Source organism: Streptomyces sp. NPDC044921 (assembly GCF_056432865.1).
Map to the genome: position 1 here is coordinate 1 of NZ_JBWKIF010000028.1, position 56,403 is coordinate 56,403.

Below are 56,403 nucleotides of genomic sequence, written 5' to 3' on the forward strand. Positions count from 1 at the left end.
CCGGTCCGGGAGTAACGGCTCGATCCGCGCCCACTGCGCGTCAGTCAACGGCACAACCGGAACAACGACCGACTGATCCAAACGAAACTGCCTAGAGCGTGCGCTCCAGCCGGTCCGCCACCAGCTTCACGAACTTCGCCGGGTCCTTCGGCTGGCCGCCCTCGGCGAGCACCGCGAGGGTGTGCAGCAGTTCCGCCGACTCGGCCAGCTCCGTGCGGTCCGTGCGGTCCCGGTAGGCCTGGTTCAGCCCCTTCACCAGCGGGTGGCCCGGGTTGAGCTCCAGGATCCGCTTGGTGCGCGGCACCTCCTGTCCCATGGCCCGGTACATGTTCTCCAGGGCCGGGGTCAGGTCGTGCGCGTCGGAGACGACACAGGCCGGGGAGACGGTGAGCCGCGTCGACAGGCGCACCTCCTTGATGTCCTCGTCCAGCTGCTCGCGCATCCAGCCGAGCAGACCGGCGTACTCCTCGGCCTGCTTCTCCCGTTCCTCGCCGGCCTTCTCCGCCTCCTCGGCGTCCAGGTCGATCTCGCCCTTGGCCACCGAGCGCAGCTTCTTGCCCTCGTACTCGCCGACGGCGTCGACCCACACCTCGTCGACGGCGTCGGTGAGCAGCAGGACCTCGATGCCCTTGGCGCGGAACGCCTCCATGTGCGGGGAGTTCTCGATGCTCTGCCGGGACTCGCCGGTGAGGTAGTAGATGTCGTCCTGGCCGTCCTTCATCCGCTCCACGTACTGGGCGAGCGTGGTCGGCTCGTCCCCGTGCGTGGTCGCGAACGACGCGACGGCGAGCAGCGCGTCGCGGTTCTCGGAGTCGGTGACCAGGCCCTCCTTGAGGACCGTGCCGAACTCGCGCCAGAGGGTGGCGTAGCGGTCGGCGTCCTTGGTCATGATCTCCTTGACCGTGGACAGCACCTTCTTCGTGAGCCGGCGCTGCATCATCCGGATGTGCCGGTCCTGCTGGAGGATCTCGCGCGAGACGTTCAGGGAGAGGTCCTGCGCGTCGACGACGCCCTTGACGAAGCGCAGGTAGGGCGGCAGCAGCGCCTCGCAGTCGTCCATGATGAAGACGCGCTTCACGTAGAGCTGGACGCCGCGCTTGAAGTCCCGCGTGAACAGGTCGTGCGGCGCGTGCGAGGGGATGAACAGCAGCGCCTGGTACTCGAAGGTGCCCTCCGCCTGGAGCCGGACGGTCTCCAGCGGCTCGCGCCAGTCGTGGCTGATGTGCTTGTACAGCTCGTGGTACTCGTCGTCGGACACCTCGTCGCGCGAGCGGGCCCACAGGGCCTTCATGGAGTTCAGTGTCTGCGGCTCGGGCGCGTCCTCGCCGTCGCCGGCCTCCGGGACCATCCGGATGGGCCAGGTGATGAAGTCCGAGTACCGCTTGACGATCTCCCGGATCTTCCACTCGGAGGTGTAGTCGTGGAGCTGGTTCTCGGGGTCGGCGGGCTTGAGGTGGAGGGTGACGGAGGTGCCCTGCGGGGCGTCGTCGACGCGCTCCAGGGTGTAGGTGGCCTCGCCGCGCGAAGTCCAGCGGGTGCCCTGGTCCTCGCCGGCCCGGCGGGTGACCAGCGTGACCTCGTCCGCCACCATGAAGCCGGAGTAGAAGCCGACGCCGAACTGGCCGATCAGCCCCTCGGCCCCGGCCGTGTCCTGGGCCTCGCGCAGCTCCCGCAGGAGGGTCGCCGTGCCCGACTTGGCGATGGTCCCGATCAGCTGCCCGACCTCGTCGTACGACATGCCGATGCCGTTGTCCCGCACCGTGAGGGTGCGGGCCTCCTTGTCGACGTCGATCTCGATGTGCAGATCCGACACGTCGGCGTCGAGCGAATCGTCCCTCAGCTTCTCCAGACGCAGCTTGTCGAGCGCGTCGGAGGCGTTGGAGACGAGTTCGCGCAGGAAGACATCCTTGTTCGAGTAGACCGAGTGGATCATCAGCTGTAGCAGCTGACGGGCCTCTACCTGGAACTCAAACGTTTCGGTCGTCATGGTTCGCGGATACCTCACAGGTCGCACAGTGGCCTGAACTGGTGGCAGTCACTGTAAAACACCAAGTCAGGCCGGAGGGCCGGAAGTCAGACGAGGTGGGCGAAGACGACGAGGTTCTCGGTGTAGTCCCGGGCCCGGCGGTCGTAGGACCCGGCGCACGTGATCAGGCGGACCTGGGCCTGGGGGGTGTCGCCGTAGACGCGCTCGCTGGGGAAGGCGTCCTTGCGGAACGACTCCTTGTGGTCGACGACGAAGGTCGCCTTGCTGCCGTCGGCCCGCGTCACGTGGAACGTGTCGCCCTTCTTCAGCTCGCCGAGCCGGGCGAACACCGCCGGTGAGGTCGTCGTGTCCACGTGCCCGGCGATGATCGCGGTGCCGGCCTCGCCGGGCGAGTGGCCCTTGGCGTACCAGCCGACGAGGTTGGTGTCGTCGGGCGGCGGCGGGTCGAGCTGTCCCGTCCGGCCGATGGCGAGGTCCGTGAAGGGCGCGTCGACGGCGATCTTCGGGATGAGCAGGCGCACCGGCGCGGACCGCGGCAGGCGCGGGCCGGCGGATCCGGGCGCGGCGGACGGCGCCGCCGGGGAGGACGGCCCGTCGGGTGCGGCGGAGGCGGTGGCGGCGACGGCCGGCGGGGCGTGCGGCGGGCCGCCGGCGTCGGGGGTCCCGCCGCGGCCTGTGACGAGGTACGCGGTCAGCAGGAGCGCGGCCGCGATCCAGGTCACCGTCACGGCGGTGCGCAGGCGCCGCCTGGTCGGTGCGGGGGCCGGCTCGGCCGGGGAGGGGGGACGGGCTGCCATCAGGGGACCACCTCATTCGGGCACGGCGGCGGGTCGGGCACGGCGGCGGGCGCGACCCGCGGGAGGACGAGCCGGGCCGCCGCGACGCCCGAGAGGCGTGCGCGACGGCCGCGGCGGCTTGTGGCGTCAGGCATCCGTCATGCGGCACCCTGCGACGCCCGCTGGCGGCGCAGCGCGTACAGGCCGGTGCCGGCCACCGCCAGCACGGCGAGGCCGCCGGCGGTCACGCCCGGGGCGCCGGCCAGCCCGCCGCCACCGGTGTGCATGCCACCGTGCGGCTTGTCGTGCTTGCCCTGCCAGGCGCCCTTGTCGTGCCCGTCGTCCTTGCCGTGCTCCTCGTGCTTGCCGTTCTCCTCGTGCTTGCCCTCTTCCTGCTTGCCTTCCTCGTGCTTGCCCTCCTCGTGCTTGCCGTTCTCCTCCTGCTTGCCCTCCTCCTGCTTGCCGTTCTCGTCCTGCTTCTCGCCGTAGGCGTCCTCTTCCTGCTTGTCGCCCCAGGGGTCCTCGGCGTCGGGGTTGTCCCAGTCGTCCGCGTTCACCGCGGCCAGGGCTCCGCCGCCGGTGTGCATCCCGCCGCGCGGCTTGTCGTGCTTGCCGTGCTCGTCGTGCCGGTCGTGCTTGCCGTTCCAGGAGTCCTCGTCGTGCCGGCCGTCCTTGCCGTGCTCCTCGTGCTTGCCCTCGTCGTCACGGTGGTCGCCGTAGCCGTCCTTGTCGTGGCTCCCGTCGTCGTCCGCGGTCAGCCCGGTCAGCGCTCCGCCGCCCGTGTGCATGCCGCCGCGCGGCTCGTGGTGCTTACCGTCCTTGTGGTGCTCCTTGCTGTACGAAGTGGTGTCGTGGTCCCGGTCACCCATCGCCTCGGCGCAGGCGGTGGGTGCGGCGATCGCGAGAGCGGCCGTGGCCGTGGCCGTCGCGAGCAGCATGCGGGCAGAGCGCATCGGTGAGTCCTTCCGTCGCCGACCGGGCAGCTGACGCCGCGCCAGCTCACTCGACCCGGTGTCGACGTGCACCACCGTCAGTCATGCCGGCCGGTCCCACCATTCAGGGCGTTCACACGGGTTACGACCCCACTCTGACGGCGGCATCCCGGCCCCCGCCGGGCCGCTGCGCGAGATCCGCAACCTCCCGCCCCCGCGCACCGTCTCCCACCACGACACGGGGGCGGATCCGCAGGCCCCGGACCGAAGCGGGAGGCGCTCATGGCCATGGTCGGCCTGTTCTGGATCGGCGAGGACTCGGTGTGGGGGCCGAGCCCGTGGGGGCGGCCCCCGGCGTACGGCTGACCGAGGACGGCGTCGCGGTGCTCGGCGCCGACGGGGGCCGGTTCTGGGCCTGGAAGGAGGTGGTCCGCATCGAGACGCGCGACGTGCCGGTGCGCTCGGCCGTGCGGAGGCTGGTGTCCATGACGTTCGACGCCGCGCTCGTCGCGGTCACGGGCGACGGCGAGCTGCCTGCGGCCTTCACCGTGGAGGTGGCGACGGCCGGGGAGACGGTCGTGGCCGACACGCACACGGCCGTCACCGGAGGCATCTACCTGCCCTCCGAGTACGACCTGTCCACGGCCCTCCTGCGGCGGCTGGCCGAGGGGAGCGCGGACATCGCCGATCTCCTGGCGTGGGGCCGGGAGCACGCGGCGGAGGGGACCCCCGGCGCGTGAGGAGCGCGAGGCGCTGCTGCGGAAGTGGGCCGGACTGTAGCCTCCGCCCCGGCCCGCTATCCGGATCCGCAGCCTCCGCCCCGGCCCGCTATCCGGATCCGCGGTGGTCCGGGCGGGCCGGGTCCGGGTCGGCCAGCTGCGCCGCCAGGCCGACGAGGACGAGCCCGCACGCGATGAGCAGGCCCTGGGACAGGACGATGCCCGACCCGAGGACCGCGGCGCCCAGGGCGAGGCCCCACCAGGCGCCGGTGCGCCGGTACTCCCGGGGCCGGACCGGACGGCCGGACCGCAGGGCACGGGCGAACCGGGGGTCCTCACGCTCCAGGCGCGCCGCGAGATCGACCAGACGTTGGTCTTCGGACGGGGGCATGGCGTCTCCTTCCGGAACCCGGCAGCGCTGAGGGGTGACAGGGCACGGCCGAGGCCGTGACGCGTCCTGGGGGGCCGGGCCCTGTGACGGTGCGGCGGGAGACAGCCTGCCGCCGCTGTCCCGCCGGGGCTTCAGCGTCTCCCCCCTCCAGAGGCGTCCGCCATCAGGCCCTGCCCTCATCCTTCCCGGTGTCCGCACCCCACGAACGCGGGGCGGCGGGGCGGGTGTTCGGTGCGGACATGGGTCGCGTGACGGATGGCGGCGACCGGGGCGAGGACACGATGGGTGGGGACGGGCGTCCGCGATGCGGTACGCCGTGTCCTCGCCCCGGCGCGCCCGCCCGCACCGGGGCCGCCCGGCCCGTCCCCGCCCCCGTGGGCGCGACCGACCGGAACGAAGGCCATGACCGATCCGGTCCCTCCCGCACCCGCGACCCGCCGGCCGACGACCGCGCCCAGGTGCGGGTCGGGGTCCGGCCGGCTCACGACGCCGGACGCGACCTCACCGTGGTCGCCGAGGCGGCCGACGGCGTCGAGGCCGTCGGCTCGGCCCGGCACCGCCGTCGCTCGAACCCGCCGTCCGGGGCATACCTCGTCATGCCCCGGCTGACGGGGCTCCGGGCCGCCCGGGAGAGGTCGCGCAGCTGCCCGGAGACACGGTTCCTCGTCCACGTACCACGACGAGCGGTTCTCCCCGGGGCCGCCGGCGGCGGAGCTTCGACGTACGTCCAGGCGTCCACTCGACGCGGGGCCGTGGCTAGCGTTCGGCCTCGGCGGGCTCGGGCACGGGGGGCGTGCCGCCGGCCGGGGTGTCGTCCGCCGGGTCCGGGGCGCGCCGGTCGCGCGCCGGTGCCGTGCGGCCGGGCAGCAGGCCCTGTCCGGCCCGGAGTGCGCGGGCGAGCAGGTGGGCGCGTCCGGCGGCGATGGGTCCGAGGACCGCGAGGACGAGGACGTACCCGGCGATGAACGGGGCGAGGCGGGCGTCGAGTTTGGCGGTGGCGGCCATGGCGGCCAGGATCAGCGCGAACTCCCCGCGGGCGACGAGGGTGGTGGCGATCTCGGCGGCGGGTTCGGTGCCGTAGCGGTAGACGCGGGCGACGAGGAGTCCCGCGACGACGTTCATGAGGACGGTCAGCGCGGCCGCGGCGGCGACCGGGCCGGCGACGGACAGGATGTCACCGGGGTCGATGGACAGGCCGAACGCGAAGAAGAACAAGGCCGCGAAGGCGTCGCGCAGCGGGTGCACCAGGTCCCGTATGCGCGGGCCGGAGGGCGTGCCCGCGAGGATCAGGCGTTTCATCGTGCGGGGACGGATGAGGGCTCGTCCTCGGGGGGTTGCCGGGCGGGCGGGTCCTGCGCCGCGGCTCCGGCCGTGGGCTCGGGCGCGGTCGGTTCGGACGACTCTGCCAGCCTCACTCGGGCGCCGGTGGTGTGACCATCGGTGCCCGCACCCATATCCGGACGGGGGCGTCACCCATCCCGCCCCGCCGTCCCGTCAGACGTGCCGGTGCCCGATGTCCAGCAGGCTCGCCGCCGCCCCGAAGTCCGCGGCGTGGTGGCCGACCGCGAGGGACCAGTGGTGGCCCACGCCGGTGGCGCTCCAGGCGTCGACCCATTCGCCGGGGTCACGGCCGAAGTCGACCCGGCTGGTGGTGTTGCCGATCTCCAGCAGCGGCCCGGGGACGACGGTGCCCTCGCAGGTGACGAAGGACAGGCCGCCGTCCGCGTCCTGGCCCAGTCCGAGCAGGGTGACGGGCCCGGGCCGGACGTCGAACTCGACGCTCACGCCCCAGCCGCGTTTGCCGTGGTAGACGCCGAGACCGCGCAGCAGCGGGTCGCGGGAGGCGACAGCGAGGTGGGCGGGGCCGTCGTGGCCCATCTCCACCACGCCGTCCTCGAAGTTCAGGGCCTGGATCTCCGTGAAGGACCCTCCGGCGCCGACGCTCTGGGAGGCCAGCTGGGCGACGGAGGTGCGCAGTTCGTACTCGCCGGCGGCGGGCACGCCCCGGGCGGTGAGCAGGGAGGCGCCGAGGATCATGCCGGCGCCGAGCCGCTCGTGCAGTTCGCCGTCGAGGCCGCGGTGGTAGTAGGCGAGGCTGTCGAGTCCGAAGTCCGCGACGAGCCGGTCCAGGGCGACCGAGACGGTCGCGCCCCAGGCGAAGTCCTCCTCGTCCACGCTGTCGTCGAGGGTGAAGACCTGCCGGGCGAGCGCCATGCGTTCGCGCGTCTCGGTCTCGCTCACCCGTTCCACGCGGTGACGCAGGTCGTCGAACTCCAGCACCTCCACGTGCGAGCCGAACGTCGCGGACAGCAGGGTCGGGTCGGTCTGCACGTCGAGCATGCCGGGGTACACGTGCCCCATGAGGCCGTGCCGGGCGTGCCGGAGCGCGGCGCGGACCCCCGCCGCCCGGATCCACCGCTCGATGCGCCGCCAGGCGGACTCCTGCCGCAGCCAGCCGGACACCGACCGGAAGGGGATGCCGGCGCGCCGGAAGACGTTGCCGACCTCGGGGACGGGGCACTGCCCGCAGTAGGCCAGCCAGGCCCCGGTGTCGAAGGTGGCGTGGTCCATCCGCTCGGTGGGCTGGAGGTCGATGACGAGGACGGGGGTGTGCGAACGCTGGGCGATCGGCAGCACCATCGAGGAGGTGAGGTACGTCGTCAGGAACAGCACGATCAGGTCGCAGTCCGCGCGGCGCAACTGCTCGGCGGCGCGTGCTCCTTCCTGCGCGTCGGAGACGAAGCCGGCGTCGGTCACCTCCGCGTCCATGGCCCGCAGCCGCCCGGCGACGTGGGCGGCGGACTCCTTCAGCTGCGGCAGGAGGCCGGGAAACTGCGGCCAGTACGTGCCCAGTCCCCCGGCGACCAGTCCGATGCGGGTGCGGCGCCGGGCGACCGGCGGGAGCAGGTCGCGCAGGGCGGCGGCGCGTAGGGCCGTGCGGTCCGCGGTCGTTGCCATGGTCGGTGCTCCTTGTCGGTCGGTCTGCTGCGGCTCTAGGGACTGGGGACGCGCAGGTCCGCTCTGCCGGGCACCGCGCCGGGGGCGCGCGGGACCAGGACGCGGATGATGAACACGCCCGCGAACGCCGCGGCCGTCATGCAGGCGGTGATGGTCCAGAGCAGGACGGCCGGGCTGTGGTCGGCGAGGGCGGGGGTGAAGAACGCGGCGACCGCGAACACGCCCCGGGACAGGGCGTAGGTGAGGCCCTGGGTGGTGGCGCGGGTGTCGGCGGGCAGCGTGAGCTGCGACCACACCTTGTAGTTGGCCTCGCCGGCGAAGGGGTTGGAGAGCTGGTAGAGCACGAAGAAGACGAGCATGCCGGCCAGGGCGCCCGCGGTGAGGGACGCGATGACGAAGGCGAGGACCTGCACCACCGCGGCCACGTGGAAGAGACGGTCGCGCCAGGGCGTGTCGGCGACCCGGACGAAGGCGAAGGTCAGCAGCACCCCGATGGGGATGAAGGCGAGGTTGATGCCGGTGGCGAGGCTCTGCGAGGCGTCGCTGACGGTGACGAGGAGATAGGTGCCGAACTGGCCGAAGGTGTTGGCGCCCAGGCCCCAGGTGACGTAGAAGACGAAGGTCGCGGTCATCGGCAGCAGGGCGGCGCGGGTCCACACGTTCTGCAGCGGGACGCCCTCCGGGGCGTCCCGCGGTTCGGCGCCGGCCGGCTCGTGCCCGCCCTGCAGTTCCAGCCGGGAGCGCAGGGCCCAGGTGACGAGCGCGGCGACGGCCAGCTGCCCGGTGATGAGCCGGGCCCCGGTCATGCCGGTGGTGGACAGCACGAACCCGAGGAAGATGGCGACGGCGATGCCGAGCATCCACATGACCTGCGTGAACGCCACGAGTCTGCCCCGGGCCCAGGAGGGTGCGGCGTCCGACACCACGGCCAGGGAGGTCGGCAGGTCGGCGCCCGCCGCGAGCCCCGCCACGAGGACGCCGATGAGCAGGGTGATGTCGTCCGGGGCCAGCGTGATGACGATCGCGCCGAGCGCGAAGCAGAAGATGTCCCAGTTGTAGACGCGGCGGCGGCCGAAGAGGTCGGCGAGCCGTCCGCCGACGAGGGATCCGACGGCGATGCAGCCGGTGACGATCGCGCTGATCGCCCCGGCCATCCACACCCCCATGTCGTAACTGTCCCGGTAGATGGCCAGGTTGACGGAGATGCTCACGATCAGCCCGGCATCGAGGTAGGAGGCCATGCCGGACAGCGCGGCGGCCTTCCAGAGCGGTTTCGGGATGGGGCGGGTACCGGCCATGATGCGACTCCGTCGTCTGGTGACATCGCGGTTCCGTGGGCCCGGTCGCAGCGAATATAGGGCGCCGAAAACGTTGCAACAAGGTGTCGCGCACGCATGCGTGACCTGACGCCGGCTTCGGTCCCGGCGTTCCCGGCTCTGGTGCGGCTCCCCCTGCTCGCCTACGGTGAAGGCGGCCTGAAAACGTTTTAGGGGAAGGACCGCGTCCGTGCTCTCCCCCGCGCTCCGGCAGCTGTTCGACGACCCGCCCCGCGCGTTCGGTCCCACGCCGCTGTGGTGGTGGTCCGGCGCGAAGGTCACCCGTGAGCGACTCGCCTGGCAGCTGCGGGCGTTCGCGCGGGGCGGTGTGCACAACCTCGTGGTCATCAACCTGGCCCCGGCGGGCCCGGCCTTCGGTGCCCGGGCCGACGACCCCGCCTGGTTCGGCGAGGAATGGTGGGCCCGTTTCACCGACGCCTGCGAGATCGCCGCCGGACTGGGCACGCGTCTGTGGTTCTACGACCAGATCGGCTTCTCGGGCGCCAACGTGCAAGGGCAGGTGACGCGGCGTCATCCCCGGGCGGCCGGGCTCGCGTTGCGCTGCCGCGCGGTGCGCGTCCGCGGGGGCTCGGTCGGTCCGCGCGAGGGGGAGGTGCCCCTGGCCGCCTACGACGCGACGGGCCGGCGTCTCGGCCTCGGCGCGGGCGGGGCGGTCGGGGCCGCCGAGGGGAGCGGGGTGCGGCTCGTCACGGCCGTCCCGACCGCGTTCGACTATCTGGACCCGTACGCCGTCGGCCTCCTGATGGACGCGGTCCACCACGAGTACGACCGCCGCGTGCCCGCGTACCTGGGCACGGTCGTCGCGGGCAGCTTCCAGGACGAGCTGCCCGGCACGAACGCCTGGAGCCACCGCTTCGCCGAGGAGTTCCGCGCCCGGCGGGGCTACGACCTGCTCGACCACCTGCCGGCGCTGTTCGGCGCGGACGCCGGGGTGCCGCGGGGCAAGATCCGCGCCGACTACTACGCGGTCCGTGCGGAGCTCACCGAGGAGGCACTGTTCAGGCCGCTCGCCGCGTGGCACCGGGAGCGGGCCATGCTGCTGGGCAGCGACCAGGCCCACCCGGCCCGCGCGGGCCACCCGGCCCAGTCGACGCAGATCTACACCGACTACTTCCGCACCCACCGCTGGTACGGCGCGGCGGGCAGCGACCACCACGGCGACGCCAAGGTCCACTCCTCCATGGCGCACCTGTACGGCCACGAGCGGGTGTGGATCGAGGCGTTCCACTCCTCCGGCTGGGGCGGCACGCTGGAGGACACCTACGCCTGGCTGCTGCCGTTCCTGCGCAGCGGCGCCAATCTGTACAACCCGCACGCCAGTTACTTCGGCACCGCGGGCGGCTGGTTCGAGTGGGCGCCGCCGTCCACCGACTGGCGCCAGCCGTACTGGAGGCAGTACCCGGCCTTCTCCCGGGCCGTGGCGCGGATCTGCTCGATCATGTCGTGGGGCGGCTACGCGGCCGACGTGGCCGTGCTGTACCCGACCGCCACCATGCAGGCGCTCCTCCCGCTGGACGCGCCGGTGCGGCACTTCGGCGACGGCCGGCTGGGCACCGGCTACGCCGCCGCCGACGAGACGCAGCGGCACTACCTGGACCTGTGCGGCACGAACAACTGGCTCGCCCCGCACGTGGGTTCCCTGGACCGGCACGGGATCTCCTTCGACGTGGTCGACGACGGCTCGGTGCGGCGCGCCGAGGTCTCGGACGGCGCCCTGCGGATCAGGGACCTGGCCTACCGGGCGGTGCTGCTGCCGTCGGCGAGCGTCCTGGAGGAGGGGACGGCGCGCCGGCTGGCCGAACTGCTCGACGCCGGCGGCCGGGTCGTGGTCGTGGGGCGTCCGCCCGTGACGGCGGCGGGCCGGTCGGGGGACGACTCCGTGGTGGCCGCGCTGGCCGCCCACCCGCGACTGGAGCGGGTGCCCGGCCCGGAGGCCGGGGCGGCGGCGGTGGCCGACGCGGCCGGGTACGCGACGGGGGAGGTGCCCCTGCTCGTCCGGCGGCGCGGCGGTGAGGGGGTGGCCCTGGTGACGGCGGCCTTCCCGGAGATCGGCCCGCACCCGCTGCGGCCCGGTACCGCTCCGGCCCTCGCCCGCGCCTCGACCGTGACCGTGCGGGCCCGGGTCGCCGAGGCCGAGGTGTGGGACCCGGCGAGCGGCTCCCGCCGCACCGCGCGCGTGACGGTCTGCGGCGACGGCGCCGCCTCGGCCATCGAGGTGCCGCTGGAGGGAGCGCCCGCGGTGCTGGTCGTGTGGCGCGAGGACCGGGAGCCGCCCGTGCCGGGCGGGCCGTCCGCGCGGCCGGCGGCCGCCCCGCCGGCCGGGAGGCCTCCGTCGGACGAACGGCGGTCGCCCGGCCGGGTCGACGACCTCTCGGCCGGCTGGCACGGCCGGCTCGTCCCCACCCTGGACAACACCTGGGGCGACCTCGCCCTGCCCCCGGGTTCGCCCGTGGACGAGCCGCAGATCTGGACCATGGAGTGGACCGAGGGCGCGCAGTGGGAGCGGACCCGGGCCACCTACGGCAACCGGGTGCGGATCCTGCCCCCGGTCCCGGCCGGCGAGGTGCCCGAGCCGCTGGACGCCGCGCGCGTGGAGCGGATCCTGGCCGGTGAACTGCCGCTCGTGCCGCCGGGACCGGGCTGGGAGGTCGCGGTGTACTCGTCGAGCCGCGGCGCGCCGGACCAGGGCGGGCTGCTGGGTACCAAGGGGCTGGTGAACGAGGAGTTCGTCCAGGTGCCCGTGCCCGGGGACGGGTCGGCCGCCCGGGTGAGGGCGATCGTGGAGACCGACCGGCGGGGACCGGCCGAGCTGCACGTCGGCGCGGAGGCGGTCAAGCGGGTGTGGTGGAACGGCGAGCCGCTGACCCCGGTGAGCGGCGGGTACGTCGCCTCCGCCCCGGTGACGGTGGTCCGCGGGCGGAACGTCCTGGAGTACGAACTGTCCGGCGCGCAGGACCGCCCCACCGCGATCTCCGCCACCGGCGGCACACCGCTCGGCAGTTTCTTCTGCCTGTCCGGGCCGGGCGGACTCGGGCCCCGGCCGCGGTTCATGCGCCCGCCCGACGCCGTGCCGCCCGACGGCCCGGTGACCTACCGCGCGCGGTTCCGGGCCCCGGTCGGCGGCGCCCCGGCGGTGCTGGTCGTGGGAGCCGCGTCGGCGGTCACCGTGCTGATCGACGGGGACGTGGTGGCCCGGCAGGAGAAGGCGGAGTACTACGAGGCGGACTGGGGCGCCGTTGCGATGTTCTTCCGCCACGCGCCGGTGCTGCGGGCGGGCGAGCACACGCTGGAGGTCGTCGCCGGCCCCGGGGACGCGGTGTTCGTCGACCTGGTGGCGGGCTCGGGCGCCGAGGCGGCGGCCCTGGTCAGCGGCGCCGGCTGGGAGGCCGCGACGGGGACCTGGCGGGGCCGGACCGTCGAGGACGAACGACGGCGCGGGGAGCTCCGGCACTGCCACGCCGCCGTACGGCCGCACCCGCTGCCGGGCACCGGGTGGCTCACGGGCCGCCCGCTGCCGGGCGGCGGCGTGTGGCCGTCGCGGACCACCGACGACGTCCGCACCTCGCCCCAGCGTTTCCGGTTCACCGTCCCCCCGGGAACGGTGTCGCTCCACCTGCCGTGCGCACTGCCCGCGCGCGTGCGGGTCGGGGACGGCGAGGAGAGCGCCCTGACGGACGGCCGGCTGACACTTCGTGAACCCCTGGCGGCGCCCACCCGCGTCGAGGTCGTCACGGAGCCCACGGAGTTCCTGCGCGGCGGCTCGGCCTGGCGCGGGCCGGTGCGGGTGGGGACCGTTCCCGCCCCGCTGCCGCTGGGCGACTGGCGGGAGCTGGGGCTGGGCTCCTGGAGCGGGGGCGTGACGTACACCCGGGAGCTCCGGGTGCCGCCGGGGCCCGACCCGGTGCTGGACCTCGGGCGGGTGCGGGGCAGCGTGGAGGTGGCGATGGACGGGGAGTTCGCCGGGGAGGCGTTCTGCGCGCCGTACCGTTTCCCGCTGCGTGGTGCGGCCGGGCGGACGGTACGGCTGGAGGTGACCGTGCGGGGGACGCTGGCGCCCTATCTCCGGGAGGCGACACCGACGCGGTGGGCCTTCACGTCCCAGCTGGCGTCGGGGCTGTTCGGGCCCGTGACGCTGCGGATCCCGGCCTAGTGTCCCGGTCCGGAGATCCTGTCGCAGTAGCGGCAGATGCGGTCGATGATCTGGTCTGCGGTCTTGGTCCATGTGAAGGGCTTGGCCTGCTGGTTCCAGGCCTTGATCCAGTCTTCGAGAGCGGTTTTGAGCTCGTCGAGTGAGCAGAACACGCCGCGCTCGAGGCAGCGCCGCTGCAGTGCGGCGAACCACCGCTCGACCTGGTTGATCCAGGACGAGTAGGTCGGAGTGACGTGCAGATGGATCCGGGGATGCGCGAGCAGCCACGTGTGGACCACCGGCGCCTTGTGGGCGCAGAGGTTGTCGCAGATCACGTGAACCGCCAGGCCGGGATCGCTCTGGCGGTCGATCTCGTCGAGGAAGTCGCGGAAGTCCACGGCCCGGTGCTCGGCTTCGGATAACACCAGCGGTTGCAGCCTGCTGTCCCCCATTCCTCCAGCAGACCGCAGCTGCCAGCCGCTGTCACCGCCCGAGCCAAGATCTGAAACGAACCACGACTCACGTGGCGAGACGTGAACTCAAGACCAGATCACCAGGGACCCTCGCTCGGCGGGCGGGTGGAGTCTCGCAGGACGAGGCCGGGGGTGAAGACGCGGGTCTCGTGGACGTGGTCGGCGTGGGCCTCGACCTCGTCGAGCAGCATCTCCACGGCCGCCCGGCCGAGGTCCTCCACGGGCTGGCGGACCGTCGTCAGGGTCGTCGCGCCGAAGCCGGCGATGTCGAGGTCGCCGTAACCGACGACCTGGACGTCCTCGGGGATGCGCACGCCCCGTTCCGTCAGCCCGCGGCACACACCGGCGGCGAGGAAGTCGTTGGTGCAGAACACGCCGTCGGGCAGCTCCTTCAGGCCGCGGGCGATGTCCGTGCCGTACGCGACGGTCATGCGCTCGGCGACGGCCTGGTCCAGCCGCGCCTCACGCCGGCTGCGCACGGCCTGCCGGGCGCCCTGGTAGCGGTCGGCGCACTGGCGTATGCCGCGTTCGCCGTTGACGACGAGGATGTCGCGCGCCCCGCGGTCGAGGAGGTGCTGTACGGCGATGCGGCCGCCCGCGATGTCGTCGACGGAGGCCGAGCAGCCCTCCTGGTCGGGCATGGCCCGGTCGGCGAGGACCAGCGGGATGCCCCGTTCGCGCAGCCGGGCCAGCCGGCCCGGGTCGGCGCCGAGCGGTACGACCACCACGCCGACGGCCCGTTGCCCGACCAGCATGCCGAAGTAGCCCTGCTCGCGGTCGGGGTCGTCGCCGCTGTGGCACAGCACGAGGGAGTAGCCGTGGTCGTAGGCCGCGTCCGCCGCGCCCCGGGCGATGCGCGCGTAGAAGGAGTTGGTGACGTCGGGCAGCACCAGCCCGATCGCGCTGGCCCGTCCGGTGCGCAGTCCGGCGGCTCCGGGGTGCGGGACGTAGTCGAGTTCGGCGACGGCGACGCGGACGCGCTCGGCGGTGCGCGCGTTGACGCGCTCGGGCCTGTTGAGCACGTTCGACACCGTGGACACCGAGACGCCGGCGGCGGCCGCGACGTCCTGGATGCGGGCGGGGCGTGCCGGAATGGCGTCCACCCCCTCGCTGGTGCGGCCGTGCGACCAGGCACGACGGTGGTCTTCGCTGGGCGGCGCAAGTATAACGTGGAACGTTTTCGCCGGGCGGCCGCGGGTGCGGTCCGTCAGCGCCCGGGCGCGGGGCGCCGGGGTGCCGTCGCCCCGGCCAGGAGGCGGCGGAAGGTCGGGCATTCCAGGTGGCTGGGCGCCGGGCACGCGGCGGCGTGCCGCAGGGAGTCGCGCAATGTGCCCAGTTCGCGGATCCTGCGGTCCAGCTCGTCCGCCTTGTCCGCGAGCATCCGCCGGTCGATGCTCGGCCGGCCGTCCGGCGCGAACATGCGGGCGATCTCGTCGAGCGAGAAGCCGGCCGTGCGGCCCAGCGCGATGAGCGCCAGCCGCTCCAGCACGCCGGGGTCGTACTGGCGGCGCAGGCCGCGCCGGCCGGTGGAGGCGATCAGCCCCTTCTCCTCGTAGAACCGCAGGGTCGAGGCGGGCAGCCCGGCGCGCTGCGCCACCTCGGCGATGTCCAGCTCCGTCATTGCCTTGACCTCAAGTCGACTTGAAGTAGAACGCTGTCATCCCCGCCCGACGAAGGCAAGCAGGAGGAGAGACGACCATGAACGCTCCGCGGATGAACGAGGACGACCCGGCGGCCCGCTGGAACGGACCCGCCGGACACGCCTGGGTGGACCTCCAGGAGGTGCTGGACGGGATGTTCCGGCCCTTCGAGGAGCTGCTCGTCGAGGCGGTGGCGGCGGAACACGCGGGCAGCGTGCTCGACGTCGGCTGCGGCACGGGCGGCGTCACCCGGGCCGTGGCACGACGGGTCGGTCACTGCGTCGGCATCGACCTCTCGGGGCCGATGGTCGGCGCCGCCCGGGAGCTCGCGGACCGGGAGGGCGTACCGGCGTCGTTCGTCCGGGGCGACGCCCAGGAGTACGCCTTCGAGCCGGCCGGTTTCGACGCCGTCGTCTCGCGTTTCGGCGTCATGTTCTTCAGCGATCCCGTCCGGGCGTTCACGAACCTCCGCGGCGCCGTCGGGGACGGCGGTGCCCTGCGGCTCGTGGTGTGGCGCGGTCCCGAGGAGAACCCGTTCATGACCACGGCCGAGCGCGCCGCCGCGCCCCTCGTGCCGGACCTTCCGCCGCGCCGGCCCGGCCAGCCGGGGCAGTTCGCCTTCGCCGACCCGGGACGGGTCCACCGGATCCTGGCGGAGAGCGGATGGTCCGGGATCGACCTGCGGCCGGTCGACGCGGTCTGCACCCTGCCCGAGAGGGAACTCGTCCGCTACTTCACCCGGCTCGGCCCTCTCGGCATGATCCTGCCGGAGGCGGACGAGCGGACCCGGGCGCGCGTCGTCGACACGGTCCGCCCCGCGTTCGATCCCTTCGTGCGGGGCGAGGAGGTCCGCTTCACGGCGGCCTGCTGGGCGGTCTCCGCCCGGGCCGCCGCCGCGAAACTTTCGTGAGGCTCTGCCCCCTTTTCGGAGGGCGGGCGCCCCGCGCATAGTGAGATCACGATGACGCAGAAGAGAGCCCTGGTTGTCCGGGGCGGGTGGGAAGGCCACGAGCCGGTCAAGGCGACGGAGCTGTTCCTGCCCTTCCTCCGGGACAACGGATACGCCGTCCGGGTCGAGGAATCGACCGACGTCTACGCCGACACCGCCGAGATGGCCGCCACCGACCTCGTCGTGCAGTGCGTGACCATGTCGCAGATCACGTCCGAGCAGGTGGCGGGACTGGGTGCGGCGGTCGTCGCCGGCACCGGTCTCACCGGCTGGCACGGCGGCATCGCCGACTCGTTCCGCGCCTCGTCCGACTATCTCCACCTGGTGGGCGGCCAGTTCGTCACCCATCCCGGCAAGGAGCCGTGCGAGCGGCGGGGCGAGGCGGCGGACAACTTCCTGCCGCACACCATCACCCTCACCGAGGCCGGTCGCGCCCACCCGGTCACCGCGGGCATCGAGGACTTCGAGCTGCACACCGAGCAGTACTGGGTGCTCCACGACGACCTCGTCGACGTCCTGGCCACCACCACCCATCCGGTCCGGCCGTGGCAGCCCTGGCACCGGCCGGTGACCTCACCGGCGGTGTGGACGCGGCACTGGGGCGCCGGGCGGATCGTGGTGACGACCCCCGGGCACAGCCTGGACGTGCTGGAGCACCCCCAGGTCCGCACCATCATCGAGAGGGGCATGCTGTGGGCGACGCGCACCGCGTCGGCGTCGTAGGGCTCGGGGTCATCTCCGGCGCCTATCTGGACACGCTCGCCGGGCATCCCGCCGTACGCGTCACCGCGGTCGCCGACCTCGACGCCGCCCGCTCGGCGGCGGCCGCGGCCGCGCTGCCGGGTGTGCGGGCGCTGACCGTCGAGGAGTTGCTGAGCAGCCCGGACGTGGACACGGTCCTGAACCTCACCACGCCGGCGGCCCACGCCGAGATCGCCCTCGGGGCGATCGCCCGCGGCAAGCACGTCTACGGGGAGAAGCCGCTGGCCGCGGATCTGGCGGGGGCCCGGGCCGTCATGGCGGCCGCCGCGCGGGCGGGCGTCCGGGCCGGGTGCGCGCCGGACACGGTGCTGGGCACGGGAGTTCAGACGGCCCGGGCGGCCGTGGAGGCGGGCAGCGTCGGCCGTCCCCAGTTCGCCTCGGCCGTGATGGTGACGCCGGGTCACGAGCGCTGGCACCCCCACCCCGACTTCTACTACACGGCCGGCGGCGGCCCGCTGATGGACATGGGCCCGTACTACCTCTCGTCCCTGGTCCACCTGCTGGGCCCGGTCCGTGCGGTGACCGGGGCGGCCGGCCGGCTGCGCGCCGAGCGGGTCATCGGATCCGGGCCGCGTGCGGGCGAGCGGATACCGGTCGAGGTGGACAGCCACGTCTCGGGCGTCCTGGAGCACGTGAGCGGAACGCTGACGACCCTGACGACGAGCTTCGACGGGGTGGCGACCACGGCGGCCCCGATCGAGGTGCACGGCGAGCGGGGCAGCCTCGCGGTCCCCGATCCGAACCGCTTCGACGGCGAGGTGCGGCTCCACGCGCTCGGCGACACGCAGTGGCGCGCCCTTCCCGTGTCGGCGGGTTACGAGGACGGGGCCCGCGGTGTCGGCCTGCTGGACTTCCTCGCCCCCGGCGGGCGGCGCGCGAACGGCGAGGTCGCCCTGCATGTCCTGGAGACGATGACCGCCCTGCTGCGCTCCGCGGCCGAGGGCCGGCGCGTGGAGCTGACGACGTCGGCGGCGGTGCCCGCGCCCGTGCCGCTGACGGCGGCCGCGCACTGGCGGGAGCAGTCCGCCCCCAGCCCCGCCTGACCCCATCAGTCCACCGGCCAGGTGTGCGCGGGCGCGTTCATGTGCATGTAGTCCATGTACGTCCTGGTCATCTGCCGCAGCGCCGCACGCCGGTCGGACAGGCCCGTCTTCTCCAGGTGGTGCACCGTCTCCGCCTGCCACAGCGCGCCGTTGCGGGCGGTGACGCAGCGCTGCTCGATGATGCCCAGCAGCGGTTCGCGCCACGCGGCGTCCAGCCCGGCCAGCTCCAGGCCCCGGTGGGCCAGGGGCAGCAGGCGGCGCAACACCAGTTCGGTGACGGGCACTTCGCCCGCCCCGGGCCAGTAGAGGCGGGCGTCGATGCCGTCCCGGGCGGCGGTGTGCAGGTTCTCCTCGGCGACCGAGAAGGACATCCGCGTCCACACCGGCCGGTCCTCGTCGACCAGGGCGCGGGTCAGGCCGTAGTAGAAGGCGCCGTTGGCGATGATGTCGGCGACCGTGGGCCCGGCGGGCAGGACCCGGTTCTCGATGCGCAGGTGCGGGCCGCTGTCGGTGACCGCGTAGACGGGGCGGTTCCAGCGGTAGATCGTGCCGTTGTGGAGGGTGAGTTCACCCAGCTCGGGGACGCGGCCGTCGTCGAGCTCGCGCTGCGGGTCCTCGTCCTCGCACAGCGGCAGCAGGGCCGGGAAGTAGCGGACGTTCTCCTCGAAGAGGTCGAAGACGCTGGTGATCCAGCGCTCTCCGAACCACACCCGGGGCCGGACGCCCTGCGCCTTGATCTCCTCGGGCCGGGTGTCGGTGGCCTGCTCGAACAGGGGGATGCGGGTCTCGCGCCACAGCTCCTTGCCGAACAGGAAGGGCGAGTTGGCCGCGAGGGCGATCTGCACGCCCGCGACGGCCTGGGCGGCGTTCCAGTACTGCGCGAACTCCCTGGGCGCGACCTGGAGGTGGAACTGGGTGCTGGTGCAGGCCGCCTCGGGGGTGATGGTGTCGGCGTACGTCGCCAGGCGCTCCACGCCGTCGACCCTGATCCGCAGGTCCTCGCCCCGCGCCGCGAAGATCTGCTCGTTGAGCAGCCGGTAGCGGGGGTCCCCGGAGAGCGCCGCCCCGCTCACGTCCGACTCGCCCAGCGTCGGCAGGATGCCCACCATGATCAGGTGGGCGCCGACGGCCGAGGCGCGGTCCTCGGCGTGGTTGAGGGCGTCGCGGATCGCCCGCTCCCAGTCGCCGGGCCCGCCGGTGGTCAGCTCCCGGGGCGGGATGTTGATCTCCAGGTTGAAGCGGCCGAGCTCGCTGGACCAGGCCGGGTCGGCGATCGCCTGCAGCACGTCGGTGTTGCGCATCGCCGGGAGAGCGTCGTCGTCGACGAGGTTGAGCTCGATCTCCAGCCCGACCCGGGGGCGCTCGCTCTCGAAACCGGACTCGCGCAGCATCCGCGCCAGCACCTCGAGGTCGGTGTGCATCTTCTCCCGGTACCGGCGGCGGTCCTCCCGCGTGAACACCAGGGCCGGCACGTCACGTCCCATCGTGCCCTCCTGAAGGTCCCTCGGCGGATGCGTACCGTCCCAGCCTCGCACCTTGTCCCCGGCCCCGCACCCACCTAGCCTGAGTTTGTGCCGCAAATAAACAAAGCCCGAACGCACAGTGCCGTGCCGGGTGACCGCGACTCCCTCACCCGGCTCCGCGCCGCCCTCACCGTCTTCTTCGCCCTGGACGGCTTCGTCTTCGCCGGCTGGGTCGTCCGGATCCCCGCGATCAAGGAGCAGACGAACGCCTCCGCCGGCGCCCTCGGGCTCGCCCTGCTGGGCGTCTCGGCGGGAGCCGTCGTCACCATGACCCTCACCGGGCGGCTGTGCCGCCGCTACGGCAACCACCGGGTCACCGTCGTCTGCGCGGTCCTGCTCTCGCTCAGTGTCGCGCTGCCGCCGCTCACCCACTCGGCGCTCGCGCTCGGCCTGGTCCTGCTGCTCTTCGGCGCCGCCTACGGCGGGATCAACGTGGCCTTCAACAGCGCCGCCGTCGAACTGGTGGCCGCCCTGCGCCGGCCGGTCATGCCGAGCTTCCACGCCGCGTTCAGCCTGGGCGGGATGACCGGCGCGGGTCTCGGCGGACTGGTCGCCGGGTCCCTCTCCCCCACCCGGCACCTGCTGCTGCTCACGGCCGTCGGACTGGTCGTGACGGCCGCCGTGGGCCCCACGCTGCTGCGGCACGAGCCGCCGGCGCACCCGGAGCGGGATCCGGACCGGCCGCGGGGGGCCGCCCCGCGCCGCCTGGACCGCCGCACCAGGGCCCTGGTGCTCGTCTTCGGCCTGATCGCCGGCTGCACCGCGTACGGCGAGGGGGCGCTGGCCGACTGGGGCGCCCTGCACCTGGAACAGGACCTCGACGCCTCCGCGGGCGCCGCGGCCGCCGGCTACGCCTGCTTCGCGCTCGCGATGACGGTGGGCCGGCTGACCGGCACCACCCTGCTGGAACGCCTGGGGCGGACCCGGACGGTCGTCGCCGGCGGTGCCACCGCGGCGGCCGGCATGCTCCTGGGCTCCCTCGCACCCTCCCTGTGGGCGGCCCTGCTCGGCTACGCGGTCACGGGCCTGGGCCTGGCGAACCTCTTCCCCGTGGCGGTGGAACGCGCGGGCGCCCTGGCCGGGCCGAGTGGCGTCGCCACGGCCTCCACCCTGGGGTACGGCGGCATGCTGCTCGGCCCGCCCGCGATCGGCTTCATGGCGGAGTGGTTCACGCTGCCGGCCGCGCTGACCAGCGTGGCGCTGCTGGCCGCGGTGGCGGCGGTGGTCGGGGCGCTGGTGGGGGCGGCCGCCCGCCGGGCCGGCGGATGACCCGGGTGCCGCCGTCCGGGTGAACGGCGCCCCGGCGCGCAATCCGTCCCGGGCAGGAGATCGGCACCCTCGCGATCCTGGGTACCCGTGGCCGGGCCCGACGTGATCACCGGGCCGTACGCACATCACCAGGAGGAAGACCCGTGACCGAACAGCAGCACCCCGGCGAGCAGCACCCGAACCCGGAGTTTCCCTCCCAGGACCAGCCGCACCCGGGCTGGACGGGGCCCATGGACCCGCCCCCGGACCACGGCGAGGAGTCGTACCGCGGCAGCGGCCGGCTCGAGGGCCGCAAGGCCGTGATCACCGGCGGGGACTCCGGCATCGGCCGCGCGGTCGCCCTGGCGTTCGCCCGTGAGGGCGCCGACGTGCTCTTCACCCACCTCGACGACGAGAAGGACGACGCGGCGGAGACCACCCGGCTGATCGAGGACGCCGGCCGGCGTGCCGTGCCCGTCTCCTGCGACATCCGCGAGGAGGACAACTGCCGGGCGCTCATCGAGCGTGCCGTCGACGAGTTCGGCCGGATCGACGTGCTGGTGAACAACGCGGCGTACCAGATGTCGCAGCCCGACGGCATCGAGGCGATCTCCACCGAGCAGTTCGACCGCGTGCTGCGCACGAACCTGTACGGCATGTTCTGGCTGTGCAAGATGGCCCTGCCGCACATCCCGGAGGGCGGCAGCATCATCAACTCCACGTCCGTGCAGGCCTACAAGCCCAGTCCGCACCTGCTGGACTACGCGATGACCAAGGGCGCCATCGTCACGTTCACCCAGGGCCTCGCCCAGATGGTGATCGACCGGGGCGTCCGCGTCAACGCCGTGGCGCCGGGCCCCGTGTGGACGCCGCTGATCCCGGCGACGATGCCGGACACGCAGGAGTTCGGCAAGCAGGCGCCCATCGGGCGGCCCGCGCAGCCGGCCGAGATGGCTCCGGCGTACGTCTTCCTGGCCTCGCAGGAGGCGTCGTACATCACCGCCGAGATCGTCAACGCCACGGGCGGTACCCCGCTGCCGTAAAACCCGGCGCGTGACGCGCACCCCGTAGGGCAGACTCGGCGCCATGGAGACCGCCGAGTTCCTACGAGTGCTCCGCAGTGAGGGCACGCTGCTGGCCGCGGCCGCCGAGCGGGCCGGGACGGACGCCAAGGTGCCGGCCTGCCCGCAGTGGCAGGTGCGTGACCTCCTGCGGCACACGGGGGCGGTGCACCGCTGGGCCGCTTCGTACGTCACCGAGCGGCACACCGAACGCCGCCCCCTGAGCGAACCGGCCGGCCTCGACGGGGCGGAGCTGCTGGCCTGGTACCGCGACAGCCATCGCCGTCTCGTGGACGCCCTGGCCGAGGCCCCGCCCGGCCTGGAATGCTGGACCTTCCTGCCCGCGCCGTCCCCGCTGACCTTCTGGACCCGGCGGCAGGCCCACGAGACGGCCGTGCACCGCGTCGACGCGGAGTCGGCGCGCGGCGGCGAACCGACCCCCCTCGCCCCGCGGTTCGCGACCGACGGCATCGACGAACTGCTGCGCGGCTTCCACGCCCGCGCCCGGAGCCGGGTGCGCACCCCCGGGCCCCGCGTGCTGCGCGTGCGCACGGACGACACCGGCGCGGTGTGGACCGTGCGGCTGTCCCCGGAGCCGCCCGTGACCGAGCGGGGCGCGTCCGGCGAGGCCGAGTGCGAAGTGTCCGGCCCCGCCGGCCGGTTGTACCTGGCCCTGTGGAACCGGGCCCCCCTGCCGTCGGTCACGGGCGACCGGGCGCTCGCCGACCTGTGGCGGGAGACATCTGCGATCTGACCGGCGGGGCCCGGGCGGCCCGTCCCGCCCGGGGCCGGCCGTCGGCTTTTGTTGCGCCTGAATTAAATGCGCTTGCATCCCATGCATGCGCATGTAGTCTCTCGGGCATGACCTCTCCGCTCACCACACCGACGTCCGGCGGACGTTGGACTCCCCGGCTCTGGGGCACCCTCCTGGTGCTGTGCGCCGCGATGTTCCTGGACGCCCTCGACGTGTCGATGGTCGGCGTGGCGCTGCCGTCCATCGGCGCCGACCTGGGCCTGTCGACCTCCGCACTGCAGTGGATCGTCAGCGGCTACATCCTCGGCTACGGCGGTCTGCTGCTCCTCGGCGGACGCACCGCCGACCTGCTGGGCCGGCGCCAGGTGTTCCTGGTGGCGCTGGGCGTCTTCGCGCTGGCCTCGCTGCTCGGCGGTCTCGTCGACTCCGGCCCGCTGCTCATCGCCAGCCGCTTCGTCAAGGGCCTGAGCGCGGCCTTCACGGCCCCCGCCGGCCTGTCCATCATCACCACGACGTTCCCCGAGGGCCCGCTGCGCAACCGGGCGCTGGCCATCTACACCACCTGCGCGGCCACCGGCTTCTCCATGGGCCTGGTCCTGTCCGGCCTGCTCACGGAGGCCAGTTGGCGCCTCACCATGCTGCTGCCCGCCCCCATCGCCCTGATCGCGCTCGTCGCCGGCCTGAAGCTGCTGCCGCGCAGCGAACGCGAGAAGAACCACAACGGCTACGACATCCCCGGCGCCGTCCTCGGCACCGCGTCGATGCTGCTGCTGGTCTTCACCGTCGTCCAGGCACCGGAGACCGGCTGGGCGTCGGCCCGCACGCTGCTGTCCTTCCTCGCCGTGGCCGTCCTGCTGACCGTGTTCGTCGTGGTCGAGCGGCGCTCGCCGGGCCCGCTGATCCGGCTCGGCGTGCTGCGCTCCGGCAGCCAGGTCCGCGCCCAGCTCGGCGCCATGACCTTCTTCGGCTCCTACGTCGGCTTCCAGTTCCTCGCCACCCTCTACATGCAGTCCCTGCTCGGCTGGTCGGCGCTGCACACCGCGCTCGCCTTCCTGCCCGCGGGCGCGCTGGTGGCCGCGTCCTCGACGAAGGTCGGCGCGATCGTGGACCGGTTCGGCACCCAGCGGCTGATCGCCGTCGGCTTCGCCCTCATGGTCCTCGGCTACGCGCTGTTCCTGCGCGTCGACCTCGACCCGGTGTACGCCGCGGTCATCCTGCCGAGCATGCTGCTGATCGGCGCGGCCTGCGCCCTGGTCTTCCCCTCGCTCAACATCCAGGCCACCAACGGCGTCGACGACCACGAGCAGGGCATGGTCTCCGGGCTGCTCAACACCTCGGTGCAGGTGGGCGGCGCGATCTTCCTGGCCGCGGTGACGGCGGTGGTGACCGCCAACTCCCCCGAGGCCGAAGGCGCCTCCCCGCAGGCCGTCCTCGACAGCTACCGGCCCGGCCTGGTGGTCGTCACCCTCATCGCCCTCGCCGGCCTGCTGATCACCCTCACCGGCCTGCGGACCCGCCGGAAGCGGCCGTCCGTCGTGGTCGCCGTGTCCACCCCGAAGGAGGCGGAGCGCGTCGCCGTGCGCGACTAGCGCGACCAGGGGGACCGCCTCCCCCCGTGTGCCCGGCGGGCCTGCCTTGCCCGCCGGGCACACACCTGTTTGACTCACCGCATGACCACTCACGGGGGACGGCGCACGCAGGCCGAACGCGATGCGATCACCGTCGAGATCGGATACGCGCTGTGCAGCGCCGCCTTCGCCGCGGCGGTCGTCTTCGGGGCCGTGGCCGGGCCGGCGCTCCTGTTCGACCTCCCGGACACGGCGGAGACGCTGCTGATGCGCGCCGGAACGGTGCTCGCGCCCGTGCTCTTCGCCGCTCGGGTCGCGAGCGTGCTGCTGCGCTTCCGGGCGGTGGATCAGCCCAGCCAGCCCGGCCGTACGAGCCCGGACTCGTAGGCCAGCACCACCAGTTGGGCCCGGTCGCGGGCGCCGAGCTTCACCATCGTGCGGCTGACGTGGGTCTTCGCGGTGAGCGGGCTGACCACCAGGCGGCGGGCGATCTCCTCGTTGGACAGGCCGATCCCGACCAGCGCCATCACCTCGCGCTCCCGCTCGGTGAGCCGGGCCAAGGCGTCGGCCGCCGCGGGTTCCTTGGAACGGGCCGCGAACTCCGCGATCAGCCGGCGCGTCACCCCCGGCGAGATCAGCGCGTCCCCGGCGACCACCGCCCGGACCGCACGCAGGAGTTCGTCCGGCTCGGTGTCCTTGACCAGGAAGCCCGAGGCGCCGGAGCGGATCGCCTCGAAGACGTACTCGTCGAGCTCGAAGGTGGTCAGCATGACGACCTTCACCTCCCGCAGGTCCGGGTCCCCGGTGACCCGCCGGGTCGCGGCCAGGCCGTCGAGCGCGGGCATGCGGATGTCCATCAGCACGACGTCCGGCCGCAGTGCGCGGATCCGGCGCACCGCCTCCTCCCCGTCGGCCGCCTCCGCGGCGACCTCGATGTCCGGCTGCGCGTCGAGCAGCGCCCGGAACCCGGCCCTGACCAGTGACTGGTCGTCGGCGAGCAGTACGCGGATCACCGTCGTCCTCCTGACGTCGTTCCGGGTGGGGCTCAGCGGCCGGCGGAAGCCCTGAGCGGCAGTACGGCGAGCACCCGGAAGCCGCCGTCCGGGCGGGGCCCGGCCTCGATGGCGCCGCCCAGCGCGGCGGCCCGTTCCCGCATGCCGGCCAGGCCGTTGCCGCTGCCGCCCGCCTCGGCGCCGGTGGCGGGCCCGTCGTCGTCCACGCGCAGGCGCAGCACGTCCGCGTCGTGCGCGAGGCACACGCGCGCGTGCCGCGCGCCCGAGTGCCGTACGACGTTGGTCAGGGCCTCCTGGAGGATGCGGAACGCGGCGAGGTCGGTGCCGGGCGCGAGGTGCGGCGGCTCGCCCTCGACCTCGACGGTCAGCCCCGCGCTCGCCGCCTGCTCCACCAGCTCGGGCAGCCGGTCGAGGCCCGGTGCCGGAGCCCGTGGCGCGGCACCGGGCGCGCGCAGCGTGTCGAGCACCTGCCGCACCTCGCCGAGCGCCTCCTTGCTCTTGGCCTTGATCGTGGTGAGCGCCGAGCGGGCCTGCTCCGGGTCACTGTCGAGGAGCGCGAGACCGACGCCCGCCTGCACGTTGATGACGGAGATGCTGTGCGCCAGTACGTCGTGCAGTTCCCGGGCGATCCGCAGCCGCTCCTCGTCGGCCCGCCGCCGGGCGGCCTCGGCACGCTCGGCTCGTTCGCGGGCCCACTGCTCCCGCCGCACCCGGAACAGCTCCGCCACCGCCGTGATCGCCACCACCCATGTGGCGACGACGGCCTCCGCGCTCCAGGAGGCGGCCGGGTCCCCCGGCGGCGGCAGCCAGCGGTACAGCCAGTGCGCCACCAGTACGTGTCCGGCCCACAGCGTCCCCATCGCCGCCCAGGCCGCCCGGCGGTGCCCGGCGACGATGGCGCCGAAACACGCGACCGCGACGGTGAGGAGCACCGGCCCGTACGGATACCCCGCCCCGAGGTAGACCATGACGGCACCGGCCGTACCGAACACCACGGCCACCGGATGCCGCTTGCGCCACAGCAGCAGGCCCGCGGCCACCACCAGCAGCACCCGCGCGAAGGGATCCAGGGCGGCCCGCTCGTCTCCCTGCCCGTGCGCCGCGAAGTGCGAACCGGCCAGCACGAAGACGGTGAGGAGGGCGGTGGACCGCCAGGGCCACCGGGGCGCGCGCTCCCCGTCGGCCCACCCGTCCCACCGGGCAGGCCCGTGGCGCCACCACTGCGGCGGACCGCCCCGCGCGCGCTGCTCGTCCATACCGGCCACGCTAGACGCCGCCACGCCGGGCGGCGTCCCCCGCGCGTGGTGATCACGGGTACTCCCCGGGGAGTACGGGACCGGCCGGGACCCGGTTGCGTCGCCGGGCCGGGTCCCGGTTGCGCCGCTAGGCCGGCCCCCGCTGCGGATACACCAGCCCCACCCCTTGGGCGAGTTGCCCGGCCGCGTGCCGGAAGAACGCCGCCCGGTCCTCCACCAGACGGTTGAACTGCCCGAACACCTCGAACCCGACCAGCCCGTACAGCTGGGCCCACGCCGCGACGAGGGCCGTCACCGTCGCGGGCGGGAGGTCCGGGGCCAGTTCGGCGGCCAAGCGCTCGGCCTCCGGGCGCAGGCCGGCCGGGAGGGAGGGACGGGCCAGGCCGAGACCGCGGTAGGCGTCGCGGGCGATGCCGACGAGCAGCAGGCCGACCCGGGAGGCCGCGGGGACGGTGGTCCGGGGGGCGGTGTAGCCGGGGACGGGCGTGCCGTAGATGAGCGCGTACTCGTGCGGGTGGGCGAGGGCCCACTCCCGCACCGCCTCGCACACGGCGGTCCAGCGCTCGGCGGGGCCGGCGCCGGCGGCCGCCGCGTGAGCCGCCTCCGCCCTCTCGCCGAGGGAGTCGTAGGCGTCGATGATGAGGGCGGTCAGCAGGTCGTCACGGCTGGGGAAGTAGCGGTACAGCGCGGAGGAGACCATGCCGAGTTCCCGGGCCACGGCCCGCAGGGAGAGGCGGGCGGCGCCCTCGGCCGCGAGCTGTCTGCGGGCCTCGTCCTTGATGGCCGCGGTGACTTCGATCCTGGCCCGGGCCCGGGCGCCGTGTGTGCTGCTCATGCGGGGCAGTGTGCCATGGGAGCAGAGCAGTGCACACAAACGAGAGCAGTGCTCTTGCGCGAGAGCGCCGACCCCGGGCAGACTGACGCCCTGCGCTACCGAGAGCAGTGCTCTCGAAAGAGAGCAGCGCTCATGAAAGTGAGCAGCGCTCACGCGCAGCCGGGAGAGCACCGTTCCGTTACAACCCTGGGGGACCCCATGTCCGCACACGTGAAGAAGCCCGGCTGGTTCACCGTCAACGTCTTCAACCGCCTGGTCGCCTGGCTGACCCGCCGCGGCATCAGCGTCTGGGGCTCCAGGCTCCTCGCCGTCCGCGGACGCAAGAGCGGCCAGTGGCGCACCACTCCGGTCAACGTGCTGACCCTGGACGGCCGGCGGTACCTCGTCGCCCCCCGCGGTCACGTGCAGTGGACGCACAACATGCGCGCCGCGGGCGGCGGCGAACTGCGCCTGGGCAGGACCGTCGACCCGTTCACCGCGACCGAGGTGCCCGACGCCGACAAGGCGCCGATCCTGCGCGCCTACCTCAAGCGCTGGAAGGCGGAGGTCGGGGTCTTCTTCCACGGCGTCGGCCCCGACTCCCCGGAGGCCGAACTGCGCCGCGTCGCGCCCGACCACCCGGTCTTCGAGATCACTCCGGCGCGCTGACCTCGCCGGCCCCCGCCGGACGGCGGTCCATCGCGGTCAGGGCCCGCTGGGCCAGCGGATGCGTGCGGACGATCTCGCCCAGGGACGTCGCCCCCTGGGTGATCTCCTTGAACGCCTTCCAGGCCGGGCGGAAACCCGTCAGGACCGCGTGGAACAGCCCGGGACGGCGCTCGAACACCGACAGCAGCCGCTTGCCGACGCTCATCTCGACGCCGAGCCCGGCCTTGACCGCGAAGGCGTAGTTCAGGGCCTGCCGGCGTGTGTCCACGGCGTCGTGCGCCTCGGCGATGCGCACCGCCCACTCCCCCGCCAGCCGGCCGGAACGCAGCGCGAAGGAGATGCCCTCGCGGGTCCACGGCTCCAGCAGCCCCGCCGCGTCCCCGCACACCAGCACCCGCCCGCGCGAGAGCGGGGAGTCGTCGGCCCGGCAGCGGGTGAGGTGCCCGGAGGAGATGCTCGGTTCGAAGCCGGCGAGCCCGAGCCGTCCGATGAACTCCTCCAAGTACCGCTTCGTCGCGGCTCCTTCGCCGCGGGCCGAGATCACCCCGACCGTCAGCGTGTCGCCCTTGGGGAAGACCCAGCCGTAACTGCCGGGCATCGGCCCCCAGTCGATGAGGACCCGCCCCTTCCAGTCCTCGGCCACGGTCTCCGGCACCGGGATCTCCGCCTCCAGGCCGAGGTCCACCTGGTCGACCTTGACCCCGACGTGGGCCCCTATGCGGCTGGCGCTGCCGTCCGCCCCGACCACGGCCCGCGCCAGCACGACCTCGCCGCCCTGCAGCACGACCGCGACCGTGCGCCGGTCGGGCACCGCCGAGCCGTGCTGCTCGACCCGCTGGACCGTGACGCCCGTCCGCAGCTCGGCGCCGGCCTTCTGCGCGTGCTCGACGAGCCGCTGGTCGAACTCGGGCCGGTTGATCAGCCCGAACAGCATCTGCCGGGACCGCCGGGTGCGCGTGAAGCGGCCGTTGTGCGAGAAGGTCACCGCGTGCACGCGGTCCTTGAGGGGCAGCTCGAAGCCGGGGGGCAGGGAGTCGCGCGAGGGGCCGATGATGCCACCGCCGCACGTCTTGTACCGCGGCAGCTCGGCCTTCTCCAGCACCAGCACGCGTCTGCCGGCGACCGCCGCCGCGTACGCGGCCGAAGCGCCCGCGGGTCCCGCGCCCACCACGACGACGTCCCACACCTGCCGCACGTCGTCCGCCGAAGAGTTCTCGCTGCTCACGATGGTCTACTGCTCCCGATCAAGCCGCCCGCTGCTGCTGTCTCCCGCATCCTACGGCCGAGCTGGTCACAGACCGCTGTGGGAGGATCTACAGCACTCACCGCTACAACGTCGCACCCACAAGGAGCGTGCCCATGTCGTCGCATCCGGTCGCCGGGACCGTCGCCGCGCTGATGCCCAGGGCGAAGGAGGAGCTCGCCGAGCTGGTGGCCTTCCGGTCGGTTGCCGACTTCGACCAGTTCCCGCGCAGCGAGAGCGAGGGCGCCGCGCGCTGGATCGCGGACGCGCTCACCGCCGAGGGCTTCCAGGACGTGGCGCTGCTCGACACCCCCGACGGCACGCAGTCGGTCTACGGCTACCTGCCCGGCCCGGCCGGAGCGAAGACCGTCCTGCTGTACGCCCACTACGACGTGCAGCCGCCGCTGGACGAGGCCGGCTGGACGACCCCGCCGTTCGAACTGACCGAGCGGGACGGGCGCTGGTACGGGCGGGGAGCCGCCGACTGCAAGGGCGGTGTGCTCATGCACCTGCTGGCGCTGCGCGCGCTGAAGGCGAACGGCGGCGTACCGGTGCACGTGAAGGTGATCGTCGAGGGCTCGGAGGAGATGGGCACGGGCGGTCTGGAGCGGTACGCCGAGGAGCACCCGGCCCTGCTGGAGGCCGACACGATCGTCATCGGTGACGCGGGTAACTTCCGGGCCGGTCTGCCGACGGTCACCTCGACCCTGCGGGGCATGACGCTGGTGCGGGTGAGCGTCGGCACGCTCGCGGGCAACCTGCACTCGGGCCAGTTCGGCGGGGCCGCGCCCGACGCGCTCGCCGCGCTGATCCGCGCGCTGGACTCGCTGCGCGCGGAGGACGGTTCGACGGCCGTCGACGGGCTGACCGCGGACGCGTCCTGGGACGGGCTGCAGTACGACGAGGAGCAGTTCCGGCGGGACGCCAAGGTGCTGGACGGCGTGGAGCTGATCGGGTCGGGGACGGTCGCCGACCGCATCTGGGCGCGGCCCGCCGTGACGGTGCTGGGCATCGACTGCCCGCCCGTGGTCGGTGCCACCCCGTCGGTGCAGGCGAGTGCCCGCGCGCTGGTCAGCCTGCGCGTGCCGCCGGGCGTGGACGCGGCGGAGGCGACCAAGCTGCTCCAGGCGCACCTGGAGGCGCACACCCCGTGGGGTGCGCGGGTGAGCACCGAGCAGATCGGCCAGGGCCAGGCCTTCCGCGCCGACACCACCAGCCCGGCGTACCAGGCGATGGCGGACGCGATGGCGGTGGCGTACCCGGGTCAGGAGATGCAGTACGCCGGTCAGGGCGGCTCCATTCCGCTGTGCAACACGCTCGCGGCGCTCTACCCGAGGGCGGAGATCCTGCTCATCGGGCTGAGCGAGCCGGAGGCGCAGATCCACGCGGTGAACGAGAGCGTGTCGCCCGGGGAACTGGAGCGGCTGTCGGTGGCGGAGGCGCTGTTCCTGCGCAACTACGCGGCGGGCTGACGGCTCTGCCGTCGGCAGAAGGCCCTCGTCCGTGGACGGGGGCCTTCCCTACGGTCGTGTCATGGACGTCATCGAACTGCTCCCGCGTCTGCGTCTGCTGCGCTTCCCCGTCGGCCAGGCCTACCTCTGGGGCGACGGGGACGCATGGACGCTGGTCGACGCCGGTCCGGCCGGCTCCGGGGTCCTGATCGCCGGGGCGCTGACCGCGCTGGGCTCGGATCCCCGGGCCGTGCGGCGGATCGTGCTCACGCACTTCCACGAGGACCACGTGGGCGGGGCGGGCGAGTTCGCCGCGCTCAGCGGTGCCGAGGTGCTGGCGCACCGGCTGGACGCGCCGTTCGTGCGAGGTGACGTCCCGGGCCCGGAGCCGGTGTTCGAGGACTGGGAGCGCCCGCTGCACGAGCAGGCGGCGCGACTCCTGCCCGAGGAGGGCTTCGCCCGGCCCGCCGAGGTCACGGAGCTGACCGGCGGCGAGGTGCTGGACATCGGCGGCGGCGCTCACGTGGTGCACGTGCCCGGGCACACGCACGGCAGCATCGCCCTCCACCTGCCGCGGTACGGCGTGCTGTTCACCGGGGACACGGTCGCGGCGTCCCCCGTGGACGGCTCGGTGATCCCCGGGGTGTTCAACCTCGACCGCGAGGGGGTCCGCGCCGCCTGCGGACGGCTGGCCGAACTCGGGCCGCGCGTGGCCTGCTTCGGCCACGGGGATCCGGTGACGGCACAGGCGGCCCGCGCGCTGCGCGACGCGGCCCGGGGATAGGCGGGTCACCCGAGCGCCGGACCGAGCACGATGTCCTCCTCGCGCGCCGCCACCGTCGGCTCCTCGGGGAAGTGGCAGGCGGTGAGGTGCCCGGCGGGGCTGCCCTGCGCGCGCGCCAGGGGCGGCTCCTCGGCGGCGCACCTGTCCTGGGCCTTCCAGCAGCGGGTGCGGAAGCGGCAGCCGGAGGGCGGATCGACGGGCGAGGGCACGTCCCCGGCCAGCCGGATGCGCTCGCGCCGCTCGGTGGCGTCCGGGTCCGCGTCGGGGACGGCGGACAGCAGGGCGTGCGTGTAGGGGTGCCGGGGGCGGGTGTAGAGGGACTCCCGGCCGGCGACCTCGACGATCTTCCCGAGGTACATGACGGCGACGCGTTCGGAGAAGTGCCGTACGACGGCGAGGTCGTGGGCGATGAAGACGAAGGCGATGCCGAACTCCCGCTGAAGGTCCTGGAGCAGGTTGACGACCTGGGCCTGGATGGAGACGTCCAGCGCGGAGACGGGTTCGTCGGCGACGATCAGCTTCGGCCGCAGGGCGAGGGCGCGGGCGATGCCGATGCGCTGGCGCTGCCCGCCGGAGAACTCGTTCGGGTAGCGGTGGTAGTGCTCGGGGTTGAGACCGACCGTCTCCAGGAGCTCCTGGGCGCGCTTCTTGCGGCCCTGGGGCGGGTCGATGCCGTTGAGCCGCATCGGCGTCTCGACGATGGTGCCGACGGTGTGCCGGGGGTTCAGCGAGGAGTACGGGTCCTGGAAGATCATCTGGAGGTTGCGGCGGGCTTCCCGCAGCCGGGCGGGCGGCTGGTGCGTGATGTCCTCGCCGTCGAACAGGACGGAACCGCCGGTGGGTTCCAGCAGGCGCGTGACGAGGCGGCCCGTGGTGGACTTGCCGCAGCCGGACTCGCCGACCAGGCCGAGCGACTCGCCGGGCGCCACCGAGAAGTCGATGCCGTCGACCGCGCGGACGGCTCCGGTCTGCCGCTGGAGGATGATGCCCTGCCACAACGGGAAGTGCTTTCGCAGCCCGCGCACTTCCAGGAGGGTCCCGCCGGCGGGGCGGTCGGTGCTGTGCCCGGTGGCGGGCCGGGTCGTGCGCACGGCTTGCTTCCTCTCGTCCGCGGCCGTCACCGCGCGGTCCGCACGGTAGCGGTGTGGTCGTCCGGGCCGGTGCCGCCGCGGATCTCTCGTCTGGCCCCGTCGGTGAGGTGGCAAGCGGCGAGGTGCCGTTCGCTGCCGGTGAGGAGGCGCAGTGCGGGCCGCTCCAGGGCGCACCGCCCGTCCGGGACCCAGCCCTTGTAGGCGCAACGCGGGTGGAAGGCGCAGCCGTCGGGCAGGTTGATCAGACTCGGCGGGGTGCCGGGGATCGGGTCGAGCCGCTCGCCGACGTCGCCGGTGAGGTGTGGCATCGACCGCAGCAGGCCCCAGGTGTAGGGGTGCTGGGGGTTTTTGAGGACGTCGCGGGCGGTGCCGTACTCGATGCGGCGGCCGCCGTACATCACCAGGATGTCGTCGGCGACGTCGGAGACCACGCCGAGGTCGTGGGTGATGATGACGACGGCGGAGCCGAACTCCTCCCGCAGGTCGCCGATCAGGTCGAGGATCTGCGCCTGGACGGTGACGTCCAGGGCGGTGGTGGGTTCGTCGGCGATGAGCAGGGCGGGGTCGCAGACCAGGGACATGGCGATCATGGCGCGCTGGCGCATGCCGCCGGAGAACTGGTGCGGGTAGTCCCGGACCCGGCGCTCGGGCTGCGGGATGCCGACCCGCCCGAGCATCTCCACCGCGCGGTCCCTGGCCTCCTTCCTGGAGACCTCGTGGTGCACGCGGTAGGCCTCGGCGATCTGGGAGCCGACGGTGAAGAAGGGGTGGAGCGCGGACAGCGGGTCCTGGAAGATCATGGAGACGGTGCGGCCGCGCAGGGCGCGCATCTCGGCCTCCGGCAGGCCGACGAGTTCCCTGCCTTCCAGCCAGATCTCGCCGTCGACCCGGGCGCGGGTTCCCTTGTGCAGGCCGAGCAGGGCCAGTGAGGTGACCGACTTGCCGGAACCCGACTCACCGACGATGCCCAGGGTGCGGCCCTTGTCCAGGGTGAAGGAGACGCCGTCGACGGATCTGACGAGACCGTCCTCGGTCGGGAAGCGCACGCTCAGGTCGCGTACGTCGAGGAAGGGTGCGGGGGCGGGCGCGGGGTCCGCGGGCTGGGGTGAGGTCTGAACGGACACGGGTGTTCCTCAAGGACGGGGAAGGGTTCAGGCGAGGCGCACGCGCGGGTCGACGAGGCCGTACACCAGGTCGACGACCACGTTGGCGAGGACGACGAACGTCGCGGCGAAGAGCGTGGTGCCGAGGATGACGGGCAGGTCGGAGTTCTGCACGGAGTCGACCGCGAGCTTGCCGATGCCGTTGATGCCGAACACCGACTCGGTGATGACGGCGGAGCCGCCGATCAGGGAGCCGACGTCCATGCCGAAGATGGTGATGACCGGGGTGACGGCGGCCCGCAGCCCGTGCTTGAGGACGACCGTGGCGGCGGGCAGGCCCTTGGCGCGGGCGGTGCGCATGTAGTCCTCGGCGAAGACCTCCAGCATGGAGGAGCGGGTCAGCCGGGTGTACATGGCGAGGTAGACGATGACCAGGGTGGTCCACGGCAGGATCAGACCCTGGAACCAGCCGGCCGGGTCCTCGGTGATCGGGGTGTAGCCGGACGTCGGCAGGATCTGGAACCTGTCGACGAAGAGGTACAGCAGGAGCAGGCCGATGAAGTAGATCTGCACCGACACGCCGAACAGGGCCAGTCCGACCACCGCCTTGTCGGCGGCCCTGCCCCGGCGTACCGCCGCGACGGTGCCGAGGCCGACACCGAGCAGCAGGAACGCCACGGCGGCCCCCAGTCCGAGGGAGAGGTCAGCGGGGAAGTCCGACAGCAGGGTGGTCAGCACGGGGGTGTCGGTCTGGAAGGAGACTCCGAGGCAGGGCGCCGCGCAGTGGATGCGCACGCTCTGGTCGCCGAAGTCGCGCCCGGCGAACAGCCCCTTGAGGAACTCCCAGTACTGGGTCGGATAGCTCTGGTCCAGGCCCAGTGAGTGCCTGATCTCCGCGAGTCGGGAGGGGGAACAGGTCTTGCCGCAGGCCAGGAGCGCGGGGTCGGACGGCAGCGCGAAGAAGACGAAGAAGGTGATCGTGGTGATCACCAGCATGATCAGGGCCGCTGCCAGGAGGCGTCTGGTGAGGTAACGAAACATGGGTGCCGGGACCTGACGTGAGGGGGAGGCCCGCCGGCGGCCGGGGCCGCCGGCGGGGCGCGTGGAGTGGCGTCCGTCAGTGCTTGACGTAGACGTGGACCAGGCTCGGCTCGGCCAGGATCGTGTCGGGGATGACCCCGCCGACCTCGGAGCCGGACATGTCGCTGAAGTTCATGTACATCAGGGGGACCACGGCGGCGTCCTCGAGGATCCGCTGGTCGATCTGCCCGTAGGTGGCGTTGCGCCGCTCCACGTCGGTCGTCTTGGCGGCCTTGTCGATCAGCGCGTTGACCTTCGGGTCGTTCAGGTAGGACAGGTCCTGGTTGGCCTGCGGGTTCTTCTCGATCAGCCGGCCGTCGAAGAGGGTGGGCAGCACCGTGGAGGCGTTCGGCCAGTCCGCGATCCAGTCGCCCCAGGTCAGGTCGTACTGGTTCTTGGTGTTGTCGACGGTGCTGAAGTAGTCGGCCGCGTCGATCGGGGAGATGTTGACGTGGATGCCGATGCGCTCCAGCGCGGTCTTCACGGCGTCGGCGAAGTGCTCCTGGGTGGGGGTGTTCTCCACGGCGATCGACATGGCCGGCCTGGGGTTGCCCGCCTGCCTCATCAGCTCCCGGGCCTTGGCGAGGTTGCCGGCCGGGTTGGCGCTGTACAGGTCGAACTTCCGGTAGCCGCCGATGCCGGGGCTGAGCATCGTCGTGGCGTAGTCGCCGTAGGCCGAGCCGCCGAAGGCGCCGCGGGCCGTGGTCTTGTCGACGGCGTACTCGATCGCCCGGCGGACCTTCAGGTCCTTCACCCGGGTGGTGTTGATGGCGAGGTAGTTGATGCCCGGCGCGGGGATCTTGTAGTAACGGTCCCTCAGGGCCGGGTCGTTGGCGAGCTGGGCGAGGTCGGAGCCCGCGATCGGCCACTGCTGGAGGGACGTTCGGGCGGTGCCCGCGTCCGCCTTGATCTGCTGGTCGATGGCCGACTCGTCCTGGCCGAACCTCACGTCCATCTCGTCGACGTTCTGCTGCCGGATCGGGTCGGTCGACTGGGACCAGTACGTGTTGCGGGTGAGGACGAGTTCCTTGTTCCTGGTGTACGACTTGATCATGTACGGGCCGTCGGCCCAGACCTTGGTGTCGTACGTCGAACCGGTGTCGTGGGCCTTGGGCACGGCCGCCCAGCCGGTCATCGCGGTGGTCTCGTCGAAGTCGGCCACCGGCTGGTTCAGGTGGAAGACGATCGTGTACTTGTCCGGCGTCTGGATGGAGGGGAGTTCCCCGCCGTGGTACGGGCCCTTGTAGGCGGCGCCGCCGACGAGCCACTGGGCCGCGTAGGGCGGGCCGCCGCTGATGTCGGAGGAGAAGAACCGCTCGACGCCGTACTTGACGTCGGGTGCGGTGACCTCGGTGCCGTCCTGGTACCTGACGCCGTGCCGGAGGTGGAAGGTCCACACGGTGGCGCCCTTGGAGGGTGTTCCGGTGTCGGTGGCCAGGTCGCCGACCAGCTTGGGGGCCGAGCCCGTCTCGTCCCAGCCGGTGAGGGTGCGCACGATCTCCTCGTCCATGCTCGAACCCTCGGTCGTGTAGACGCGCTGGGGGTCGAGGTGGTCGAAGTCCGCCTTGTCCAGGACGGTCAGGGTGCCGCCCTTGCCGGGTGCGCCGCTGCCGCTGCTGCCGGAGGACCCTCCGCATGCGGTGGCCCCCAGGGCGACCAGCACGGCGGCGGCCGTGAGAGCGACCGTGCGCGATCTGCGCGTGTCGGGCGATCTGCGCGTGTTGCGCGTCATTGAGGAAACTCCGTTCTCGCTACGGGCTCGGCGGCCGTGCGTGGGACCGCCGGGCCGACACTCGGGGGGTGGCTCGTCAGCCGCGCCGGGCGCGGGGATCCAGGGCGTCCCGGACGCCGTCCCCGAGGAGGTTGAGCGCCAGGACCAGCAGCAGGAGCAGGACGCCGGGCACGAAGAGGTACATCGGATCCTGGAGGAAGAACTGGGACGCGTCCGACAGCAGCGAGCCCCAGTCGGGGTTGGGCGGGATGACGCCGACGCCCAGGTACGACAGGGCCGCCTCGGTGGTGATGTTCTGCGGGACGGCGAGGGCGAAGGAGATCAGGATCGGCGCCCACAGGTTGGGCAGCAGCTGCCGGAAGAGGATGTGCCGCCGTCCGGCGCTCATCAGCCGGGCCGCGTCGACGAACTCCCGCTCGCGCAGGGACAGTACCTGTCCGCGCACCAGCCGGGCGGTGTACGCCCAGGCGAACACCGCGATGTTGAGGACCAGCACGAGCAGGCGGAGGTTCTCGTCGGTGCCGCCGTGACCGTCGGTCCGCAGGGCGTTCTGGATCACCGGTGTGAGCGCGATGATGAACAGCAGCTGCGGGAAGGCCAGCATGACGTCCATGACCCTCGACAGCAGCGAGTCGACCCAGCCGCCGAAGTAGCCGGCGGCGAGTCCGGCCACGACTCCGACGGCGGTGGACAGCACGGCGGAGGCGAACCCCACGGAGAGGGAGGTGCGCAGGCCGTGGACGACCCGGGCGAACAGGTCGTAGCCCGTGCCCGGTTCGACACCGAGCAGGTGCTGGGCACTGATGCCGCCCAGGGAACCGCGGGGGAAGTTGCCCGTGTCGGGGTTGATCGCCTTGTTGTCGGGGGTGATCGGTCCCCAGCCGGTCATCGCGGTGAGGACCGGCGCGAGCAGGGCGACGGCGATGAACAGGAGGGTGGCCACCAGGGCGGCCAGGGTCACCTTGTCCCGCCTGATGCGCTTCCAGGCCGTCCGGGCCGGTGAGCGGCCGGCGACGACCGTGCCGCCGGGTCTGGAGTCCTGCGTCGACGGCTCGGCCGGCAGCGCGGTGCCGCCGCCGGTGTCGACCGGCTGGTGGTGCGTGGTCATCGTACGGACATCCCGGATCTGCCCCTGGGGCAAGGAAAGTGGGTGGCGGTGGAAACTACCGCCGTGAGACTCTGCGGACTTTCGCAATGCCGTGCGAGTCCGGTCAAGCCGCGCAGGGGCCGGAATAGGGAGTGTTTGCGGTCCTGGGAAAGTGTTGACGAAAACGGGGAATGTGCTGACCCGCCGCGTGGCGGAGTGCGGGAGATTCCTTGGGAATCGCTTAGGAGCGGCTCCGGCGGCGTTTTCTCCCGCCTTTCCCTCGGAATCCCCCGGGCCGGGTAAAGGGCGCGGGCGGGCGGCCGCGGTCAGCCGACCGGGACTCCGGCTTCCAGGTAGAACGCCGCTCCGCGCTCACGCGCCCGCAGAGCCCAGCGCAGGCGCTCGTAGCGCACGGGCGGCAGCAGTTCGGCGGCTTCCTCCTCGGTGACGAACCGCCAGTCGCGCAGCTCCGGGCCGGGCAGCAGCACCTCACCGGCCTCCGCCGAGTCGAGCCGGCCGCCGTCGAACAGCAGGCGCAGTCCGCCGAAGCCGGGGGGCACGGGGCGTTCCCAGTCGACGACGAGCAGACCGGGCACCTCGTCGAGGTGGATGCCGGTCTCCTCGGCGACCTCGCGCATCCCGGCGCGGGCGGGCGCCTCACCCGGTTCGACGACACCGCCGGGGAATTCCCAGCCGGCCTTGTAGGTGGGGTCGACGAGGAGCACGCGGTCGTGTTCGTCGAAGAGGAGCACACCGGCGGCGAGCGTCTCGGCGGTGGGCTCGGGTGTCTGGACGATGTCGCAGACGGGCACGGAGCCGCTGTTCAGGGCCTCGGCGATACGGGCGGCGGCCTGGTACGGGGTGAGGTCGCTGGTGTCGACGGGGTGGGCGTCGGCGGTGAGCCAGGAGGCGAGGGCGGCGCGGTAGGGCTCGATGTGGTCGAAGGACCACCGGCGTATTCGCATCTCGCCGTCGGGCAGGTCGGGCGGTAGCCCACGGCCCGCTATGCGCTCCCGCAGTATCGTTTCGGCCGGGGCGAGCAGGATGTGGCTGACGGCGATCCTGCGCGCGGCCAGCCCACCGAAGATCTCGTCGCGGTACTCCTGGCGCAGCAGGGTCATGGGGACCACGAGGGTCCCGCCGAGCTCGGCGAGCATCGCGGCGGCCGTGTCGATCACCAGCCGCCGCCAGATCGGCAGGTCCTGGAAGTCGCCGACCTCGGCTAGGTGTTTCGGCGGCAGCAGGTACCGGAGCGCTCCGCCGATGACCTCGGGGTCGAAGAGCGTGCTGTTCGGGATCAGTTCGATCAGTTCCTGTGCGGTGGTGGTCTTCCCCGCACCGAACGCGCCGTTGATCCAGACGACGGTCACAGGTCCCCCTCTTCTGTTGGCCCCATGAGGCTTGCCCGCTCCACCCTGCCACGGAAACCAGCCCCAGTTGAGGGCGCATGACGACGGCGCCGGCGCCCCCGCGTGCGGGAGCGCCGGCGCCGTGACCCGGGGCCCGTCAGCCCTTCTTCTTCTTGCTGCCGTCCTCCCGGTCCAGGGACAGGCTGTCCTTGGCGATGACGGTCTTGTCGAGCGTCTTGAGGGTGTCGTCCACACTGAGGGTGCCCAGGTTCTCCGTGAGCGCGTGGGACGGGGTGACCGCCGCGACGACGAAGCCGGTGGCGAGGGAGGCGATGGCGAGCATGCTGCGCTTCTTCATGCCCCGCACAACGGCCGGACCCGCCCCGGGGTCACGCGGGCGCGTCCGGCCGGGCGATGAACGCGTTCAGGCCCGGTCGTCCTCGGAGTCGGCTCCCCAGCTGCCGGGGCCGCCGCCGCGCCACTCGATCAGCCCCGACGCCGCCACGTACGCGTCGTCCGCGTCCTCGATCCCCGCGCGCCGCAGGAACTCCGCGACGTCCAGCAGCCCGTAGGCGATACCGAGGAACTGGTCGTCCACACGGACCCGCCGCCCGCCGTCCGCGGCGGGCGGGTAGACCACGACGGGTTTCACGGACGCCATGCCACCAGGGTGCGCGGGGGCGGCCCCCAACGCTCCCCGGAGGGGGCCGTTCGGCCGACCCTGCGGGGACGGCGACCACGCCACGACCACCGCGACGAACGGCGGCTGCCGGGCCGCCCCCCGGCCGGCCCGGACCGCCGGGCCGGACCGCGCCGCGCGCTTGCGGGAAACGCAGGAGCGACAGCGGCGGACCGGGGTTGCCGGCGGCAGTGCACAACCTGGGCGCAAGGCCCCGCGGCCGACTCCGCATCTCGGCGGGACGCCCACCCGACGCCCCGGACACCCAGCGGGATTCCCCGCCCCGCGCACCCCGGAAGCCCGCGAGGCCCCCAGCCGGCCACGAGTCGGAACCCCACGGACGCCGCCCCCGCCCGAACCCTCCAACCCCCGGCAGGACGGAGCCTGGGACCCCACCCGGTCGGCGCCCCGCGACCCCGGCGCGACGGAGCCAGACGCCCCCACCCGGTCGGCACCTCGCAACCCCGGCACGACAGCACGCCCGACCGACGCTCGAGCAGCCCGGCGGAGACCCCCGCCCGGCGTTCGCACCCGGGCCGGACAGGAGTCCCGTCGGTCGGAGCTCCGGATGAAGCAGCCGGCGAGCGCGCCACCGGCGGGGCCCCGGATTCTCGTCAGGCGCCCACGTATGCCGCCAGGTGCTGCCCCGTCAGTGTGGAACGGTCCGCGACCAGGTCGGCCGGGGTGCCCTCGAAGACGATCCGGCCGCCGTCGTGACCGGCGCCGGGGCCGAGATCGATGATCCAGTCGGCGTGCGCCATGACCGCCTGGTGGTGCTCGATGACGATCACCGACTTGCCGGAGTCGACCAGCCGGTCGAGCAGGCCCAGCAGTTGCTCCACGTCCGCGAGGTGCAGGCCGGTGGTCGGCTCGTCGAGCACGTAGACGCCGCCCTTGTCGGCCATGTGCGTGGCCAGCTTCAGCCGCTGCCGCTCGCCGCCGGAGAGCGTGGTGAGCGGCTGGCCGAGGGTGAGGTAGCCGAGCCCGACGTCGGAGAGCCGCTCCAGGATCCGGTGCGCGGCCGGGGTGCGGGCCTCGCCGCTGCCGAAGAACTCCTCCGCCTCGGTCACCGGCATCGCGAGCACCTCGCTGATGTCGCGGCCGCCGAGGTGGTACTCCAGCACCGAGGCCTGGAACCGCTTGCCCTCGCAGTCCTCGCACGGGGTGTCGACGCCGGCCATCATGCCCAGGTCGACGTAGATGACACCGGCGCCGTTGCACGTGGGGCAGGCGCCCTCGGAGTTGGCGCTGAACAGGGCCGGCTTGACGCCGTTGGCCTTGGCGAAGGCCTTGCGGATCGGGTCGGCGAGCCCGGTGTACGTCGCCGGGTTGCTGCGGCGCGAGCCCTTGATCGGGCTCTGGTCCACGGAGATCACGCCCGCGTCGGCCGGGATCGATCCGTGCAGCAGCGAGCTCTTGCCCGAGCCGGCCACACCGGTGACCACGGTGAGCACCCCGAGGGGGATGTCGACGTCGACGTCCCGCAGGTTGTTGGCGGAGGCGCCGCGGATCTCCAGCGCCCCGGCGGGCTCGCGGACCGTGTCCTTGAGCCGGGCCCGGTCGTCGAGGTGCCGGCCGGTGACCGTGTCGGCGGCCCGCAGCCCTTCGACCGTGCCCTCGAAGCAGACGGTGCCGCCGGCCGTCCCGGCGCCGGGCCCCAGGTCGACGACGTGGTCGGCGATCGCGATCGTCTCCGGCTTGTGCTCCACGACGAGGACCGTGTTGCCCTTGTCCCGCAGCCGCAGCAGCAGGTCGTTCATCCGCTGGATGTCGTGCGGGTGCAGACCGATGGTGGGCTCGTCGAAGACGTAGGTGACGTCCGTGAGCGAGGAGCCGAGGTGGCGGATCATCTTCACGCGCTGCGCCTCGCCGCCCGAGAGCGTGCCCGCCGGCCGGTCCAGCGAGAGGTAGCCGAGACCGATCTCCACGAAGGAGTCGAGGGTGCCCTGCAACGCGGTGAGCAGCGGCGCCACCGACGGCTCGGCCAGGCCCCGCACCCACTCGGCCAGGTCCCTGATCTCCATGGCGCAGGCGTCGGCGATGCTGACCTTGCCGATCCGGGACGAGCGGGCCGCCTCGGTCAGGCGGGTGCCGTCGCACTCGGGGCAGGTGGTGAAGGTGACCGCCCGCTCCACGAACGCCCGGATGTGCGGCTGCATCGCCTCCTTGTCCTTGGACAGGAACGATTTCTGGATTTTCGGGATCAGGCCCTCATAGGTGAGGTTGACGCCGTTGACCTTGACCTTGGTCGGCTCGCCGTAGAGGAAGTCGTGCATCTCCTTCTTGGTGAACCGGCGGATCGGCTTGTTCGGGTCGAGGAAGCCGGACTGGGCGTACAGGCCGACGGTCCAGACGTTGTCGGACTTCCAGCCCGGGATGGTGAACGCGCCCTCGGCGATGGACTTGGAGTCGTCGTAGAGCTGGGTGAGGTCGATGTCGGAGACCTTGCCGCGGCCCTCGCAGCGGGTGCACATGCCGCCGGTGCGGGAGAAGGTCGCCTTCACCGTCCTGGTCTTCTCGGCTCCGCGGTCGACCCGGATGCCGCCGGAGGCGCTGACGGAGGCGGTGTTGAACGAGTACGCGCTGGGCGGGCCGATGTGCGGCTCGGCGAGGCGGCTGAAGAGGATCCGCAGCATCGCGTTGGCGTCGGTGGCGGTGCCGACCGTGGAGCGGGGATCACCGCCCATGCGCTGCTGGTCGACGGCGATGGCGGTGGTCAGGCCGTCCAGCAGGTCGACCTCGGGCCTGGCCCGGTTGGGCATGAAGCCCTGCAGGAAGGCGCTGTAGGTCTCGTTGATCAGCCGCTGCGACTCCGCCGCGATCGTGTCGAACACCAAGGAGCTCTTGCCCGAGCCGGAGACTCCGGTGAAGACCGTCAGCCGGCGTTTCGGGATCTCGATGCTGACGTCCTTGAGGTTGTTCTCGCGCGCGCCGTGCACGCGGATCACGTCATGGCTGTCGGCGAGGTGCGGCCCGGGCGACCGTCTGTCCGTCGTCGTGGCCTTGCTCATGGTGGCTCCATCTGTCGGGCGGGGCTGCCGCGCTGGGACGATCTCCTCCCCCGCGCCGGCCCCTCGGCGGGCGCGGCGCGGGGGTGCGTACGGTGGGGGCCGTTACCGGCCCTTGAGCTGCTGGATGCGGACCATGTTGCCCGCGGGGTCGCGGAAGGCGCAGTCGCGGACGCCGTAGGGCTGGTCCACCGGTTCCTGCACCACCTCGGCGTCGCTCGCCTGCAACCGCTCGAAGACGCCGTCGACGTCGGCGGTGGACAGGACGATGCTGGCGTAGGTGCCCTTGGCCATCATCTCGGTGATGGTGCGGCGCTCGTCGTCGGTGACGCCCGGGTCGGCGGCCGGCGGGTGCAGCACGAGGTTGGTGCCGGGCTGGCCGGCGGGGCCGACCGTGATCCAGCGCATGCCCTCGTACCCGACGTCGCCCCGCACTTCGAAGCCGAGGATGTCGCGGTAGAACGCCAGGGCGGCGTCCGGGTCGTCGTGCGGGAGGAAGCTGGCGTGAATGGTGAGGTCCATGGCCTTCACGCTAGTTTCGGCCCGCGGCGGGCGCTTCTCGATTCCTGACCGGTCTGGTGACCTGCTTGGCGACGCAGGACGGGATCCCGGCGGTGGCGCGCGCCGCCTGTCGCCGGTAGGCGCTGGGGGGCATGCCGACCAGCTCGGTGAAGCGGGTGCTGAAGGTGCCCAGCGAGGAGCATCCGACCTCGAAGCACACCTCCGTGACGCTGAGGTCTCCCCGGCGCAGCAGCGCCATCGCGCGCTCGATGCGCCGGGTCATGAGGTAGCTGTACGGCGACTCGCCGTACGCCTGGCGGAACGCGCGGCTGAGATGCCCGGCCGACATGTGCACCCCCCGTGCCAGCGCCTCCACGTCGAGCGGCTGCGCGTACTCCCGGTCGATCCGGTCCTTGACCCGGCGCAGCCGGGCGAGGTCGCTCAGCCGCTGCGCCGAGGCGGGTCTGCTGCTGCTCACATGCGCGATCGTGTCACACGGCACCGACACGCGGTCGGCGTTCGGGACAGCCCGCTCCCGGCGCCTGAACGTTTTTGCCGGTCTCACACCCCCGCGGCCGCGGGGTCCGTCCGCCGGGTCAGCGCCGCCGCCGCCGCGCCCACCAGGCCCGCGTCCGTGCCCATCTGGGCCGGTGCCACGGTGAGGTGCCGGACGAAGGACAGGGTCGCGTAGGAGCGCAGAGCCGTCCGCAGCGGCGTGAAGAGGATGTCGCCCGCCTTGCCCACGCCCCCGCCGATGACCACGACGTCGATCTCCACGAGGGTGGCGGTGGCGGCGATCCCGGCGGCCAGCGCCTGGGCGGCGCGCTCGAAGGAGGCGACGGCGACCGGGTCACCGGACCGGGCGGCGGCGGCCACCGCGGCGGCGCTGGTGTCACCGTCCGGGCCGGGCCGCCAGCCGTTCTCCAGGGCGCGCCGGGCGATGTTGGGGCCGCTGGCGATGCGCTCCACGCAGCCGTGCGAGCCGCAGGGGCACAGGTCGCCGTCGAGGTCGACGCTGATGTGCCCGATGTGGCCGGCGTTGCCGGTGGGCCCGGGGTGCAGCCGCCCGCCGAGCACCAGACCGCCGCCGACGCCCGTGGAGACCACCATGCACAGCGCGTTGTCGTGGCCACGGGCGGCGCCCTGCCAGTGTTCGGCCGCCGTGATCGCCACGCCGTCGCCGATGAGCTCCACGGGCAGGTCCCCGGCCGCGGCCCGGACCCGGGCGACGAGGGGGTAGTCGCGCCAGCCGGGCACGTTCACCGGGCTGACCGTCCCGGCCGAGGCGTCCACGGGTCCGGCGCTGCCGATGCCGACGGCCGTGGCGCGCTGCCACAGCGGTGACGCGTTGAGCTCGCCGAGCACCTGTTCCACCGCCCGCATCACGGTGTCGCCGTCCTCCCGGGCGGGCGTCGGCCGCTGGGCACGTGCCAGGATGCGGCCGTCGCTGTCCACCAGGGCGCCGGCGATCTTGGTGCCGCCGATGTCGAGCGCGGCCACGAGGTCGGTGTGCATCAGTGTCGGATCTCCCCGTCAACCATGAGAAAAACGCCGTGAAAAGCCGTCGCGCAGGGCAAACCGCGGACCGGTCGGCGGCGATGCACCGGCCCGGAGTTCGCGGTGGACAGTCTCCCCCGAGCCTGACAACGTTGTCCAGGCTCTATGCTCGACGCCACATCCTCATACAAACCCAGGACCGACGCATCCCCGTGGACGACAGGACAGGACACCGCACCGTGCCCCAGACCCACCTCCGATCCGCACCGCGCTACGGCAACCGTCCGACGATGAAGGACGTCGCCGCCCGTGCCGGGGTCGGCCTGAAGACGGTCTCGCGGGTCGTGAACGGCGAGCCGGGGGTCACGCCGGAGACGGAACGACGGGTCCAGGAGGCCATCGACGCCCTCGGTTTCCGCCGCAACGACAGCGCGCGGGTGCTGCGCAAGGGCCGCACGGCGAGCATCGGCCTGGTTTTGGAGGACCTGGCCGACCCGTTCTACGGGCCGCTGAGCCGGTCGGTCGAGGAGGTGGCCCGCGCGCACGGCGCCCTGCTGATCAACGGCTCCAGCGCGGAGGACCCGGAGCGCGAGCAGGAGCTGGTGCTGGCGCTGTGCGCGCGCCGGGTGGACGGGCTGGTGGTGATCCCGGCCGGGGACGACCACCGGTACCTGGAGCCGGAGCTCAGGGCGGGCGTCGCCACGGTGTTCGTGGACCGGCCGGCCGGCCACATCGACGCCGACGTGGTGCTGTCGGACAACTTCGGCGGGGCCCGCGACGGCGTGGCCCACCTCATCGCGCACGGGCACCGCCGGATCGGCTTCATCGGCGACATGCCCCGCATCCACACCGCCGCCGAGCGGCTGCGCGGCTACCGGGCCGCGATGGAGGACGCGGGCATACCGGTGGCGGACTCCTGGATGTCCCTCGGTGTCACCGACCCCGAGCGGGTGCGCAGGGCCGCCGAGGAGATGCTGTCGGGCCCGGACCCGGTCACCGCGGTCTTCGCGGGCAACAACCGGGTGACGGTCACCGTGATCCGGGTGCTCGCCGAGCAGACCCGGCGGGTCGCCCTCGTCGGCTTCGACGACATCGAGCTGGCCGACCTGCTGCAGCCGGGCGTCACGGTCGTCGCCCAGGACGCGGCGCACATCGGCCGCACCGCGGCGGAACGTCTCTTCCGGCAGCTGGACGGCAGCCCGGTCACGCCCGAGCGCATCGAGCTGCCGACCCGGCTGATCACCCGCGGCTCGGGCGAGATCCCCCCGGCGGCCTGAGCGGCCCATGCCCCGTCGCGTGGAACGGACGCTGACGGCCCTCGGCCTCGCCGAGGCGCCGCGCGAGCACCCCCTGCTGTATCCGGGCGTGTGGCCCGCCGACTCGGGGATCCTCGACGGGGACCGCTTCCTGCCCACCGGACGGCTGGTGTACGACGACCGCACGCCCCTCCTCGCCGTCGGCTCCAACGCTTCCCCCGGCCAGTTGCGGCACAAGATGCGGGAGTTCGGGATCAGCACGCCGCTGCCGATGGTGAAGGCCCGGGTGACCGGTCTCGACACCGGAGTCTCCGCGCACGTGAGCCGCATGGGGTACGTGTCGGCCTCTCCGGTCGCCGCCCCGGACACCGTGCGCGCGCTGTTCGTGCTCTGGCCGGACGCCGAGCAGCTCGCGGTGATCGACGCGAGTGAGGGCGCGCTGGTACCGGGCGGCAACTTCGACCGGGCCTGGCTGCCCGCGCCCGACGTACGGATCGACCTGGCGGACGGCACGCGGCTGCCCGGCGCGCACGCCTACGTCAACCGGCACGGCGTGCTGCACGACGGGACGGGCGCGCCGCGCACCCACCCCGGTCAGCGTGAGCTGCTCACCGACCTGCTCGTCGCGCTGCCGCGCCTGCGGGAGCTGTTCGGCGTCGTCCCCGAGGAGTTCTGCGCGCAGGCCCGTGCCGACCGGCGGCTGTGCGAGCGGGGTACGCGGCTGTTCGTCGAGGAGAAGCTGGTGACGGCCTCCGGGCTGGAGCGGTACGCGGCGGCGTCGGCGCGCCGTCAGCACAGCGGGAGCCCGGGGACGGGCCCGTCGTTGTCACCGCCCTTGACGTAGACGTCGCTGACCCAGACGTCCGTGTTGCCGCTGTCGTCGTCGGTCTTCGCCCACCAGACGTTGGTCCACTCGCCGTACGTCTCGCGGCGGCCCAAATTCTGCTGGCAGTAGAAGTAGTTGGTACCGGCGTTGAGGATGCCCGCCTTGGTGCCGGAGGCGGTGTAGGAGTCGGCGGTCTTCCAGACCTGGCAGTTGTACTTGCCGCCGCCGATGGCGTGGCAGGCCGGGGCCCCGGTGGCCGTGCCGCCGCTGCCGGAACCGCCGCCGGTGGCGCCCGCGCCGGATCCTCCCGTGGAGGTGCCGCCGTCGGTGCTCCCGTTCCCGCCGCCCGCGGACTTGGCGGGGGCGGAGGTGGAGGGCCGGCCGGAGGGCTCGGGCTCCTTCTCGTCCTCCGGTTTCGCGGACGGGTCCTTGCCCTCGTCCTCGCTCCTGTCGTCGGCCTGCCGCGTGGGACTCGGGGCGTTGGAGCCGTCGTCGGTGCGTCCGGGCTCGGAGGCCGCGGCGCCCGCCGCGTCGGTCCGCGCGTGCGGGGCCGTGCCGTCCCCGTCCCCCTCCCCGAGCAGGGCGACGGTGGTGCCGGCCGCCGCGAGGACGACGGTGACGGCCGCGGCGGCGAGGAGGGTGCGGGTCTTCCCGCTGCGGGGTCCGCGACCGGGGTTCACCGGGCCGGTCGGGGCGGCGTTCACCGGGCCGGTGGGGGCGGTGCCGCTCGCGCCGGCCGGGCCGGAACCCGGGGTGCCGGGACCCGTGCCGTGCGGACCCGCCGTCTGCGGGCCGGGCCCCATGGCGCCCGGGAAACCGGCGCCCGCCCCGTGCGAACCGGCACCCGCCGAACCGGCACCCGCCGAACCGGCACCCGCCGATCCGGCGTGCGACGCCCCGGCCTGCGGCCCCCGGGAACCGGGACCCGTGCCGCCCGGGAAACCGGCACCCGAGGCCCCCTGCGAACCGGCACCCGGGGTGCCCTGTCCCGGCTCGCCCGCTCCCCCGGCCGCCACGAAGGCCGCGGCCGTGCCGGGGCCGGGCGTGTCCGGGTTCTTCTGCCCGTCCGGGCCCTGCGACTGGTCAAGGTGCTGCGGTGGTCCGAACCCGGGCGGAACGGACGGCACACTGCGCTCCGTCTCCGGGCGCGGGACCGGGGCCGGGGCCGCGGGACCGCGCAGCGTCGACGTCGGCGTGTCGGTGCCGCCCGAGTCCGCCACCGTGCTGAGCAGCGCCCGGGCCTCGTCGGCCCCGGGGCGGGCCTCGGGGCGCTTGTCCATCAGGCGCCGCAGGACCGGGGCGAGCGGGCCGGCGCGGCGCGGCTCGGGCAGCGGCTCGGTGACGATCGCGGTGAGCGTGGAGAACGTGGAGGTGCGGCGGAAGGGCGAGGAGCCCTCGACGGCCGCGTACAGCGTGGCACCCAGGGCCCAGATGTCGGAGGCGGGACCCGGATCGGCCCCCTGGGCCCGCTCGGGGGCCAGGTAGTCCAGGGAGCCGACGAGTTCGCCGCTGCGGGTGAGGTGCGTGGCCGAGCCGTCGCCCGGGTCGTCCATGGTGGCGATGCCGAAGTCCGTCAGGACGACCCGGCCCGAGCGGTCGAGCAGGATGTTGCCGGGCTTGACGTCCCGGTGGAGGACGCCCACCCGGTGGGCGGCGGCCAGTGCCTCCATGACCTTCGCGCCGATCCCGGCGGCCTCGTGCGGGTCCAGCGTGCCGCGGTCGCGCAGGACGTCGTCCAGGGACGGCCCGTCGACCAGTTCCATGACGATGAGCGGGCGTCCGTCGACCTCGGCGATGTCGTGCACGCAGACCACCCCGGGGTGGCGGACGCGGGCCGCCGCACGCGCCTCCCGCTGCATCCGCAGCTGGAGACCGGCCAGTTCGGGACCGGCCGCGTCGGTGTAGGTGCGCAGTTCCTTGACCGCGACCTCACGGCCCAGGACCTCGTCGACGGCCTTCCAGACGACGCCCATGCCGCCGCGGCCCAGCTGGGCCGTGACGCGGTACCTGCCCGCCAGCAGCCGACCGGTCCCGTCCGCCTGCCCGTGCTCCCCCGTTGACACCGCTGCCCCGTTCCCGTGACCCCACCGGATCCGCTCACCCGTCCGTACGTGGCGTACAGACTACGGGGCGGCGGTGACGGCGATCAGCCCCGTGGTGAGGGATGTGACAGGGCCGGTACGTGCCGCTGGGGCGCACTCTCAGGCGGACGCCGTCAGGTCCCCTCGCCGGGGCGCCGCGAAGCCCTCCAGTTCGGCCCGAGTCAGGCCGGTGAGCCGGGCGACCTCGCCGATGTCGAGGGCGCCGCAGTCCAGGCCACGCAGCAGGTAGCCGCCGAGGGCCTTGGCGGTGGCGGGTTCGTCCATGACGTCGCCCGCGGTGCGGTTGGCGTAGCGGGCGAGGCGCGCGGCGGCCTGCTCGAAGCCCTCGCGGTAGAAGGCGAAGACGGCCGCGTAGCGGGTCGGGAGGTGGCCGGGGTGCATGTCCCAGCCCTGGTAGTAGGCGCGGGCCAGGGCGCGGCGGGTGAGGCCGTAGTGCAGGCGCCAGGCCGCGTGCACCTTCTCGGTGGGGCCGACGGGCAGGACGTTGGTGGAGCCGTCGGAGACCCGTACGCCGGTGCCGGCCGCGGCGACCTGCATGACGGCCTTGGCGTGGTCGGCGGCGGGATGGTCGCTCGCCTGGTGGGCGGCGGAGACGCCGAGGCAGGCGCTGTAGTCGAAGGTGCCGTAGTGCAGCCCGGTGGCGCGGCCCTCGGCGGCCTGGATCATGCGGGCGACGGTGGCGGTGCCGTCGGCGGCGAGGATCGACTGGCTGGTCTCGATCTGGATCTCGAAGCCGATCCGGCCGGGCTCCAGGCCGTGGGTCTTCTCGAAGGCGTCCAGCAGGCGGGCCATGGCGGTGACCTGCTCGGCGTAGGTCACCTTCGGCAGGGTGAGCACCAGCCCGGGGGGCAGGCCGCCGGCCTCCATCAGGCCGGTGAGGAAGATGTCGAGGGTGCGGATGCCCCGGGCGCGGACGGGCGCTTCCATGCACTTCATGCGGATGCCCGTGTAGGGGGCCGTGGTGTCTCCCCCGGCCTCCGGCCGGGAGGTGCCCCCGCCGTACGCCCCGGCGATGATCCGGGCGGCGCGGGCGGCGTCCTGGTCCTCCTCGGCGTCGGGGCGGTTGCCGTAACCGTCCTCGAAGTCGACGCGCAGGTCCTCGACCGGCTCGCGCTCCAGCTTGGCACGCACGCGCGCGTGGACGGGCCCGGCGAGTTCCTCGGGCAGGCCGAGGACGGCGGCGAAGGAGGCGGCGTCGGGGGCGTGTTCGTCGAGGGCGGCGAGGGCCCGGTCGCCCCAGGAGCGGATCGTGTCGGCGGCGAAGGCGTCGCCGGGCACGTAGACGGTGTGGACGGGCTGACGGGTGCCGGGGTCTCCGGGGTAGCGGCGCTCCAGTTCGGCGTCGACCGGGGCGAGGGAGGCGCTGATCTCCTCGCTGACGGCACCCGCGAGGCTCGTCGCCACCTTCTCCTGCTGGCCCTGACCCATTCCGAGACCCTCCCATTTTCCGCTGTACGGAATCAACAATCCGTAGAGCGAAGCTATCGGCCGACCTTCGACCTGGTCAACACCGTGGTGGAGCCGGTTTCCCCATCCTTTCGCTCCGGTCGCCGCAGACCCGTCCTCATCTTCCGTATTCAGCGGGCAAGCTTCATCCTGACGTGCAGGGAGGGAGATCACGTGCCGAACGAGGCCGGAGTGACGCGCCGCCACGGACTCAAGGCGGCGGCGGCCGCCGCCGTCGCGGGACCGCTGCTCACCACCGCGGGCCCCACCCAGTCCGCCACCGCCGGGGAGCACGCGGGCGCCCTGAACGTCATGACGTTCAACGTGCGCTTCGGGACCGACGTCGACGACACACCGCGCTGGTCCGTGCGCCGGCCGGTGATGCGGGAACTGCTGCGAGACGAGCGACCGCACGTGATCGGCACCCAGGAGGGGCTCTACCGGCAGGTGCGCGCGATCCGGACGGACCTCGGCGAGCACTACGACTGGATCGGCGTCGGGCGCGGGGGCGGCAGCAAGGACGAGTTCATGGCGGTCTTCTACGACACGCGCAGACTCGACCCGGTCGAGTTCGACCACTTCTGGCTCTCCGATACCCCGTACACGATCGCCTCGAACACCTGGGGCGCGGACTGGCTGCGCATGGTGACCTGGGTCCGTTTCGCCGATCTCGCCCGTGGCGGCCGGGAGTTCTACGTCCTCAACACCCACCTGGACAGCGTCAGCCAGTACGCCCGGGAGCGCTCGGCGGAGCTCATCGGCGAGACGATCGCCGGGTGGGACCGGTCGTTGCCCGTCGTCGTCACCGGCGACTTCAACGCGGACGCCCACCACAACCGGGTGTACGACCTCATGCTGGACATCGGGCTGGTGGACGCCTGGGACGCGGCGGCCTCGCGGGGTCCCGCGTACGGGACGCACCACGGCTACCGGCAGCCCCGGCCCGGCGGGCGGCGCATCGACTGGATCCTCACCACCCCCGGGGTGACCACGCACTGGGCCCGGATGAACACCTTCAGCCTGGACGGGACGTACCCGAGCGACCATCTGCCGGTGCAGGCCTCGATGACCCTGGGATGAGAAGAGCCCCCGCGGCCGTTGGCACGGTCGCGGGGGCCTTCGGGCAGCCGGGTCGATCAGCCCTTGCGGGCCTTGATCTCCTCGGTCAGGGCCGGGACGACGTCGAAGAGGTCGCCGACGACGCCGTAGTCGACGAGGTCGAAGATCGGGGCCTCGGCGTCCTTGTTGATCGCCACGATCGTCTTCGAGGTCTGCATACCGGCGCGGTGCTGGATCGCGCCGGAGATGCCGGAGGCGATGTACAGCTGCGGCGAGACGGACTTGCCGGTCTGGCCGACCTGGTTGGTGTGCGGGTACCAGCCGGCGTCCACCGCGGCACGCGAGGCCCCGACGGCCGCGCCGAGGGAGTCGGCGAGCGCCTCGATGATCGCGAAGTTCTCCGCGCCGTTGACGCCACGGCCGCCGGAGACCACGATCGCGGCCTCGGTCAGCTCCGGGCGGCCCGTGGACTCACGCGGCGTGCGGCCGGTGACCTTGGTGCCGGTGGCCTGCGCGGAGAAGGTCACGTCCAGGGCCTCGACGGTGCCGGCGGCCGGGGCGGCCTCGACGGCGGCGCTGTTGGGCTTGACCGTGATGACCGGGGTGCCCTTGGAGACACGGGACTTGGTGGTGTAGGACGCGGCGAACACCGACTGGGTGGCCACCGGGCCCTCGTCGCCGGCCTCGAGGTCGACGGCGTCGGTGATGATGCCGGAGCCCAGGCGCAGCGCCAGGCGGGCGGCGATCTCCTTGCCCTCGGCGGAGGACGGGACCAGCACGGCGGCCGGGGAGACGGCCTCGTGCGCGGCCTGAAGGGCGTCGACCTTCGGCACGACCAGGTAGTCGGCGTACTCGGCGGCCTCGTGGGTGAGGACCTTGACGGCGCCGTGCTCGGCGAGCGCGGCGGCGGTGTCGGCGGCGCCGCCTCCCAGCGCGACGGCGACGGGCTCGCCGATGCGGCGGGCGAGGGTCAGCAGCTCCAGCGTGGGCTTGCGGACGGCACCGTCCACGTGGTCGACGTAGACGAGAACTTCAGCCATGGGACTTCTTCTCTCCTGCTTGCGAAAGATGAGGGACGGTCGGCGATCGGGCTCAGATGAACTTCTGGGCCGCGAGGAACTCGGCGAGCTGCTTGCCGCCCTCGCCCTCGTCCTTGACGATCGTGCCCGCGGTACGGGCCGGGCGCTCGGCCGCGCCGTCGACGGCCGTGTAGGCGCCCTCCAGGCCGACCTCCTCCGCCTCGATGTCGAGGTCGGACAGGTCCCAGGACTCCACCGGCTTCTTCTTGGCCGCCATGATGCCCTTGAAGGAGGGGTAGCGGGCCTCGCCCGACTGGTCGGTCACGGAGACGACCGCCGGCAGGGAGGCCTCCAGGCTCTCGGAGGCGGCGTCGCCGTCGCGGCGGCCCTTGACCGTGCCGTCCTCGACCGAGACCTCGGAGAGCAGGGTGACCTGCGGGACGCCCAGGCGCTCGGCGAGCAGCGCCGGGACGACGCCCATGGTGCCGTCGGTGGAGGCCATGCCGGAGATGACCAGGTCGTAGCCGGCCTTCTCGATCGCCTTGGCCAGGATCAGGGAGGTGCCGATGGCGTCGGTGCCGTGGATGTCGTCGTCCTCGACGTGGATGGCCTTGTCGGCGCCCATGGACAGCGCCTTGCGCAGGGCGTCCTTGGCGTCCTCGGGGCCCACCGTCAGGACGGTGATCTCCACGTCGTCGTCGGAGTTCTCGGAGATCTGCAGCGCCTGCTCGACCGCGTACTCGTCGAGCTCGGAGAGCAGACCGTCCACGTCGTCCCGGTCGACGGTCAGGTCATCGGCGAAGTGCCGGTCGCCAGTGGCGTCGGGCACGTACTTCACAGTGACAACGATCCTCAAGCTCACGCCGGCTCTCCTACTGCATCGTCATTTCTCGGCTGCCTCTTGCAGGCAGCATAGGCGCCTCAAGCGGCCGATCCCGGTCGGGGCGACCCACGCTCCGAGCGAAATATTACTCGTCAGTACACAGAGTTCGTTCCCGCTAAGCAAGCGCTTTGAACTGTGACCTTCGCAACGCAGCGTAACCGGAACTCGACGGTCACGCAGCCCCGGGGGACGCCCCGGCTCAGTCGCCCAGCCGGTGGAAACGCCCATGGTGGTAGAGGAGGGGGCGGCCGGTCCCGGTGGGGTCGCCGTGCACGACCTCGGCGATGACGATGCGGTGGTCGCCGGCCGGGACGCGCGCGACGACCCGGCCCACCAGCCAGGCCAGGACGCCGTCCAGGACGGGGACGCCCTCGGGCCCGTCCCGCCAGGCGGTGGGCGCCCCGAAGCGGTCGGCTCCGCTGCGGGCGAAGGTGGCGGCGAGTTCCCGCTGGTGCTCACCGAGGACGTGGACGCCGACGTGATCGGCCTCGGCTATCGCCGGCCAGCTGGAGGCGCCGGTGCCGATGCCGAAGGAGAGCAGGGGCGGCTCGGCGGAGACGGAGGTCAGGGAGGTGGCGGTGAAGCCCACCGGACCGGCATCGCCACGGGCGGTGATGACGGCGACGCCCGCCGCGTGCCGCCGGAAGACCGAGCGCAGGAGGTCGCTCGTGGTGAGGAGGTCCGCAGGCATGGGGTCAGGCTGACGATAAATGGTCGGCGCAGTCAAGTTCGTTCCGTGATGTGGGAGATGACTCACCGGCGCGGCCCCGCTCCTCACACCGCCTCCCCGAGCGCGGCGATCACGTCGGCCTTGCGCGGCTGCCCGACGGCCCGCCGCACCACCCGGCCCTCGGCGTCCAGGACCAGCACGGTGGGGGTCTTGAGGATGTCCAGCCGCCGTACGAGGTCCAGGTGCGCCTCGGCGTCGATCTCGACGTGGGTCACGCCCGGGACCAGCCCGGCGACCTCGCCGAGGACGCGCCGGGTGGACCGGCAGGGCGCGCAGAACGCGCTGGAGAACTGCACGAGCGTGGCCCGCTCGCCGAGCTCCGCGCCCAGTTCCGCCGCACCGAGCCGCCTGTCCTCGTCCCGCCCGCGCACCGCACTCTCCCGCTCCGCCGCCTGTGCGGCACTCCGGCGGCGCTCGCCGCCGCGAGCACCGCCACACACACCCACCAGTCCGGTCATCACCTGCTGCAAGCGTTCCCGGGGCCGCGGAGATTCCCGGGCCCCGGGCCGCGGGTCATACCCGCTCGTGCGGCGTGTGGCGACGCGCGCGGGGTAATGCGGGCGTAAAAGCACGAGGTGGGGTCCGGGGCCACGTGACGAGAATCTCCTCTCCCACGGGCACGAGGACTGGCTACCCGGCCGTTCTTGGGGCACGATCTGCGACAAGCCCGTAAACCTACGGCTGCGTAACTTGTCCGCTGGGAATCCCTTCCCAGGCAGAGCAGGAAGGGTCCGAACCGCCCATGGCAGAGCTCGTCTACCGTCCCGTCGTCGGCTTCGCCCGCACGCTGTTCAAGGTGTGGGACCTCAAGATCGACTGTCAGGGTTCGGAGAACATCCCGCGCTCGGGCGGCGCCGTACTGGTGAGCAACCACATCAGCTACCTGGACTTCGTCTTCAACGGCCTGGCGGCGCTGCCGCAGAAACGTCTCGTGCGCTTCATGGCCAAGGAGTCCGTCTTCCGGCACCGGATCTCGGGTCCGCTGATGCGCGGCATGAAGCACATCCCCGTCGACCGCAAGCAGGGCGAGGCGGCCTACGCGCACGCCCTGGACTCGCTGCGGTCGGGCGAGATCGTCGGGGTCTTCCCGGAGGCCACGATCTCGCAGTCGTTCACGCTCAAGAGCTTCAAGTCGGGCGCGGCGCGCCTGGCGCAGGAGGCCGGCGTCCCGCTGATCCCGATGGCGGTGTGGGGCACGCAGCGGCTGTGGACCAAGGGCCAGCCGCGCAACTTCAAGCGCAGCCACATCCCCATCACGATCCGGGTCGGCGAGGCGATCGAGGCCTCACGCGACAAGTACGCGGGGGCGATCACTCGCCAGCTGCGCGAGCGCGTCCAGGAACTGCTGGAGGCCGCCCAGCGTGCCTACCCCGTACGCCCGAAGGGCCCGGACGACACCTGGTGGATGCCCGCCCACCTCGGCGGCACGGCCCCGACGCCGGAGCAGGTGCGGGCGGCCGAGGCGCACTGACGCCCGGGCGTCCGCGGCTCAGGCGGCGGACCAGGGAGCGCGTACGTCGATGTCGGCGCCGGGGCTGAACTTCTCCAGCAGTCCGGCGAGTTCCGCCGCGGCGGCCTCCACCTCGGCCACCGGCATCGGCGCCATGCCCTCCAGCAGGAAGATGGCCGAGGTCGTCCCCTCGGTGAGCCGGGTGCGCGGTCCCTGGCGCCAGTTCCAGCGGCGGCAGGTCACACCGGCGTCGTCGCACCACACCACTTCCCCCGCGTCGGGGTGCTCCACCGTCTCCTCGCCGCCGGCCACGGTCACGAAGTCCTCCGTGCCCGTGGCCCGCACCAGGCGCATGCCGCCCTGGATGCGGTCGAGGTCCTCACCGCCGACCGGGACCAGATGGGCGACGCTGACGGCGTTGTACAGGTCGACGAGCAGGTTGATCCGGGGCAGCCCGGCGTCCGTCAGGGCCCGCTTGGCCAGGGCTTCCGCGGAGTTGCGGGTGCGGGACGGCTTCGACCCGAAGGCCGTGTAGGCCGCGCGCCAGGCCACCATGTGCGGGTCCTCGTGCGGGGCGCGGCCGTCCAGCCGGGCCGCCAGCCGGTGGGCGGCGTCGTCCAGCAGTCCCGCGCCGGCGTCGGTGCTCGGCCCGTTGACCAGGCCGTGGGCCTCGATCGCGACATGTGTGAAACCGGGCGCGAGAGCGCGGACGTCGTCGGACACGGTGAGTGAGAGCGTCATGGTCGGGCCTCAGAGTGCGGTGGGGAGTGTCTGCCACAGGGACGGCCGGTCGGGTGCCGCCCGCAGGACGTCCAGCACGGCCGGGTGTGGTGCAGCATACAGGACCAGGTAGTCCAATTCATTGGACGCCGGGTCGGGCACGAAGGCCAGCCGCTCGCCGTCGAGCGAGAACCGCGCGTCGACACCGGGCTTGTTGCCCCGGGGGTCCTGCCGGTGCCAGGCGCCGTTGAACCGCACGGCGACCAGCCCGTGCACCTCGTCGAACTTCTGGTAGCACAGCGCGG

General features: G+C 73.1%; 49 protein-coding genes and 3 pseudogenes (1 of these 52 only partly in view). 17 read left to right on the plus strand and 35 right to left on the minus strand.

The features are described 5' to 3' along the window. Positions 1 to 91 precede the first annotated feature (91 nt). The 3 genes from htpG to AC07DA_RS32160 all read right to left on the minus strand — a co-directional run bounded on the left by htpG (position 92) and on the right by AC07DA_RS32160 (position 3,716). A complete protein-coding gene (gene htpG / locus AC07DA_RS32150; protein ID WP_479131751.1) occupies positions 92 to 1,987 on the minus strand; it encodes a molecular chaperone HtpG in 1,896 nt (631 codons plus the stop codon). A gap of 86 nt (positions 1,988 to 2,073) precedes the next feature. After that, positions 2,074 to 2,784: a class F sortase gene (locus tag AC07DA_RS32155; protein ID WP_479131752.1), complete on the minus strand. Its 711-nt coding sequence runs from the start codon at positions 2,782 to 2,784 to the stop codon at positions 2,074 to 2,076. A gap of 137 nt (positions 2,785 to 2,921) precedes the next feature. After that, a complete protein-coding gene (locus AC07DA_RS32160) occupies positions 2,922 to 3,716 on the minus strand; it encodes a hypothetical protein (protein ID WP_479131753.1) in 795 nt (264 codons plus the stop codon). 302 nt (positions 3,717 to 4,018) lie between these two features. Between AC07DA_RS32160 and AC07DA_RS32165 the strand changes: the two genes are divergently transcribed. Beyond that, positions 4,019 to 4,435: a hypothetical protein gene (locus AC07DA_RS32165; protein WP_479131754.1), complete on the plus strand. Its 417-nt coding sequence runs from the start codon at positions 4,019 to 4,021 to the stop codon at positions 4,433 to 4,435. An 88-nt stretch (positions 4,436 to 4,523) separates the two neighbouring features. Here the strand turns inward: AC07DA_RS32165 and AC07DA_RS32170 are convergent, their stop codons facing one another. The 4 genes and pseudogenes from AC07DA_RS32170 to AC07DA_RS32185 all read right to left on the minus strand — a co-directional run bounded on the left by AC07DA_RS32170 (position 4,524) and on the right by AC07DA_RS32185 (position 9,061). Next, on the minus strand, positions 4,524 to 4,805 hold the full coding sequence (locus AC07DA_RS32170; protein ID WP_479131755.1) for a DUF3040 domain-containing protein: 282 nt from the start codon (positions 4,803 to 4,805) through the stop codon (positions 4,524 to 4,526). Positions 4,806 to 5,561: 756 nt separating this feature from the next. Continuing rightward, a pseudogene (locus AC07DA_RS32175) lies at positions 5,562 to 6,104 on the minus strand (cation:proton antiporter domain-containing protein); the annotation flags it as partial. Between the two features lie 195 nt (positions 6,105 to 6,299). After that, positions 6,300 to 7,763 (minus strand): arabinose isomerase, encoded by a 1,464-nt coding sequence (locus AC07DA_RS32180; RefSeq protein ID WP_479131756.1) that lies wholly within the window; start codon positions 7,761 to 7,763, stop codon positions 6,300 to 6,302. Between the two features lie 35 nt (positions 7,764 to 7,798). Further along, positions 7,799 to 9,061: an MFS transporter gene (locus AC07DA_RS32185; RefSeq protein ID WP_479131757.1), complete on the minus strand. Its 1,263-nt coding sequence runs from the start codon at positions 9,059 to 9,061 to the stop codon at positions 7,799 to 7,801. 208 nt (positions 9,062 to 9,269) lie between these two features. Here AC07DA_RS32185 and AC07DA_RS32190 point away from each other — a divergent pair, with 208 nt between their 5' ends. After that, positions 9,270 to 13,250 carry a glycosyl hydrolase gene (locus tag AC07DA_RS32190; RefSeq protein ID WP_479131758.1) on the plus strand — a complete coding sequence of 1,327 codons (3,981 nt, stop codon included), beginning with the start codon at positions 9,270 to 9,272 and terminating at the stop codon, positions 13,248 to 13,250. Here the strand turns inward: AC07DA_RS32190 and AC07DA_RS32195 are convergent. The 3 genes from AC07DA_RS32195 to AC07DA_RS32205 all read right to left on the minus strand — a co-directional run bounded on the left by AC07DA_RS32195 (position 13,247) and on the right by AC07DA_RS32205 (position 15,323). Beyond that, positions 13,247 to 13,654 (minus strand): IS630 family transposase, encoded by a 408-nt coding sequence (locus AC07DA_RS32195; RefSeq protein WP_479131759.1) that lies wholly within the window; start codon positions 13,652 to 13,654, stop codon positions 13,247 to 13,249. The two genes, AC07DA_RS32190 and AC07DA_RS32195, sit on opposite strands and share 4 nt — an antisense overlap. A 125-nt stretch (positions 13,655 to 13,779) precedes the next feature. Further along, entirely contained in the window at positions 13,780 to 14,805 is a 1,026-nt protein-coding gene (locus tag AC07DA_RS32200) for a LacI family DNA-binding transcriptional regulator (protein ID WP_479131760.1), read from the minus strand. 104 nt (positions 14,806 to 14,909) lie between these two features. After that, the gene (locus AC07DA_RS32205; protein WP_479131761.1) at positions 14,910 to 15,323 is read right to left on the minus strand and encodes a helix-turn-helix domain-containing protein; all 414 of its coding nucleotides are present in this window, start codon (positions 15,321 to 15,323) and stop codon (positions 14,910 to 14,912) included. A 77-nt stretch (positions 15,324 to 15,400) separates the two neighbouring features. Here AC07DA_RS32205 and AC07DA_RS32210 point away from each other — a divergent pair, with 77 nt between their 5' ends. From AC07DA_RS32210 to AC07DA_RS32220, 3 genes are read left to right on the plus strand one after another with little or no spacing between them, the layout of a single operon-like run. Next, on the plus strand, positions 15,401 to 16,252 hold the full coding sequence (locus tag AC07DA_RS32210) for a class I SAM-dependent methyltransferase (RefSeq protein ID WP_479131762.1): 852 nt from the start codon (positions 15,401 to 15,403) through the stop codon (positions 16,250 to 16,252). A gap of 51 nt (positions 16,253 to 16,303) precedes the next feature. Continuing rightward, complete coding sequence (locus AC07DA_RS32215) at positions 16,304 to 17,014, plus strand: ThuA domain-containing protein (RefSeq protein ID WP_479131763.1); 711 nt, start codon at positions 16,304 to 16,306, stop codon at positions 17,012 to 17,014. Further along, the gene (locus tag AC07DA_RS32220; protein ID WP_479131764.1) at positions 16,984 to 18,096 is read left to right on the plus strand and encodes a Gfo/Idh/MocA family protein; all 1,113 of its coding nucleotides are present in this window, start codon (positions 16,984 to 16,986) and stop codon (positions 18,094 to 18,096) included. Before AC07DA_RS32215 ends, AC07DA_RS32220 begins: the two co-directional genes overlap by 31 nt. A gap of 5 nt (positions 18,097 to 18,101) precedes the next feature. Here the strand turns inward: AC07DA_RS32220 and AC07DA_RS32225 are convergent, their stop codons facing one another. Further along, positions 18,102 to 19,580, minus strand: a complete 1,479-nt coding sequence (locus AC07DA_RS32225; RefSeq protein ID WP_479131765.1) for a glutamate-cysteine ligase family protein — start codon at positions 19,578 to 19,580, stop codon at positions 18,102 to 18,104. Between the two features lie 123 nt (positions 19,581 to 19,703). On the opposite strand from AC07DA_RS32225, the gene AC07DA_RS32230 reads away from it, so the two are divergent. The 5 genes from AC07DA_RS32230 (at position 19,704) to AC07DA_RS32250 (ending at position 24,637) form a co-directional block, all read left to right on the plus strand. Beyond that, positions 19,704 to 20,888, plus strand: coding sequence for an MFS transporter (locus tag AC07DA_RS32230; protein ID WP_479131766.1), 1,185 nt, complete (start codon positions 19,704 to 19,706; stop codon positions 20,886 to 20,888). Positions 20,889 to 21,031: 143 nt separating this feature from the next. After that, on the plus strand, positions 21,032 to 21,910 hold the full coding sequence (locus AC07DA_RS32235; protein WP_479131767.1) for an SDR family oxidoreductase: 879 nt from the start codon (positions 21,032 to 21,034) through the stop codon (positions 21,908 to 21,910). A 43-nt stretch (positions 21,911 to 21,953) separates the two neighbouring features. Further along, positions 21,954 to 22,682 (plus strand): maleylpyruvate isomerase family mycothiol-dependent enzyme, encoded by a 729-nt coding sequence (locus AC07DA_RS32240; RefSeq protein WP_479131768.1) that lies wholly within the window; start codon positions 21,954 to 21,956, stop codon positions 22,680 to 22,682. A 107-nt stretch (positions 22,683 to 22,789) separates the two neighbouring features. Beyond that, positions 22,790 to 24,271, plus strand: coding sequence for an MFS transporter (locus tag AC07DA_RS32245; RefSeq protein ID WP_479131769.1), 1,482 nt, complete (start codon positions 22,790 to 22,792; stop codon positions 24,269 to 24,271). 81 nt (positions 24,272 to 24,352) lie between these two features. Next, positions 24,353 to 24,637, plus strand: a complete 285-nt coding sequence (locus tag AC07DA_RS32250; protein ID WP_479131770.1) for a DUF6332 family protein — start codon at positions 24,353 to 24,355, stop codon at positions 24,635 to 24,637. On the opposite strand, the gene AC07DA_RS32255 is transcribed toward AC07DA_RS32250, so the two are convergent. The 3 genes from AC07DA_RS32255 to AC07DA_RS32265 form a co-directional block, all read right to left on the minus strand. Next, positions 24,598 to 25,263: a response regulator gene (locus AC07DA_RS32255; protein WP_479131771.1), complete on the minus strand. Its 666-nt coding sequence runs from the start codon at positions 25,261 to 25,263 to the stop codon at positions 24,598 to 24,600. The two genes, AC07DA_RS32250 and AC07DA_RS32255, sit on opposite strands and share 40 nt — an antisense overlap. A gap of 32 nt (positions 25,264 to 25,295) precedes the next feature. Further along, positions 25,296 to 26,519 (minus strand): sensor histidine kinase, encoded by a 1,224-nt coding sequence (locus AC07DA_RS32260; RefSeq protein ID WP_479131772.1) that lies wholly within the window; start codon positions 26,517 to 26,519, stop codon positions 25,296 to 25,298. Between the two features lie 127 nt (positions 26,520 to 26,646). Next, a complete protein-coding gene (locus AC07DA_RS32265) occupies positions 26,647 to 27,354 on the minus strand; it encodes a TetR/AcrR family transcriptional regulator (RefSeq protein WP_479131773.1) in 708 nt (235 codons plus the stop codon). 198 nt (positions 27,355 to 27,552) lie between these two features. Here AC07DA_RS32265 and AC07DA_RS32270 point away from each other — a divergent pair, with 198 nt between their 5' ends. Beyond that, positions 27,553 to 28,002, plus strand: a complete 450-nt coding sequence (locus AC07DA_RS32270) for a nitroreductase family deazaflavin-dependent oxidoreductase (protein WP_479131774.1) — start codon at positions 27,553 to 27,555, stop codon at positions 28,000 to 28,002. Here AC07DA_RS32270 and AC07DA_RS32275 read toward each other — a convergent pair. After that, positions 27,986 to 29,227: a geranylgeranyl reductase family protein gene (locus AC07DA_RS32275; protein WP_479131775.1), complete on the minus strand. Its 1,242-nt coding sequence runs from the start codon at positions 29,225 to 29,227 to the stop codon at positions 27,986 to 27,988. The two genes, AC07DA_RS32270 and AC07DA_RS32275, sit on opposite strands and share 17 nt — an antisense overlap. Positions 29,228 to 29,361: 134 nt before the next feature. Between AC07DA_RS32275 and AC07DA_RS32280 the strand changes: the two genes are divergently transcribed. Both AC07DA_RS32280 and AC07DA_RS32285 read left to right on the plus strand, forming a co-directional pair. Then, entirely contained in the window at positions 29,362 to 30,717 is a 1,356-nt protein-coding gene (locus tag AC07DA_RS32280) for a M20/M25/M40 family metallo-hydrolase (RefSeq protein WP_479131776.1), read from the plus strand. Between the two features lie 61 nt (positions 30,718 to 30,778). After that, on the plus strand, positions 30,779 to 31,480 hold the full coding sequence (locus AC07DA_RS32285) for an MBL fold metallo-hydrolase (protein ID WP_479131777.1): 702 nt from the start codon (positions 30,779 to 30,781) through the stop codon (positions 31,478 to 31,480). A 5-nt stretch (positions 31,481 to 31,485) separates the two neighbouring features. Here the strand turns inward: AC07DA_RS32285 and AC07DA_RS32290 are convergent, their stop codons facing one another. The 12 genes from AC07DA_RS32290 to AC07DA_RS32345 all read right to left on the minus strand — a co-directional run bounded on the left by AC07DA_RS32290 (position 31,486) and on the right by AC07DA_RS32345 (position 44,625). Then, positions 31,486 to 32,571 (minus strand): ABC transporter ATP-binding protein, encoded by a 1,086-nt coding sequence (locus AC07DA_RS32290; protein ID WP_479131778.1) that lies wholly within the window; start codon positions 32,569 to 32,571, stop codon positions 31,486 to 31,488. Between the two features lie 26 nt (positions 32,572 to 32,597). Continuing rightward, on the minus strand, positions 32,598 to 33,695 hold the full coding sequence (locus AC07DA_RS32295) for an ABC transporter ATP-binding protein (RefSeq protein WP_479131779.1): 1,098 nt from the start codon (positions 33,693 to 33,695) through the stop codon (positions 32,598 to 32,600). Between the two features lie 27 nt (positions 33,696 to 33,722). Next, on the minus strand, positions 33,723 to 34,715 hold the full coding sequence (locus tag AC07DA_RS32300) for an ABC transporter permease (protein WP_479131780.1): 993 nt from the start codon (positions 34,713 to 34,715) through the stop codon (positions 33,723 to 33,725). 76 nt (positions 34,716 to 34,791) lie between these two features. Further along, positions 34,792 to 36,486, minus strand: a complete 1,695-nt coding sequence (locus tag AC07DA_RS32305; RefSeq protein WP_479131781.1) for an ABC transporter substrate-binding protein — start codon at positions 36,484 to 36,486, stop codon at positions 34,792 to 34,794. Positions 36,487 to 36,562: 76 nt separating this feature from the next. After that, entirely contained in the window at positions 36,563 to 37,594 is a 1,032-nt protein-coding gene (locus AC07DA_RS32310; RefSeq protein ID WP_479131782.1) for an ABC transporter permease, read from the minus strand. Positions 37,595 to 37,899: 305 nt separating this feature from the next. Further along, on the minus strand, positions 37,900 to 38,943 hold the full coding sequence (locus tag AC07DA_RS32315) for an NUDIX hydrolase (RefSeq protein WP_479131783.1): 1,044 nt from the start codon (positions 38,941 to 38,943) through the stop codon (positions 37,900 to 37,902). 136 nt (positions 38,944 to 39,079) lie between these two features. Next, positions 39,080 to 39,280 (minus strand): hypothetical protein, encoded by a 201-nt coding sequence (locus AC07DA_RS32320; protein ID WP_479131784.1) that lies wholly within the window; start codon positions 39,278 to 39,280, stop codon positions 39,080 to 39,082. A gap of 66 nt (positions 39,281 to 39,346) precedes the next feature. Beyond that, a complete protein-coding gene (locus AC07DA_RS32325; protein ID WP_479131785.1) occupies positions 39,347 to 39,583 on the minus strand; it encodes a hypothetical protein in 237 nt (78 codons plus the stop codon). A gap of 632 nt (positions 39,584 to 40,215) precedes the next feature. Further along, the gene (locus tag AC07DA_RS32330; protein ID WP_479131787.1) at positions 40,216 to 42,612 is read right to left on the minus strand and encodes an ATP-binding cassette domain-containing protein; all 2,397 of its coding nucleotides are present in this window, start codon (positions 42,610 to 42,612) and stop codon (positions 40,216 to 40,218) included. 102 nt (positions 42,613 to 42,714) lie between these two features. Then, a complete protein-coding gene (locus tag AC07DA_RS32335; RefSeq protein ID WP_479131788.1) occupies positions 42,715 to 43,131 on the minus strand; it encodes a VOC family protein in 417 nt (138 codons plus the stop codon). A 10-nt stretch (positions 43,132 to 43,141) separates the two neighbouring features. After that, positions 43,142 to 43,588 (minus strand): helix-turn-helix transcriptional regulator, encoded by a 447-nt coding sequence (locus AC07DA_RS32340; protein WP_479131789.1) that lies wholly within the window; start codon positions 43,586 to 43,588, stop codon positions 43,142 to 43,144. Between the two features lie 83 nt (positions 43,589 to 43,671). Next, entirely contained in the window at positions 43,672 to 44,625 is a 954-nt protein-coding gene (locus AC07DA_RS32345) for an ROK family protein (protein WP_479131790.1), read from the minus strand. Positions 44,626 to 44,819: 194 nt separating this feature from the next. Between AC07DA_RS32345 and AC07DA_RS32350 the strand changes: the two genes are divergently transcribed. Beyond that, the gene (locus AC07DA_RS32350) at positions 44,820 to 45,884 is read left to right on the plus strand and encodes a LacI family DNA-binding transcriptional regulator (protein ID WP_479131791.1); all 1,065 of its coding nucleotides are present in this window, start codon (positions 44,820 to 44,822) and stop codon (positions 45,882 to 45,884) included. 7 nt (positions 45,885 to 45,891) lie between these two features. Next, positions 45,892 to 46,707, plus strand: a complete 816-nt coding sequence (locus tag AC07DA_RS32355; protein ID WP_479131792.1) for a hypothetical protein — start codon at positions 45,892 to 45,894, stop codon at positions 46,705 to 46,707. Here AC07DA_RS32355 and AC07DA_RS32360 read toward each other — a convergent pair. Further along, entirely contained in the window at positions 46,653 to 48,752 is a 2,100-nt protein-coding gene (locus tag AC07DA_RS32360; RefSeq protein WP_479131793.1) for a serine/threonine-protein kinase, read from the minus strand. The genes AC07DA_RS32355 and AC07DA_RS32360 overlap by 55 nt on opposite strands. Positions 48,753 to 48,890: 138 nt before the next feature. After that, positions 48,891 to 50,219, minus strand: coding sequence for a DUF6986 family protein (locus AC07DA_RS32365; protein ID WP_479131795.1), 1,329 nt, complete (start codon positions 50,217 to 50,219; stop codon positions 48,891 to 48,893). A gap of 192 nt (positions 50,220 to 50,411) precedes the next feature. On the opposite strand from AC07DA_RS32365, the gene AC07DA_RS32370 reads away from it, so the two are divergent. Beyond that, a complete protein-coding gene (locus AC07DA_RS32370; RefSeq protein WP_479131796.1) occupies positions 50,412 to 51,317 on the plus strand; it encodes an endonuclease/exonuclease/phosphatase family protein in 906 nt (301 codons plus the stop codon). Positions 51,318 to 51,373: 56 nt separating this feature from the next. Here AC07DA_RS32370 and AC07DA_RS32375 read toward each other — a convergent pair whose 3' ends face one another. The 4 genes and pseudogenes from AC07DA_RS32375 to AC07DA_RS32390 all read right to left on the minus strand — a co-directional run bounded on the left by AC07DA_RS32375 (position 51,374) and on the right by AC07DA_RS32390 (position 54,386). Then, on the minus strand, positions 51,374 to 52,336 hold the full coding sequence (locus tag AC07DA_RS32375) for an electron transfer flavoprotein subunit alpha/FixB family protein (protein ID WP_479131797.1): 963 nt from the start codon (positions 52,334 to 52,336) through the stop codon (positions 51,374 to 51,376). 52 nt (positions 52,337 to 52,388) lie between these two features. After that, positions 52,389 to 53,177: an electron transfer flavoprotein subunit beta/FixA family protein gene (locus tag AC07DA_RS32380; RefSeq protein ID WP_479131798.1), complete on the minus strand. Its 789-nt coding sequence runs from the start codon at positions 53,175 to 53,177 to the stop codon at positions 52,389 to 52,391. A gap of 220 nt (positions 53,178 to 53,397) precedes the next feature. After that, positions 53,398 to 53,889, minus strand: coding sequence for a flavin reductase family protein (locus tag AC07DA_RS32385; RefSeq protein WP_479131799.1), 492 nt, complete (start codon positions 53,887 to 53,889; stop codon positions 53,398 to 53,400). 83 nt (positions 53,890 to 53,972) lie between these two features. After that, positions 53,973 to 54,386, minus strand: a pseudogene (locus AC07DA_RS32390) (thioredoxin family protein). A 284-nt stretch (positions 54,387 to 54,670) separates the two neighbouring features. On the opposite strand from AC07DA_RS32390, the gene AC07DA_RS32395 reads away from it, so the two are divergent. After that, a complete protein-coding gene (locus AC07DA_RS32395) occupies positions 54,671 to 55,399 on the plus strand; it encodes a lysophospholipid acyltransferase family protein (protein ID WP_479131800.1) in 729 nt (242 codons plus the stop codon). 18 nt (positions 55,400 to 55,417) lie between these two features. Here AC07DA_RS32395 and AC07DA_RS32400 read toward each other — a convergent pair whose 3' ends face one another. Then, complete coding sequence (locus tag AC07DA_RS32400) at positions 55,418 to 56,119, minus strand: B3/B4 domain-containing protein (protein ID WP_479131801.1); 702 nt, start codon at positions 56,117 to 56,119, stop codon at positions 55,418 to 55,420. Positions 56,120 to 56,128: 9 nt separating this feature from the next. Beyond that, positions 56,129 to 56,403 (minus strand): annotated as a pseudogene (locus tag AC07DA_RS32405) (transglutaminase domain-containing protein); its annotated part runs 169 nt beyond the window's last position; the annotation flags it as partial.

What these genes read in the sequence shown, in the direction of transcription:
- AC07DA_RS32185 (WP_479131757.1), bottom strand. Translation starts at nt 9,061, where the DNA reads ATGGCCGGTACCCGCCCCATCCCGAAACCGCTCTGGAAGGCCGCCGCG.
- AC07DA_RS32280 (WP_479131776.1), top strand. Translation starts at nt 29,362, where the DNA reads ATGTCGTCGCATCCGGTCGCCGGGACCGTCGCCGCGCTGATGCCCAGG.
- AC07DA_RS32265 (WP_479131773.1), bottom strand. Translation starts at nt 27,354, where the DNA reads ATGAGCAGCACACACGGCGCCCGGGCCCGGGCCAGGATCGAAGTCACC.
- AC07DA_RS32385 (WP_479131799.1), bottom strand. Translation starts at nt 53,889, where the DNA reads ATGCCTGCGGACCTCCTCACCACGAGCGACCTCCTGCGCTCGGTCTTC.
- AC07DA_RS32335 (WP_479131788.1), bottom strand. Translation starts at nt 43,131, where the DNA reads ATGGACCTCACCATTCACGCCAGCTTCCTCCCGCACGACGACCCGGAC.
- AC07DA_RS32215 (WP_479131763.1), top strand. Translation starts at nt 16,304, where the DNA reads ATGACGCAGAAGAGAGCCCTGGTTGTCCGGGGCGGGTGGGAAGGCCAC.
- AC07DA_RS32375 (WP_479131797.1), bottom strand. Translation starts at nt 52,336, where the DNA reads ATGGCTGAAGTTCTCGTCTACGTCGACCACGTGGACGGTGCCGTCCGC.
- AC07DA_RS32245 (WP_479131769.1), top strand. Translation starts at nt 22,790, where the DNA reads ATGACCTCTCCGCTCACCACACCGACGTCCGGCGGACGTTGGACTCCC.
- AC07DA_RS32270 (WP_479131774.1), top strand. Translation starts at nt 27,553, where the DNA reads ATGTCCGCACACGTGAAGAAGCCCGGCTGGTTCACCGTCAACGTCTTC.
- AC07DA_RS32365 (WP_479131795.1), bottom strand. Translation starts at nt 50,219, where the DNA reads ATGGGTCAGGGCCAGCAGGAGAAGGTGGCGACGAGCCTCGCGGGTGCC.
- AC07DA_RS32180 (WP_479131756.1), bottom strand. Translation starts at nt 7,763, where the DNA reads ATGGCAACGACCGCGGACCGCACGGCCCTACGCGCCGCCGCCCTGCGC.
- AC07DA_RS32300 (WP_479131780.1), bottom strand. Translation starts at nt 34,715, where the DNA reads ATGTTTCGTTACCTCACCAGACGCCTCCTGGCAGCGGCCCTGATCATG.
- AC07DA_RS32240 (WP_479131768.1), top strand. Translation starts at nt 21,954, where the DNA reads ATGGAGACCGCCGAGTTCCTACGAGTGCTCCGCAGTGAGGGCACGCTG.
- AC07DA_RS32205 (WP_479131761.1), bottom strand. Translation starts at nt 15,323, where the DNA reads ATGACGGAGCTGGACATCGCCGAGGTGGCGCAGCGCGCCGGGCTGCCC.
- AC07DA_RS32310 (WP_479131782.1), bottom strand. Translation starts at nt 37,594, where the DNA reads ATGACCACGCACCACCAGCCGGTCGACACCGGCGGCGGCACCGCGCTG.
- AC07DA_RS32325 (WP_479131785.1), bottom strand. Translation starts at nt 39,583, where the DNA reads ATGGCGTCCGTGAAACCCGTCGTGGTCTACCCGCCCGCCGCGGACGGC.
- AC07DA_RS32395 (WP_479131800.1), top strand. Translation starts at nt 54,671, where the DNA reads ATGGCAGAGCTCGTCTACCGTCCCGTCGTCGGCTTCGCCCGCACGCTG.
- AC07DA_RS32225 (WP_479131765.1), bottom strand. Translation starts at nt 19,580, where the DNA reads ATGGGACGTGACGTGCCGGCCCTGGTGTTCACGCGGGAGGACCGCCGC.
- AC07DA_RS32285 (WP_479131777.1), top strand. Translation starts at nt 30,779, where the DNA reads ATGGACGTCATCGAACTGCTCCCGCGTCTGCGTCTGCTGCGCTTCCCC.
- AC07DA_RS32355 (WP_479131792.1), top strand. Translation starts at nt 45,892, where the DNA reads ATGCCCCGTCGCGTGGAACGGACGCTGACGGCCCTCGGCCTCGCCGAG.
- AC07DA_RS32170 (WP_479131755.1), bottom strand. Translation starts at nt 4,805, where the DNA reads ATGCCCCCGTCCGAAGACCAACGTCTGGTCGATCTCGCGGCGCGCCTG.
- AC07DA_RS32250 (WP_479131770.1), top strand. Translation starts at nt 24,353, where the DNA reads ATGACCACTCACGGGGGACGGCGCACGCAGGCCGAACGCGATGCGATC.
- htpG (WP_479131751.1), bottom strand. Translation starts at nt 1,987, where the DNA reads ATGACGACCGAAACGTTTGAGTTCCAGGTAGAGGCCCGTCAGCTGCTA.
- AC07DA_RS32305 (WP_479131781.1), bottom strand. Translation starts at nt 36,486, where the DNA reads ATGACGCGCAACACGCGCAGATCGCCCGACACGCGCAGATCGCGCACG.
- AC07DA_RS32320 (WP_479131784.1), bottom strand. Translation starts at nt 39,280, where the DNA reads ATGAAGAAGCGCAGCATGCTCGCCATCGCCTCCCTCGCCACCGGCTTC.
- AC07DA_RS32345 (WP_479131790.1), bottom strand. Translation starts at nt 44,625, where the DNA reads ATGCACACCGACCTCGTGGCCGCGCTCGACATCGGCGGCACCAAGATC.
- AC07DA_RS32155 (WP_479131752.1), bottom strand. Translation starts at nt 2,784, where the DNA reads ATGGCAGCCCGTCCCCCCTCCCCGGCCGAGCCGGCCCCCGCACCGACC.
- AC07DA_RS32160 (WP_479131753.1), bottom strand. Translation starts at nt 3,716, where the DNA reads ATGCGCTCTGCCCGCATGCTGCTCGCGACGGCCACGGCCACGGCCGCT.
- AC07DA_RS32260 (WP_479131772.1), bottom strand. Translation starts at nt 26,519, where the DNA reads ATGGACGAGCAGCGCGCGCGGGGCGGTCCGCCGCAGTGGTGGCGCCAC.
- AC07DA_RS32210 (WP_479131762.1), top strand. Translation starts at nt 15,401, where the DNA reads ATGAACGCTCCGCGGATGAACGAGGACGACCCGGCGGCCCGCTGGAAC.
- AC07DA_RS32400 (WP_479131801.1), bottom strand. Translation starts at nt 56,119, where the DNA reads ATGACGCTCTCACTCACCGTGTCCGACGACGTCCGCGCTCTCGCGCCC.
- AC07DA_RS32330 (WP_479131787.1), bottom strand. Translation starts at nt 42,612, where the DNA reads ATGAGCAAGGCCACGACGACGGACAGACGGTCGCCCGGGCCGCACCTC.